Genomic DNA, 56053 nt, shown 5'->3' with positions numbered 1-56053 from the left:
CGATTCGTAGCGTTTGAGCGCCCGCGCACCGCCGATGTCTTGTCGGGCGTAGCTCGCCTCGACCAACACCTGGGCCAGCCAGGCCACGTCGCGCACCGCCAGGTTGTAACCGAGCCCCGCCAGGGGGTGGACGGCGTGGGCGGCGTCCCCCGCCAGCCAGATGCGACCGCGCCCATAACGGTGGGCGTGGGCCAATTTGAAGGGGAAGGCAAAGCGGGGTCCGGCCTCGACGATGCGGCCCAAATCGGGGCCGAAGGCGCGCCCCAAGGTGGCGCGGAAGGCCTCGTCGTCCAGGGCGCAGACCTCTCGGGCCTGCTCGGTCGGCAGGGTCCAGACGATGGAGCAGCGGTTTTCGGTCAGGGGCAAAAAGGCGAGTGGGCCGGTGGGCAGAAAACGCTGCCAGGCCATGTTGCGGTGGGGGTATTCGGGTTTGATGGTGGCGACCACCCCGCTCTGGTGGTAGTCGTGCCCCAGGGTGGCGATGCCGAGTTGCTCGCGGATGCCGCTGTCGCGTCCATCGGCGGCAATCGCCACCTTGGCAACCAACCGCACCGTCGCGCCGTTGTCGTCGATGGTCACCGCCGCCCGCGCCCCTTCGTCCACCAAGTCGCGGGGGGCGGCGTTGCGGTAGACCCGCACTCGGCTGGCGCCGAGCAGCGCCTCGTGCAGGGCATCGACAATCGCTTGATTGTGGGCGAGCACCCCCAGGTGGGGCAGGTCGGCGTCGGATGCCTCGAAGCGAATCGTCGCCGGCGAGTCGTCGTCGAGCACCTGGATCGCCTCGATGGGATTCACCCCGCGCCGCTCCAGCCCCTCCCAAGCGCCGATGGTTTGCAGCACCCGGACCGATCCGGCCACCACGGCGCTGACCCGATGCTCCGCCCCCTGCCGGGCGTCGTGCAAGGGATCGGCCCGGTCGACCAGCGCCACCGTCAGATCGGTCTCGGCCAGGGCGAGCGCCAGGGTCGCGCCGGTCATGCCGCCCCCCAGGATCAACACATCACATTCGCGGCGGGGCAGCGGTTTATTCATGGGTCTCCCCCTGGCGGGTGGGCAAAGGCGGCGGAGCCAGATGCAGCCCCATGGTGCGGCGCATCAGCCCTTTTTTAAGCTCATCGAAACGGTCGAAGAGGTTCAATCCCTGCCGCCGTCCCCAGGCCACCGGGGGGGCGGGGCAGGTGTAGAGCAGGTTGAGCGCCTCGGTGAAGGCGATGGTGGCGTCGATGTCGCGGCGCCGCGCCTGTTCATAGCCGTCGAGCACGGCGGCGTCCCCCAGGTCCCCCCCGGCGCGGTGCCGATCGAGCACCCGCTCGGCCAACTCCGCCACGTCGCGCAGACCCAGGTTGAACCCCTGCCCCGCCAACGGATGCAGCGAGTGGGCGGCATTGCCGATCAGGGCTGCCCGCTTGGAGACCATGTGTTCGGCCCGCTCCAGCACCAATGGGAATAGGCGGCGGGGGGTGGGGGCGGAAAAGTCGCCCAGGTCGTCGCCGAAGCGAATTCGCAGGGCGCGGCAGAACTGCTCGTCGCTCAGATCGAGCAACTGCATCGCCTCCTTGCGTTTGGCGGTCCAGACCATGGCCATGCGGTTTTCGGGAAGCGGCAGCAGCGCCAGGGGACCTGCGTCGATGAAACGCTCGAAGGCGACACCTTGATGCGGTTTTTCGGGGGTGACGTTGGCGATCAGGGCATATTGGTTGTGGTGGTAGCTGTGGGATTTCAGACGCAGCATGCGGCGCACGACCGAGTTCTGGCCGTCGGCCCCGATCACCAGGGCGGCGCGGTGGGTGGCGCCGTCGCTCAGGCGGACCGAAACGTGGTCGTTCCAGGGTAGCACCGAGGCGACCCCCGCCCCTTGAATCACGGCGATCCCCGCCTCAGCGACCCGGCGATCCAGGGCGGCGAGCAGGGCGTCGTTGGGGACGACGTATCCGGCCGCCCCCTCCCCCATCTGGCTATGGTGCAGCAGCGCCCCCCCCGATTGCCCCGCCTCGCGCACCTGCACCGCCTTGATCGGCTCGGCGCCGCGCACCAAGTCCCACACCCCCCAGTGCTCCAGCCATTCGACGCTGCCACGGGCCAGCGCCGAGATCCGGGTCTCCCCCCCCGAAGGACGCCCCCCCGCCGCAGCCGGATCGACCACCGTGACGTTCAACCCTTGGCCCGCCAAGGCGGTCGCCATCGTCAGCCCCGAGAGCCCCCCCCCGGCAATCAACACATCGTTTTGCACGCCCATCGCGACCTCGTTTGCATTCGAGTCGGACCAAAGTGGCAGGCCCCGTGGGGGCAGATTACAGGTTTGCGGGGGGCGGGGGAAAGGCGTGGGGGAAAATGGGGTGGGGCTGGGAGGCGAGGCTTTGCCTCTTCAATCGCGCCGAGGGCGGCGCTCCTACCACCACATCCACCGGTTGCCCTCACGTGGAAGGCCACACCCTCGGGGCAGGAGGCCCGCCCTCGGGCTGAGGTTTTCTGGAGAGCCATGCCCGATCATGACCAGGGACGCGGCGGAACGCGTCCTTCCAAAAGTTGATACGAACCGGACGAATAAAGGTCACGCCGGAGCCAGCGAATCCCAACCCCTGCTGCGGTACTGAGACCTGCAATCGCGCACCCTCGATAGACATCGGGTGTTATGACTCCATGCGTCAGGACTTGGTCGCAGGCAACTAAAACCCCAATACCCACCACCCCCTCCCGATATAAGCACCACCCCATTCAGTGCACGCAACGCCTGAAACCTGCCTTGAACATCAAGCGAAACGAATACCTTCAACCGCAACGCCGCGTTTAACTCCATGGTTTTCTGACGCAAACGAATCACCAAAACACTGGTTGCCGCCGCGAGCAACACGATCAAACCGGCTGCGATGGCGTTCGCTGAACCTGCCATTTTGAAAAACAAAGCAATCTCGGCATCGAGAAAAACGCCAATGGCATACGCCTGAATGTAGTTTCGGGAATGGGGGCGCAAGCAACGATGCAACTCGTCGTTCGGAGATGGGTTTGCCATTTCTTCCATAACCTTGACCTCGCCGAACGGTCGGTTCCCCTAGGAGGCTGTCGGACTTGAGCGTCCGTAGCGAGCCGAGTGGGGAATGAGGATCATAGTGGTGACTATGTGACGAAAAACCGGGGAAATTTGGACCGATTACCCGCCGGCGCAGTAGGACGGTCTCAAGTCCGACAGCCTCCTAGGGGCTCCCTGCCAGGGAGAGGGGGCTTTTGGGCACCCCTTTACCCGCTTGCGTCCCCCCCTTGGCAGGGGGAGGACAGGTGGGGGTCGAACGGTTCAATCCACCTGGCTATTCCAGTTGGAGCGCTATCTTGAACAATGAATCGCGCCGAGGCGGCGCTCCCACAAATTGTTTTCATCCCACAAATCCCTTCCCTTCCACATCCCCTCAAACCCTCACGATAAAAAGAATGTGGGAGGCCCTCCCTCGGGCCGATGCCTTTCGGTTCAACAACAAGACCTCTCCCTTAGCCTCGAAACGTTACCCGTTACCCATCGTAACGTTGTTTCGTTACCCATCGTAACACCACCAAAAAAGGGAAATTGTTTAAAGCACTGATGTTGCGTGGTTTTCTTGCGTGGCACAGCTCTTGAAGTGGAAGGGGCGCCGTCTGCACGGCTTGTTTGAAAGCGACAGGGTGGCAGCCCTGGCGCAATCGAAACGGCGCCCCCTCCGGGGCGCAGATTAACGGGCACAGCTCCAAAAACCCACCGCTTGGCGGTGAACAGGAGCGGCCCAGCCCCCATTCCCAGGAGGAAACCCATGAAGCTACGTCAGTCCGCATTGCTCGCCGCCGGTGTGATGGGCGCCGCGCTGCTCGCCACCCCCGCCTTCGCGGCCAAGATTCAGGTCGACGACAACACCTCCATCGATGTGCGCTACCTGATGCAGGTCAAGTACGAAGACCCCAGCAACGGACCCGGCGACTTCTTCATCCGCCGCTCCCGCATCATCCTGTCGGGCAACATCAACGAGACCGTCTCGTTCTTCATGGAGACCGACGACTACAACCAGGGCAAGGGGGCCAACGGGGCCGCCACCGGTTCGGGCGGCAAGGGGATCTTCACCCAGGACGCCTACGTCGACCTCAAGCTTCCTGGCGGGCTCAATCTGGCCGCCGGGTACATCTTGCTCCCCTTCTCGCACCACAACCGCCAATCGGCTGCCTCCCTGCTTGGCGTCGACTACAACCTCGACCTGGTCAAGATGCCCAACACCAACGTCTGGCGCGACACCGGCGTCGAGCTGCGCGGGCTGCTGGCCGACAACATGGTCGACTTTCGGGTTGGGGTCTTCGACGGCGGCCAGGTCGATTCCACCGGCTCCGCCCTGACCACCTCCAGCAACAGCAAGCGGATCACCGGCCGGGTGCAGATCAACCTACGCGATGCCGAGACCGGCTTCTTCTACTCCAACAACTACCTGGGTAAGAAGGAGGTGCTCTCGTTCGGCGTCGGCATCGACACCCAGAAGGATGCGGCGACCTTTGGCAAGACCTACACCGCCACCACCTTCGACGCAGTGCTCGACATGCCGCTGGGCGAGAACGTGCTGAGCGGCCAAGCGGCCTACTACACCTACAAAAACAACGGCACCAACTCCGGCAAGGGGTACTTCGTCCAGGCCGGTTACAAGGTCGGCGACCTCCAGCCGGTGGTGAAGATCGAGTCGTTCGATTTCGACACCGGCACCGATTTTTCGACCGTGCGCGCCGGGGTGAACTACCTGATCGACGGCCACGGCGCCAACGTCAAGGTGGAGTACGCCAGCAAAAAGCCCTCGGGCGGTTCGGCGGTGAACACCGTGAGCGCGCAGCTCCAGATCCTGCTATGAGGCCTCCTCCTCTCTCCTCCCTGGGGGTCGCACCTGCGGCCCCATCTTTTCGATTGCAGGAGGTTTGACCCATGACCGAACCCCGTGAACAAGCGGTTCAGATCAGCTTTTTCAATCCCACCCAACCCTCGGTCAAAGCCGAAACCAAAGCGGCCAAGATTGTGGTCGCCTTGTGGGCGCTGATCGCCTACGGCATCCCCGTCTTGATTTGGCTCACCGGCGACGAGAAGGGCAATGGCCCTCTCGTGCAGGCCCATTTCCTTGGCTTCCCGCTGCATTACTGGCTGGTCGCCCAGTTCATCACCGTCAGTTTCATCCTGCTTTGCGCGTTGTTCGTGAAGCTGTGGAACGACAACGTCAAGGAATGAGGGGAGCCGCCATGAATTTTCAACGTAAAGCCGCCGCCCTGCTGGGTCTGGCATTGAGCCTCGTCGCCGCCCCCGTTTGGGCGGCGGGCGAAGAGCTGTTTCAAATCGAACAAGGCTTCAAGGCGATCCCGGCCGGGATCATGATCGGCTTCATCCTGCTGTATCTGGGGGTGGGCTGGATGATGCGGGTACGCGACACCGCCGGATATTGGGTGGCGGGGCGCAACATCGGCACCATCGGCAACGGTATGGCCATCGCCTCCGACTGGATGAGCGCCGCCTCCTTCATGGGGATGGCCGGTCTGCTCTACCTCAAGGGGTTCTTCGGGCTGGGCTACATCATCGGCTGGACCGGCGGCTATGTGCTGCTGCTGGCACTGGTCGCCAGCCAAATCCGCCGCTTCGGTAAATACACGGTGCCCGAGTTCTTGGGGGATCGCTTCGACAGCCACGCGGTGCGCATGATCGCCGCCCTGGTCACCGTCATCATCGCCATCACCTACGCCACCGCCCAGTTCAAGGGGATCGGCCTGATCTCGGGCTGGATCTTCGGCATGGGCTACGAGGGAAGTGTCTTCTTCGCCGCCGGGGTGGTGCTGGTGTACATGCTGATGTCGGGCCAGGCGGGGGTGACCCGCAACCAGCAGATTCAATACGTGGTGCTGATTACCGGTTTCTTGATTCCCCTGTGGCCGCTGCTGACCGCCGCCACCGGCGAGGCTGTGGTGCTGCCCCAGATCGAGTACGGCGCCATCGTTTCTCAGGTGGGGGCCGCGCATCCCGATTACATCCTTCCCTGGGCCAACGGCACCTTCTATCAGTTTGTGGCGCTCGCCTTCACCCTGATGGTGGGGACCGCCGGTCTGCCCCACATCATCGTGCGCTTCTACACCGTTAAAGACGAAAACGTCGCCCGCAAGTCGGTGGTGTGGGGGCTGTTCTTCATCGGTCTGCTGTATTGGTCGAGCCCCGCCTACGCGGCGTTGGGGCAGCTCTTCAACCCCGGCGGCGGCACGGCGGTCGCCGACGTCATCATCCTTTCGGCCCCCGAAAAGGCGGGGCTGGGTCTGTGGTTCATCGGCTACCTGGCCTCCGGAGCCCTGGCCGCCGGTCTGTCGACCGTGGCCGGATTGATGGTGGCGGGCGCCTCGGCGATGAGCCATGACATCTACGCCTCGGTCCTCAAGCCCCATTCGAGCGACCAGCAACGGCTCAAGGTGGCTCGGATCTTCACCGTGGTGATCGTCGCCATCGTGGTCTGGATCGCCATGAATCCCCCGGCCCTGATCGCCCAGATCGTCGCCATGGCCTTCGCCATCGCCGGCGCAACGATCTTTCCGACCTTGATCTTGGGGGTGTGGGACAGCAAGTCGAACAAGTACGGCGCTTTGTGGGGAATGTTGGTGGGGTTGATCGGGGCGGTCGGCGCCATGATCGGCTGGATGAACGAGGTCGAGTTCTTCGGCGCTTCGGGGGTCATGCCGGCCACCAGTTCAGCGCTGATTTTGGTACCGCTGGTCTTCCTGACCAACATCGTCGTCAGCCGCGCCATGGCCGGTTCGATCGAGAACAAGTCGATCCGTCAGGCCAACGATGTGCTGATGAAGATGCATGCTTTGAAATAACAAAGGGGGGGTCCGCTTTCGGGCGGACTCCCCTCCGTTGTCGTTGTAGGAGCGCCGCCCTCGGCGCGATTTCCACCCACCCTTTCATCCACCAGGAGGCCCCATGCCATCGTCCGCGACCCTCAATATCGCCCAACGCCGAGGCAAATGGTCGAACATCCTGGCCGGATTCGGGGTGGTCATCATGATTTTGGATATGTTCATGACCGGCGATTTCTTCCGGCACATCGGGGAGTTGATGATCGCCTCCCTGCTCTGCTTCGGGGGGGCGATTTACCTGGAGTTCTCGCGCCAGAGGATCCTCAAACATGGCCGCTGATCTTCCCGCCCCCGAACTGAGCCAGATGCTGGCCGAGGTCAAGGCGCTGGCCAGCCTGACCCCCGCCGAGATCGACCATCTGCTCCACCATGCCACCGCCATCCATCTGGACCGGGGACAAATCCTCTTTGCCAGCGGCGACCCTTACACCGGCAAGCTCTACCTGATTGTCGAGGGGGCGATGCACCTGTCGGGCTATCCCGGCAGCCAAGGGCGGATCTGCAATTTTGGCCCCGGCCACTTCGTCGGGCTGACCGCCTTTTTACATTCCGACCCCTACAATTCCACCGCCAGCGCCGACGAGCCGACCACCCTACTGGCCCTCGACGGCCCGGTCATGCAAACCCTGGAGGCGCGCCACCACGAGCTCAGCGCCGCCTTCAACCGGGTCATGGCGCTGCGGTTACGGGCGGCCAAACCGCTGCCCACCGAGGCCGACATCAGCGGCTCGGCCCTGGCGGCTCCGGCCCAACGGGTGATGCACACCCCGGTGCTGACCGCGTCGGGGAGCGCCACCCTGACCGAGGTGGCCCGGCAGATTGTTCGGGCAGGGGTCTCCTCGGCGGTCATCGTCGACGATGATGGCAAGGTCGTGGGGCTGCTGCGTGAGCAGGAGTTCACCCGGCTGGTGGCCGAGCACGGCGATCTGGGGACCCCCATCGGGGCGCTGCATCTGGCCAAAGCCCGCACCGTCGCCCCCCTCGATCCCTTATGGCGGGTACGCGATCTGCTCTATCGCCACCGGGCCGACCGGGTGGTGGTGGTCGAGGAGGGCAAGCCGGTCGGGATCATCACCGACGGCGACCTCTTCCGTTACCTTTCGACCCACATCGGCTCCCCCCTGACCGGCATCTCCGACGCCGTCTCTCTGGAGGATCTCAAGACCTTTTCCGAGCGTTTGCCGGGGTTTGCCTCCCACCAACGGCAGATTACCCGCCGCACCTCGGAGGTGCTGCTGGCGATCAGCAACTTCCACCGCGCCATTCAGGAGCGGGCGGTCGCGTTGACCCTTAACCGTTACGCTTTGGAACATGGCGCCGCCCCCCTCCCCTTTGCGGTGATCGTCATGGGTTCGGGGGGACGGCGGGAGATGCTGCTCGATCCCGATCAGGATCACGGCCTGATTTGGGACGATCCGAAAGACCCGACCCAAGCCGACCAAGCGGCCACCTGGTTCGGTGGCTTCGGACAGGCGCTGGCGGCGGCGCTCGAAACGGTCGGTTACAAGCGTTGCCCCGGCGGGGTCATGACCGACAACCCCGAGTTTCGCGGCTCGGTGTCGCAATGGGCCAAGCGGTTCCGGCAGTGGATCCACCACCCCGACAACATGGCGGCCCGCTGGTCCTCCATCGTCTTCGACCTGGCCCCCCTCTATGGCGAGGTGGCGCTGCTGGAGCCGCTACAGGCAATCTTGAACAACGAGGCGGCCAGCGCATCGGCCTTCCTCACCGCTCTGATGATGGACGACGCCCAATACAAGCCGCCGCTGGGATTCATGGGACGACTGATCACCAGCTCCGACAGCGAACACCGGGGGAGCGTCGATCTCAAGGCGGAGGGGACCCTGTTCGTGGTCGACGCGGCAAGGCTCTTCGCCATCCGGGCCGGCATTGCCGAACGCAACACCCACCGGCGGTTGCAACAGGTGGCCGCGCTTGGGATTCTCGACCGCGACGCGGTGGAGGCGGCGCTGGCCGCCTACGCCCTGCTGGTCGACACGATTTTGGCCCACCAACTGGCCCAGGTCGCCGAGGGGGTCGCCCCCGACAAGTTCGTCGACATCGGCCAGATGAGCCACCACCAGATCGACGCGCTCAAAGATGCACTGCGCACCGTGGGGCGATTGCAGGGGGTGATGCGGCGTGCGGTGACGCTCAGCCCGTTTTGAGCGTGTAAGGGGTGATCGGCGGGATCACCGGTGGATAAGCGCGGCGCATCCACCACCCACGATCCGGCGAAGGGACGGGGCGAATGCTCCCGCAACGATGGTTTTCCCCATGAAGGAGCCCTATGCCGAACCTGAAAGACCGTCTGGCCGCCTCCTTGATGCGCACCCTCAAGCGGCAACGGCTGGCCGCAGACCCCATCGCACTCCATGTGCAAAGGCTTTGCGCTCGGCTGCGCACGGTCGACCTGGGGACGGTCCCGGTTGAACAGGCCCCCTTCGTGGTCCTCGACACCGAGACTACGGGGCTCAATCCCGGCAAGGACCGGATCGTTTCGGTCGGGATGGTGAAGATGCGGTCGGGGGTGATCGGGCAGCGCTTCGAGGCGCTGGTCGATCCTCAAATTCCGATCCCGCTGTCGGCGGTCGAGATTCACGGCATCAGCGACGACATGGTGCGGGGGCAGCCGACCCTGCTGGAGCGGATCGTCGACATGCTCGATTTCATCGGGGCGTCGGTGGTGGTCGGCCACCACATCGGCTTCGACATCCGCTTCATCAACAAGGCGATGGTCGGCCACCTGGGGGCCCATTTTCCCTACCCGACCCTCGACACCATGCGGCTCGACCGGGCGTTGGCCCCTTGCGACGAGGTCGGAACCCTGGACGATGTGGCGGGGCGGTTGGGCATTGAGGTACACGGTCGCCACACCGCCCTGGGGGATGCCAAAGCAACCGCCTCAATCTTTTGGCGCTTGGCCGAACAGGCCCGGCAAAGCCGGGGGGTGACGACGGTCGAGGGGCTGTTTCGCTTGCAGCGGTTGGGGTAGAGGCGCAGGGAAGCGACCCAACATAACCGGCAACGGCATCGCCCCCAGATCAAGCACCGTTGTAGGAGGCGACCCCGTCGCCGAACCGATGGGGCCAGATTGTCGCACCGGGACACAACCGTTCGCGGTCGGGGACCGCTCCTACAAAAACAACGCTACCGATGTGGCTCCGCCACCTATTGTTCAGCAACAAAACCGGCAACGGCATCGCCCCCAGATCAAGCACCGTGTAGGAGGCGACCCCGTCGCCGAACCGATGGGGCCAAGTCGCACCGGGACACAACCGTTCGCGGTCGGGGACCGCTCCTACAAAAACAACGCTACCGATGTGGCTCCGCCACCCATTGTTCAGCAACAAAACCGGCAACGGCATCGCCCCCGGATCAAGCACCGTTGTAGGAGGCGACCCCGTCGCCGAACCGATGGGGCCAAGTTGTCGCACCGGGACACAACCGTTCGCGGTCGGGGACCGCTCCTACAAAAACAACGCTACCGATGTGGCCCCGCCACTCCGTGGCTCCGCCACCCATTGTTCATCAACAAGACCGGCAGCCTGCATCCGGCAACCGGCCCATCCACGGGAGACTGTCCATGAGCGAAACCATCGAATCGACCCTGACCGAAAACCGGGTCTTCCATCCTCCGGCCAACGTCGCCGACACCGCCGCCATCCCCAGCATGGCCCACTTCGAGGCGTTACGGGCCGCCGCCGAGTCCGACCACGAGGGGTTCTGGGCGGGGCTGGCGCGGGAGCACCTCGACTGGACCACCCCCTTCACCAAAACCCTCAACGACAGCAATCCCCCCTTCTACAAGTGGTTCGAAGATGGGCGGCTCAACGTCGCCCAGAACTGCGTCGACCGTCACCTGAAGAGCTGGCGCAAGAACAAGGCGGCGATCATCTGGGAGGGGGAGCCGGGGGACAGCCGGGTCATCACCTATCAAGAGCTCTACCTTGAGGTGAACAAGCTGGCCAACGTCATGAAGCAAGATTTCGGGCTCAAGAAGGGGGATCGGGTCGTCCTCTACATGCCCATGGTCCCCGAGGCGGCGGTCGCCATGCTCGCCTGCGCCCGCATCGGCGCCATTCACTCGGTGGTCTTCGGCGGCTTCTCGGCCGAGGCGCTCAAGGACCGCATCGAGGATGCGGCGGCCAAACTGGTCATCACCGCCGACGGCGGCTGGCGGCGCGAGAAGATTGTCCCCCTGAAGGAGGCGACCGACGAGGCGCTGTCTCATGGCTGCCCCAGCGTTGAGCACGTTCTGGTGGTGCGCCGCACCGGCCAGCATGTGCACATGAAAGCCGGACGCGACGTCTGGTGGGAGGACACCGTCCCCGACGGCGATTACCACTGCGCCCCCGAACCGGTCGAATCGGAACACCCGCTGTTCATCCTCTATACCTCGGGTTCGACCGGCAAACCCAAGGGGGTGGTCCACTCCTCGGCGGGCTATCTGCTCTGGGGGATCATGACCATGAAGTGGGTCTTCGATCTTAAAGAGGAGGACACCTTCTGGTGCACCGCCGACGTCGGCTGGATCACCGGCCACACCTACGTCGTCTACGGGGCGCTGGCGGCGGGCGCCACCACCGTGATGTACGAAGGGGCTCCCACCACCCCCCACGCCGGACGGCTCTGGGAGATCTGCGAAAAACACGCGGTCAACACCTTCTACACCGCCCCCACCGCCATCCGCGCCTTGGTCCGCTTGGGGGATGAGTGGCCCAACAAGTATGACCTGAGCCACCTGCGCATCCTGGGCACCGTCGGCGAGCCGATCAACCCCGAGGCCTGGATGTGGTACTACCGCACCATCGGCAAGGAGAACTGCCCCATCGTCGATACCTACTGGCAGACCGAAACCGGCGGCCACATGATCGCCCCGCTGCCGGGGGCCACCCCGATCAAACCGGGATCGGCCACCAACCCCCTGCCGGGGATCGACGCCGCCATCGTCGACGGCGAGGGCAACCCGGTCGAGAGGGGGCAGGGGGGGCTGCTGGTGGTGCGCAAACCCTGGCCCTCGATGCTGCGCACCGTGTGGGGCGACGATCAGCGTTTCGTCGACACCTATTGGGCCAAATTCAAGGATCAAGGGAAGATGTATTACTTCGCCGGCGACGGAGCCCGCACCGACGACGATGGCTATTTCTGGATCATGGGGCGGGTCGACGACGTCATTAACGTCTCGGGCCACCGCTTGGGGACGATGGAGATCGAATCGGCCCTGGTCAGTCATCCCCTGGTCGCCGAGGCCGCCGTGGTCGGTCGCCCCGACGAGATCAAGGGGGAAGGGATCTTCGCCTTCGTGGTCCTCAAGGGTGGACGCGACGAGTTCCACCGCGACGAACTGGTGCGGGAATTGAGGGAACACGTCGCCAAGGAGATCGGCGCCCTGGCCAAGCCCGACGAGATCCGTTTTGCCGACAACCTGCCCAAAACCCGCTCCGGCAAAATCATGCGCCGCCTGCTGCGCGATATTGCGGCGGGAAGAGAGATCACCTCGGATACCTCGACCTTGGAGGATCAGAAGATTTTGGAGCAGTTAAGGGGGGAGGATTGAAACGGTTGGATTGAATGAGGTTGGAATGAAAAAGGGGGGCTCAGGCCCCCCTTTTTTTTTATATGTACGCTGCGATGCTGGACGGAGCCAGACCCACAAATTGGCTTCAAACCTTTGTTTCGAACGCCCGATCCAGCCGATCCAACACATCCAACCCCTTCTCGACCGATCCTTTTGCCGCCATGGCGCGGAACCGCGTTTCGGCATCGAACTCGGCAATGGCCTGGGTCGAAAGCTCCTCCATCAACTTGTTGACGCTGATATGTCTGCGTTGAGCCAGCGCTTTAAGTCGCATGTGTTTGTCGTCGGGCAGCCGCACGGTCAGGGTTGCCATGGTTCACCTCCCTTCAAGATCTGCTCGGGTGTGACGATAGCGATGTCGGGAAATCGCAGTTGAGCATTACGGAAGTCTTTTACGTTGTTGGTCACGATCCACCTCGCGTTTCCAGCGGTGGCCAGTTCAAGAACGTGATTGTCGCCCTCGTCGGACAAATTCGGTCGCCACAGGTAGAAGATCGCAATCCATTCGCTCACGGCGCAAAACGCTTCAAGCAGGTCGATCACGTCCTCTTTCGGGACCGGGCACCGTGCCAAGGTGGTATCTCGGGTCGCGACATCCAGGTATTCAGAAAACAAGGCGTTGCCCAACAGCGGTTGGTACCGCCCCAGCAGGCAGCGACGCAGGATTTCCCGATTGGGCCCGTGGGCACTCATCAGAGCGGAAGTCAGCACACTTGTGTCCACAACGATGCGCGGTTTCATGGCGGAATGATGGCACATGCGCCATCAAGTTCAATCATCGCTGCGTGGGAAGGGGGCCAACCTTGAACGAACCGGCCTCAAGAGAACCGACCCCCGCCCCGACGAGATCAAGGGGGAAGAGATCTTCGCCTTCGTGGTCCTCAAGGGGGGACGCGACGAGTTCCACCGCGACGAACTGGTGCGGGAATTGAGGGCACACGTCGCCAAGGAGATCGGCGCCCTGGCCAAGCCCGACGAGATTCGCTTTGCCGACAACCTGCCCAAAACCCGCTCCGGCAAGATCATGCGCCGCCTGTTGCGCGATATTGCGGCGGGAAGGGAGATCACCACCGATACCTCGACCTTGGAGGATCAGAAGATCTTGGAGCAGTTGCGGGGGGAGGAGTGAACGGGGGGTGTTGATTGGAAGTAAGACAGATTGGAAGTAAGACAAAAAAGGGGGGCCGATTGGCCCCCTTTTTTATTGATGCGGCGCTGCAACGTCAGGAGGCGTTGTACTGCCAACCGTTACCCGCAGTCCATTCGGTAAAACCGGGGATTTTCCCACCCTCACTGCGCTCGTTGACCTCCAGGTCGACGATGGTGGGGGAGGCGTCGGGAAGCCGTTGGGCGGTTTCGGGGGTTGAGGAGGTGGCATGGGTGGAACGCTCCTGAAGGGGGGACGATGGGGCAGCGCCCCACGGGATGGGTGTGCCGCACACTTCTACCCCCCCCATTCAGCGATGTCAGGCACGGTTTCAACCCTTTATCCCTCTCCCCCTTGCTGCCCCCCTACCCGGCGAGGGTCTTCCCCTCCCCCTTACGCCTCGGCGTACCATGCCGACCCCATTTGGGAGGCGCTGATTGAAAACCGCAGTTCCGACCTCCTCGACGCCAACCCCTACCGTTACGGACCGGTTCAAGGCGATGGTCCGTTGGTGAACAAGGCTCACCGCACCCGGTAGTGACTGTCTTCAATCACCCGGCAAAAATGGGCGAACAGCTCCGGGTCGTGTTTTCCCCCCTGCTCGACCGCCATGATGCCCATGATGGTCTCGTGCGCCTGCTGGGGTTGATAGACGCGTGTCGTCGCCATGGCGTCGTAGCTGTCGGCGATGCCTAAAATCCGGGCCGCCATGGGAATCTCGTCGGCCATCAAACCGTCGGGGTAACCGCCGCCATCAAAATGCTCGTGGTGGTGGCGAATCACCTTGCCCACCGCCTCCACCCCTTCGAGCCCGGTCGCGAGCAAGATCTGCTCGCCACGAACGCTGTGACTCTTCATCAACGCCCATTCCTCATCCTCCAAGCGGCCCGCCTTGAGCAACACCCGGTCGGGAATGCCGATCTTGCCGATGTCGTGGAACGAGGCGGCGATGCGCAGCAGCAGCATGTCGGCAGTGGGGATTGCGGCGCTACGTCCCAGCTCCAGCGCCAATTCCACCACCCGGTCGCAGTGCAGCCGGGTATAGGGATCGCGCTGTTTGAGCGCTTCGGCCAAGCCATGGGTGTATTGGTGCAGGATCTCGAAAGCCTCTTTCACTGCGTGCTCCTTCATCACGGTGCATCCGGATTACACCGGGGCATCGGCCATGGCCCTTTTGATCCAACCGAAGAAAAAGGTCCGGTTGTTGGGGCTGTTTTCGCTGATTTGGATGTAACGGTCGATTTTGTTCAAGGCGAACAGGGCCAAAAAGGTGCGGGGATCGGTGCCGTTGATCGCCGCCACGCTGTTGGGGCCGATCGCCCCATCCACCGCCGCACCCGCCGCCTTTTGTGCCAACCGGGCGCTGGTGCCGACGCCGGCATTGACCGCAAAGTCGAAGATCGAGGCGGCGACCTGCTGGTCGGCGATGGCGTCGCCGCGCACCCGATCCCAAAACTCCCCCTTATAGAAGGCGGCGATCTGCTCCTGCAACAGGGCGTTGCCATCGAGGCCGCCGGGAAAGCCGGGGGCCGACTTGGCTTGGTCGATCAACCCCCATCCGCCCCACGTGGGGAAATTCTTGCGGGAAATCCCCCGGCAGGTCTCGCCCCCCGCATCGTGCGGGTCGTCCACATAGCCACCCTCGTTGCCCAGTGTGGCTGCCAATGCCTGCGCAAACTCGGCCATCGCCCCCTCCTCCTGATGATCTCGCCCCCATGGACTGCCTGCGAATGAAACTCATTGGGACATAAAAGCACAGGAGCATCAAGAATCGGCCTGCCAGCGCATCCTCTCCGCCCTGCGGAACACCCCACTGTGGCCGGTTTTAGGGAAACGCCGAATAAAAGGCCTCCTGCCTTTTTTCAGCCGCGTTGCGCAAAAAACCCGAAGTCGATGCCTTGAGGCTGCGGGTTTTTGCTGCGCTGTCATTTCGGTCACTTGCGGCCGGGGTGCGCACGTTTCCGGCTCTTGCCGGGCATCTTTGCCGGTTTTTAGTGATGCCCTTGCGCTTGCGCCCCCGGTTCATGAGCTTGCTTACCATAATCTTGGCGAGCATGATCCCGCCCCATGAAATCCACCCCTGACCTCTCGCGCTCCCTCGGTTTTTTGCTGGCCGACGCCACCCGCCTGTTCCGCAAACGGTTTGACCAACGGGCCCAAGCGCTGGGGATGACGCGTGCCCAATGGCAGGTGATCGTCCATCTCTACCGCTGCGAAGGGATCACCCAAAAGGCGCTGTCCGAGCTGTTGGAGATCGAGCCGATCACCCTGGCCCGCCACATCGACCGGTTGGAGGGGGCCGGCTGGGTCGAGCGCCGTCCCCACCCTGGCGACCGGCGGGCCAACCTGCTCTTTCTCACCGACAAGGTCGCCCCCATCTTCGCCCAGATGCAATCGGTCGCCGCCGAAGTCCGGGCCGAGGTCACCGCGGGAATGTCCCCCGAACAGATCGAAACGTTGCTCGACACCCTGACCCTGATGAAGAACAACCTCCAGCGCGTGCAACCCACCCCCTGCTGCGTTGCCGACGAGCAAGGATCCTCCAAGCCATGAGCGCCCCCAAGCCGGAGCCACCCCACCCGACGCAGCGATCCCCCCGCAAAAAAAGGGGCTGCGCCGCGTTTTGATGCTCGGAGTGCCGCTGCTGCTCGCCCTGTTCGGCGCCCGCCTCTACTTCGAGGCGATGAGCACCATTACCACCGACGATGCCTACCTCAAGGCGGACCGGGTCTTCGTCTCGACCGACATCGACGGTCGGGTCGACGCGGTTTTGGTGGGGGAGCACGACCGGGTCGAGCAGGGGCAGTTGCTGCTGACCTTGAGCGAAACCTCGCTGCGCATTGCGGTGCGCGAGGCTCAGGCTCGACTGAATTCGGTGCGCGACACGGTGACCGCCCTTAAAGCCTACTACCACCGCATCGAGGCCGACCTGGAGCGGGCCCGGGCCGATCTGGCCTTCTTCGAACGGGAGTTCGAGCGGCGCAAACCTCTGGCCAGCAGCCAGGCTTTGGCCGCCTCGTCGCTTGACGAGGCGCGTCACAACGTGGACGGAGCCAAATCTAAGGTTTCGGCTTTGCAGCAGGATTTGGCCCGCATCCGCGCCCAGATGGGGATCGTCCCCGATCAAGCGGTTGAAAACAGCCCGCTGTATCGGCAGGCCCAGGCGACGCTCGACCACGCCATGCTGAACCTGAGCCACGCCAAGATCTTCGCCCCCATGAGCGGCGAGGTTGGTCCCCTCCCGGTGCAACCGGGGGGATATGTCAAAACCGGGGAGCGCCTCTTCGCTCTGGTGTCGCCCCAGCACTATGTTGAGGCCAACCTGAAAGAGACTCAGCTGGAGCGGCTGAAGATCGGCCAAGAGGCGCAGATCGAAATCGACGCCTACCCCAGCCACATCTGGAGGGCCAAGGTCGCCAGCGTCAGCCCCGCCACCGGTGCCGAGTTCTCATTGCTCCCCTCGCAAAACGCCAGCGGCAACTGGGTCAAGGTGGTGCAGCGGGTGCCGGTTCGCCTGGAGCTTGAGGCTAACCCCAACGCCCCCACGCTGCGGGCCGGTCTGAGCGTCAACGTGACCATCCATACCGACGCGCCATGAACGCAGCCGCCGTCGAGCGGATGGGTGAAAAGCAGCATCGTGGCCTGATTGCGGCGGCAGTGATGCTGGCGACCATCCTGGTCATCCTCGACACCACCATTGTCAACGTGGCGCTGCCCCACATGATGGGGACGTTGTCGGCCACCCAGGATCAGATCGCCTGGGTGCTGACTTCGTACATCGTCGCCTCGGCGGTGATGATCCCCCCCACCGGCTGGATGGCGATGAAGATCGGGCGCAAGCGGCTCTTTCTCATCGCCGTGGCGCTGTTCACCCTGGCCTCGGTCGCCTGCGGTTTGGCCACCAACCTGCCCGAAATCGTCCTCTTCCGCATTATTCAGGGGATCGCCGGGGCGCCTTTGGTGCCGCTGTCGCAGGCGATCCTCTTCGACACCTACCCCAAAGAAAAACATGGCCAAGCGATGGCGATGTTCGGGGTCGGGGTGATGGTGGGGCCGATTCTGGGGCCGACCCTGGGGGGGTACATCACCGAGTGGCTCGAATGGCAGTGGGTCTTTTTCATCAACCTCCCCTTTGGATTGCTGGCGCTGTTCCTCATCGCCACTTTCGTCCCCGAAACCCCCAAGGGGGATCGCCCCTTCGACCGCTTCGGCTTTTTAACCTTGAGCCTGGGGATCGCCAGCCTGCAGCTGATGCTCGACCGGGGGCAGGGGCACGACTGGCTGAGCTCCAACGAGATTTTGACCGAGGCGATTTTAGCGGGGATGGGTTTTTATCTGTTTGCCGTCCACTCAATGACGACCCGGAACCCGTTCATTTCCCCGGTGCTGTTCTCCGACCGCAACTTCCTGACCGGGATGACCTTCATGTTCATCATGGGGGTGGTGTTGCTGGCGACCATGGCCCTGCTCCCCCCCTACCTGATGAACCTGATGCACTACCCGGTGGTGGATACGGGGCTGGTGATGGTGCCGCGGGGGCTGGGCTCGATGTTCTCGATGGCGCTGGTAGGCCGTTTGGTCGGCAAATACGACCCGCGCATCTTGATCGCCATCGGCTTTGGCTTCGTCTCGGAGTCGCTGTGGGAGATGTCGTATTTCAACCTTGAGATCGGCATGGGGCCGCTCATCTGGACCGGGGTGGTGCAGGGTTTGGGGCTGGGATTCATCTTCGTGCCGCTGCAAACCATCGCCTTCGCCACCCTGCCGCCACCGCTGCGGACCGAAGCGGCGGGGCTGTTCAACCTGATTCGGAACATCGGATCGAGCATCGGGATTTCGATCATCATGGTGGTCTTCAGTCGTAGCGTGCAGATCAACCACGCCGAGCTCGGCGCCTTCGTCACCCCCTTCAACCCCCTGGCCCAAGCCCCCCTGCTCCCCCCCCCGTGGGGCATCGATTCCCCCGCGGGGCTGGCGATGATCGACCTAGAGATCAACCGTCAGGCTGCGATGATCGGCTACACCAACGACTTTCTGCTGATGGGGGTGCTGACGGTGGCGGTGATGCCGCTGCTGCTGTTGATGAAGAGACCGGAGGGGGTGGGGGCAAGACGCCCTTAACACATCGACATCGGGGCGCGGAAGGAACTCCATCGCCCCTGGCCCTTCGCTCTTGGTGCAGATAAATTCAAACTTGTATTAATTCGAATTCGTATTAATCTAGTCCCCTCTTTATTCACCTGAAAGGAGGCGGGTATGACCCTTTGCTTAGGCAACATCGCCACCGGCGAAGACTTCTTCGACCGGGAGGCCGAGCTGGACGACCTCTGGTCGGCACTCCAGAAAAACCATGTCGCCCTGACCGGACCACGCCGCCTGGGCAAATCGTCGATCCTCAAGCGGATGACGGAGCAGGCGACCGACCATGGCCTGCTGGCCGGATATGTCGATCTGCAAGGGATCGACCGGGTCGCCCGCCTCATCGACCGGCTCGACCGGGCTTTTCCCGAGGCTTCGATCCAACGGCATCTTGCCGACTGGCGCGACCAGGCCACCACCTGGGTTCAACGCCACATCCACAAAGTCGGGGTTGCGGGGGTATCTCTCGAACTCAATCCCAACGCCGCCACCCCCTGGCAATCCGCCGCCAACCGCGTTCAACACCGTCTCGCCCCCCAACCGCTGCTGATCCTCATCGACGAATTCACCGTCTTTCTCGACAGACTCATCACACACGATCTCCACGAGGCAGCGCTGACGCTGGGCTGGTTGCGCTCCTGGCGGCAGCAGTCGGGGCTCGCTTGCCGCTTTGTCTTCACCGGCTCCATCGGGCTGGCTGAACTGCTCGAACGTCACCGCCTGACCACCTTAATGAACGACTGCTACGACTATGTTTTGCAGCCCTTCACCCGCCGCTCGGCCCTGGCTATGGCGGCGACTTTTTCGAGCCGCGAGGGATGGCAAGCCACAACCGCCACCCTCGACCACCTCTGCGACCGCACCGGCTGGCTTTCCCCCTACTACCTAAACCTGCTGCTCGACGAGGCGATGAAAGCCGGTCTGCGCCGTCTCGACCACAAGGGGGTATTGAATTCCGACGACATCGAGCTTGGTTACGGCGAGCTGGCCGGCAAACGCTCCTGTTTCGTGCACTGGTACCAGCGCCTGCTCGATCTGCCGCAACCCCGCCGCGACTTCGTCTTGGCGGTGCTGCGCTACGCCGCCAACAGCGATGCCGGGGTGACCCGCCCCCAACTGGGGGCCCGTCTGGGCCGTCTCGAAGCCGATCCCGACCGGCGCGAAACTCGGCTGGAGGAGACCCTGATCTACCTTGAAGAACAGGGCTATCTCGGTCAAAACGGGGGGCGATATGCCTTTCTTTCGTTTTTGCTGCGCGACTACTGGAAGGCCAACCATGGCTGACGCCCCCCTCAACGCCGCCCTTAAATACAACCCCCACCTTTGGGGCGACGACGAATTGCGGGCGATCTTCGTCGCCCGCGGGCGCGAACTCCAAGAGCTGACCGAGGCGCTGCAAGACACCCCCCCCACCAAGGTGCCGCAACACCGGCTCGTCGTCGGGCCGCGCGGCATGGGCAAATCGACCCTATTGCAACGCTTGGCGCTGGCGGTGCGCGACGATCCCAACCTGAGCGCCCACTGGCTCCCCCTCATCTTCCCCGAGGAGCAATACACGGTGCGGGGACTCGACGACCTGTGGCGCAACACCCTCGACGCCCTGGCCGACGCCCTGGAACGTGAAGGGGGCGCGGCGGACGAGCTTGCCCTGTTCGACGCCCAAATCGCGGCGCTCGCCCCTCTGGAATCCGAACAGCGCGAGGAGCTGGCGCTGGCCATGTTGACCGACTGGATCGGCTCGCACCGGCGGGGGTTGCTGCTGCTGATCGACAGCAGCGACCTGCTGCTGGGCAACCTGGCGGCGGGGGAAAAAAGCGGCAAAAAGGACGGCTCGGCCACCGTGCTCTGGCGGCTGCGCAACACCCTGTCGCACCAACCGGGGCTGTTCTGGATCGGCGCCAGCTACGAACACCTGGAGCTCCACGCCCAGTACCAGCATGCCTTCCACGACTTTTTCCACCCCCTCGAACTGCGTTCGTTGAACGCTGAGGAGATGCGCGCCGCGATCCTGGCCCTGGCCCGCAGCTTCGGGGCGGGGCGGGGATGGGTCGGCGCCGAGGCCGAGGCCGAGATGCGCCGCACCCTGGACGACAAGCCGGAGCGGCTCCAGTCGCTGCGCATCCTCTCGGGCGGCAACCCCCGCACCACAACCATGCTGTACGAGATGTTCGCCGCTGGAGGGGAAGACGACGTGCAGGCCGACCTGCACCGCCTGCTCGACCTAATGACCCCCCTCTACAAGGCCCGAATGGAGGCGCTGTCCGAACAACCGCGCAAACTGCTGGCCCACCTGATGGAGCACTGGGATCCGGTCGGAGTAAAAGAGCTGGCCGCGTCCTCCCACATCCCCCCCACCACCATCACCCCGCAACTGGCCCGCCTCGAAAAGGAGGGTTTGATCGAGAAAGCCCAACTTGCCTCTAAGGCGGGCAAACGCTTCGGTTACCAGGTGGCGGAGCGGTTTTTCAACATCTGGTACCTGATGCGCCACGGCTCGCGCCGGGTGCGGCAACGTCTGGGCTGGCTGATCGCCTTCATGCGGTTGTGGTACGGCAAGCAAGAGCTGACCGACCTCGCCGCCCTGCTCGCCCGCCGCCATGCGGCGGGGGAGCTCGATTCCCAGGCGCAGCTGGAATATTCGTTGGCGGTCGCCTCGGCCTTGGGGGGGGAAGAGGGGTTGGGGCTGGAGTGGCGCGTTTTTGCCACCGCCCGGCAGCGGCTGGAAAAGATATTGCCCGACCTTTTTGACTTGGCCGGGCAGGACCGCCATTTCGTCGATGCCGACGATTACTTGCGGCGACTGGAGGCACTAAAAACCAAGCTGCGGCAATGCCCCCACCCGCAAAACGAGGAGGAGATGGAGCGGTGGGTCGAGGGGGTGGCGGGATGTATTGGGTTGTCGCTGGAAGACAAGGAGGCGATTGCAGAAAGAACAGCCGGAGCCCCCCCTGAAGAGATGGCATCACCGACGATCCATGAAGCCCAAACAACACCCTATGCCTCACCGGATCCCTCTTTCGAGACCAAGATTTCTGTCTGCTCAGTACCTGATGAAGGCACCACGGGGGTTTCCAGGTCGCACTACCAGGCCATTCTCGAAAACGTCGAGGAGGACTGGATGTGGACATCCCCTGATCCCTTCTCGAAAAAACGGCGCAACGGCATGCCAACCGTGCAAAAAGCTGTTTTTCAAGGGAATTTCTTTCCAGATCTTCCCAATAGTCAAACTGCATTTATGCAAATGGAACATTGCTTCGGCAACGACCCCGATGCCTATTTAGTCGCCTTAGACTGCTTTCGTACCAATAGAATTTTTGGCGAAAGAACATCCCACCCATCCCAACAACCCTGGAAAGAAAAAGCTATCCGCAAAGCAATTTCTCTCAACCCAGATGATGTATACCTATGGACAGAGCTAGGTGTTTGTTTGGTACGTGGGCAGGAGGCGGAAGAAGCATTCAAGAAAGCTTTTTCGCTCGATAAAAGCAACGGATACCTCTTATTGAGGCTGGCCGACCTCCAAGCCCTGTCCGGTAAAAAACAAGAGGCTACTCAAAATTATAGGGGTTGGTTGAATATTCCCGGCTCCAATCCAGATGACCCATCCGAAGCGATCAATTTGGTTAAAATTCATCTGTGGCTTGGCAATCGGGATTTTGCCACTCGATCCTTGGAGTCTCTGGTACAGACGTGCATGACGAGACAAAGGACCTCGTTTTTCCAAGAAAATCTGTCGCTGCACTGCCATGGCTTTGGCCTTGGCCCTGCCCTCGCCGACCTCATGACCGAAAGCCCCCACGCCGATTTCCTGCAACCCTTCATTCTGGCGTTGCGGGCGGCAGCAAGTGGGCAACCCCCGGTGGGGGCGGCGCCCGAGGTTTTGGCGCTTGCCGAAGAGGTTTTGAAGAGGCTGCACCGCTGAGGGTTTTGGCGGGCGAGTCCAACCAGGTCGATGTGACTGCCAAAACCAACCCTCACCCCTTCATCCCCCTCCACGCCGTCATCGCCCTCACCCGCGCCGCCCAGTGCTCCACGATGGGGGCTGGGTAATCCTCCCCCAACACCACCCCCGCCTGCCGCAACACCGTTTCGGGCGCCTCCCACGGGGCATGGATCCACTGCGTCGGAAGCTCGCGCAATTCCGGCAGCCAGCGCTTCAGGTAGACCCCCCCGGCATCGAAGCGGCGCGACTGAGTCACCGGGTTGAAGATACGAAAGAAGGGTTGCGATTCGCTCCCGGTCCCGGCCACCCACTGCCAATTCAAGACGTTGCTGGGCAGGTCGGCATCCACCAGGGTCTGGGCGAACCAGTTCATTCCCTCGCGCCAGTCGATCAGTAGGTGTTTGACCAAAAACGAGGCGGTCACCATCCGCACCCGGTTGTGCATCCAGCCGCTGGACCAGGCTTCGCGCATTCCAGCATCGACCAGGGGGTAGCCGGTGGCGCCGCGTCGCCAGGCGTCCAAACCCTCGGGATCGTGCCGCCAGGGGAAGCGATGAAGACGGGGATCCTGAGATTGCCCCAGCGCGTGAGGGAAGTGGTACAGCCAGTACTGCCCGAACGCCCTCCACCCCAGCTCGCTGCGAAACCGCTCACCCCCCTCCCCGGCGATCCCCCGCAAGTCCCACCACAACTGCCTCAGGGTGATCTCGCCGAAATGCAGGTGGGGCGACAGGTGCGAGGTCGCCTGCTCGCCGGGGTGATCCCGCCACTGGGCATACCCCTCGATCCGCTCGGCCAAAAACCGCCGCCACAATTGATGCGCCCCCGCCTCCCCCGGCTGCCACTGCGCCGCCAACCCCGAGGCCCAAAAGGGGGACTCTCCCAATCCCACCTGCACCGCCGTCTCAGATTCGGGCCACTGCTGGGGAGCCGGAATCGTTTCGGGAATCGGCAACGGCGCCACCGCCGGGTCGGCTTCTTGCCGCCAGCGCTTGAAGAAGGGGGCAAAACGTCGGTAGGGATCGCCCCCTTGGGTGTGGATCTGCTGGGCGTCAACCAAACCGTCGTAGGGAAAGCAGCGGGCCTCGACCCCCAGCGAGGCGCATTGCGCCAGCCAGCGACCATCCCGCTCCCGGCCCGGAGGATCAAATCCCCCATTCCAATAGAGCGCCTTGGCCTTGGTTGCAGCAATCACCGAACGTAGCGCCTCCCCCTCGGGGCCACGGCGCACGATCAAGCGTGACCCCCGCGCCCGCAGCGACTCATCCAAACGCAGAAGCGACTGCCCCAACCACCACAGGCTCGCCCCCTCGGGGGCAAAGGGGGCCTCCTCTTCGGGGGACCACACATAGAGCGGAACCACCGGCACGCCGCCCGCCAGCGCCTCGCTCAAGGCGGGGTTGTCGCCCAAGCGCAGGTCGTAACCGAATCCAACAACGATGGGGGGAATAGGCATGATCGCTCCTCACTGCTCGGACCCCGTTCGACGCCACCTTGAGAACGATGTTCAACCCGATCAATCCCCTTTGTCGGGTCATTGGTTTTTATGAATCCCCAAGGGGTTAGCCCTTCCTAAACTGGCGGGCGGGGCGATGGATGCACTGCACTTATCCACCACAAACCGCGACAACCACAAAACAAACAAGAGGAGGGGAAGATGTTGCGACGTATGACCATGCTGGTACTGGCTGTGATGGCCCTGCCCTGGGCGGCCCAGGCCGGGGATGAGCTGTCCCCCTATTTGGCGCTGGGCAACTTAAGCGCCCCCATCGAACAGGCTGCCGACCAGGTCGCCGCCGCAGCGCAGGGGGCAGGGCTGACCGTGGTGGGGCGGTACCACCCCGGTGGCGACGCCGCGCTTGAGGTCGTGGTGGTCACCGCCCCCGCCTGGCAACAGGTTGCCAAAAACGATCCCCTGCGCGGTTTTGCAGCCGTGCTGAAGGTGGGCCTCAAGGCGCAGGGTGAAAAAATCGCCGTCTCGGCCCTGAACCCCGAATACCTGATGCGGGCCTACCTACAAGAGGATTTCGCCGCCCAAAGCCAGGCAGTCGCTAAACCAGGGCAGGCGTTGGTTCACGCCTTGAGCGATTTAACCGGCGCCGGAGCCCAACCCTTTGGCGGCGCGGTCGACAATGACGATCTGGCCGATTACCACTACATGTTCGCCATGCCCTACTTCGAAGATGTGGTCGATCTGGCCACCTTCCCCAGTCTGCGTCAGGGGATCGAGACGGTGCGCCGCAATCTGGCCGCCGGATCGGGCAAAACCCAAACGGTCTTCGAGGTGGCTCTCCCCGACGGAGGGGCCCTCTTCGGGGTTGGGCTGCTTGATCCCGAGGCGGGGGAGTCCCACTTCCTGCCGATCATCGGCAGCGACCATGTCGCCGCCATGCCCTACGACCTGTTGGTCACCCAATACAAGGGCAAGGCGCGGGCGCTGATGCTGCATGGCCTGTGAGCGGACGGCAAGTTTAGGAACAAACCCGGAAGAAGGCGGAAGAGGCAGGAAGAGCCCGGAAACATTGGGCTTCGTTGGGGTTGAAGGTGGAGGTAGGTGGTTGCGAACAAAACGTCAAAAACCCAAAAAAAAAAAAACGGCCCTTAAGTTTGCGAACGAACGTCGCCCCCGTGAAGGAGGTTCAAGGAGCCTTCAAAAGACGATCCAGGAGAGAGGAAAGCAGGGCACGGTCTTCGGGGGTGGCGGTGCGGTAGCGAGCGAGGAAAACGGACTCCTCCTCGGTGGACGCCCCCACCAGGTAATCCAGAGAGGTTCCCGCCACGGCGGAGGCAGCCAGGAGGTAGTCGATGGGGGGATTGGCCTCACCAGCCAGGATGGGGTGCCATTTTTCGGCAGGGATGTGGGTGAGCCGGGCAAACTCATCGAGGCCGACTAAATCCACAATTCCACGTAGTTTATTGAACAGCACGCCCCCACCACGCAGCACCGATAAAAACACCTCACGGTCATCGACCCCGCGCATCAAATCGGCCTGCCACATTGGCCCCGTTCCTGTGAGCAGCCATTCCGTGTTGACACCTACCCCCGCTAAGGCAGAAGCAGCCTTTGCGCCGAGCATACTGGTCCCCCTCTCATAATTCTTGAGAGTTTGGAGCGGGATGCCCGTGTGAAGAGCGAAATCCTTAAGTGTCATGTCCACAGTTTTACGCACCTCGCGCACCCGCGCTCCTAACTCTTTCTTACGTGCTACAACCTCTGCATCCGTAGTCATTTTTCCCCCAAAGGTGCCAACCAAGGTACCAACCAAAAGGTGCCAACCGTCGACAAGGTACCAACTTCTTTATTTTTCAATGTGTTGCGCTATGTTTTTTCGGATTATCGGTTGGCACCTTGGTTGGCACCTAGGTTGGCACCTTGCAAGTCTTATGGTCCACAAATGGACCATAAGACTTGCAAATGGTCCACTTGTGGACCTATCCTCCGGTCATGAGCCAAAAACCATCCACATCTGGCACCACCACCTGCGCCAACGACTGGCACAGGGCCGAGATTGTCTGCGCGCTGCGTCTGCGCGGCTGGAGCTTGCGCAGGTTGTCGGCCGAGCAAGGGTACAAACCCGGCGTCCTTAAGGGGGCACTCGACCGCCCGTGGCCGAAAGGGCAGCAGATCATCGCCGAAGCCCTCGGCGTCGATCCGGCGTCGATCTGGCCAAGCAGGTATTCAACTGCGTCGGGACAGAGCGGCCTAGGGGTGCGTCTCAAGACGGCCATTGCACAGCTTGGCATGACCAGAATCGAGTTTGCGGACCGCACGGCCATCCCCATTCGGACCCTGGCTAGTTATATCGCCGGGAGAAGGAAACCTGGGGCCGACGCCTTGGCCTCTATTGCAGCCCAAGGCGTCAACCTCAACTGGCTACTCACGGGTGCAGGGCCAATGTGGCAGGACGAGGGGCGGAAATGACACCCGTCGAATGGTTCAGCCTGGCAGAAATCGCCGCAGCCGCCGGGGTATCAAAGCAGGCGGTAGCCAGGAGGGCGAGGGATTGGCCCTCCAGGGAAGTCCGCATGAATGGCGGCATCGCTAAGCAGTACAACATCGAATCGATAGCCTCGGGGGGGTATTCCTCCGCGTTGAAACAGTTGCTCCCTGCCGCCCCAACGCCCCCATCCCCAGAAAACCCCACCCCCGACAGCGAACGCTCTTCCCACCTTTGGCGGTGGGCGTGGACCAAATCGCAAAAACACCGCGACATCGGCCAGAACAAAGCGATGTGCCTTTTTAAATTGCGCGACCTGCTCGACGCGAAAATTCCCGTGCGCGAGGCGCTGGAAACAGTGGCCCAGGAATGGGCCATACCTGCCGCCACGATACGCGGTTGGTATTACGGCACCAGCCAACACCCAGGAGTGCGCGAGCACCCCAAAAGCGATTGGGCGGCGCTGATGATCCCCGGCTGGAGCGTGCAGCGCGAGCGTAAAGAAATTCCCCCGGCTGCGTGGGATTACTTTCTGGCCCTGTATTTAACCCACGACGGGGACACCGTCGCCGAATGTTACCGCCGCACGGACGAAGCGGCCAAGCAGCACGGGTGGGGCGACTTGCCCGCGCTGCGCACCTTTCACAAACGGGTGCAGAGCGACATTAAGGAGTCCACCCGTGTGTATTGGCGGGAGGGCGAGGTGGCGTTGGCTCGCCTGTATCCCCCGCAGAAGCGGGATCGGTCGATGTACGCAGCGGGCGAGGCGGTGGTGGGCGACGGGCTGAAGTTCGACAAGCTGTGGGTGAAGTGGCCCGACGGCGAGGTGCTGAACACCAGCACCGGTTGGTTCTGGGCCGATCTGCGCAGCAACAAGATTCTGGCCTACCGGCTGGCCAAAACCGAAAACACCGATCTTTTCCGCCTGGCCACCTACGACCTGACCGCCATTTGCACCCCTACCGATGCGTGGATCGACAACACCGTGGTCGCCGCCAACAAGGCGATGACCGGGCGGTCGGGCAACCGCCACCGCTTTAAAAACAGGGAAGACGACCCCCTGGGGTTGCTGCAACTGGTGGGGATTACCCCCCGTTTTACGTTGCCCGATATGACCAAATCGAACCCCGGCGCCAAACCGATTGAACGCAGTTTCGGTATTGGCGGATTGCACGATCTGGTGGCCAAACACCCACAATTTTTAGACCGGGGCTTCAGCAAAGCCACCGCTATTCCCTACGCAGAATTCGCGCAGGTGGTGGCGCAAGAAGTGGTGCGTTTTAACGCCCGGCCCAACCGGCGTACCGACATTTGCGCCGGGGTGAAGAGCTACGACGAAGCCTTTGCCGAAAGTTTCAAGGACGCGACCGTCCGTGTGCTGACCTTGGAGCAGCGGGAAATGTTGCTGCTGATGCCCGAGGTGGTGACCGCCAGCCGGGAGCGGGGGGAGATCAAGCTGCAAGCGGGCAAGGGGCCCCACGGCGCCCATCGCTATTGGAACGAAGCCATGGCCGACCGCAAGGGGCAGAAGGTGGTGGCGTACTACGACCCCGCCGATCTGCTGGCAGCAGTCACGGTGACCACCTTGGACGGCCAGGTGATCGGCAAAGTGCAGCACTACGCCGGGGTGGGCTTCGGCGATACCGAGGCAGGGCGGGAGTGGGCCAAGAACAAAGCCCGCAGCCAGAAAGCCCAGAAGGTTGCGGCCCAGGCCGACAAACGGATGGGCGCCCTGGAGGCGGCAGCCTTAACGCCCGCCCCCAACACCCCTGCGTCCATCCCAGCCCCCGGCTTGGTCGCCCCCAATTTTGGGCAGCCGCTCAAGCGGGTGGCGAACGGGGATGTCGTCGGCCCCTCGTCTGACCCCCAGCGGCAGCGAATCTTCCAAGAAAACGTCAACAGGATGCTGGATCGGCACCTCGCCAAAACAGCACCTCTCAAGACCCGTTCAACGGGCGCCAACCAATAACAAAGGAGATTCGTCATGACGGCCAAACGTGAGGTGGATCAAGAGCAGGTGAGGCAACAGGTCAAGCAGGTGATGACCGAGGACGAGCTGACCGGGGCCGAAGTAGCCCGTCAGTCCGGGGTGTCGATGTCCCGGCTGTCGCCCTGGCTGGCCGAGAAATACACGGGCGACGGCGCCAAGGTGGCTCGGGAGGTGGGGCGCTGGCTGGCACTGTACCACCTGCGCAAAGAGGACTCCTCCGGGATGCCTCCCGACCCCGAATGGGCTGCCACCCCCACCGCCGGTCAGATTCTGGCCGCCCTTGGGTACGCCCAGCTGGCTGGCGACATCGCCCTGATCTACGGGGGAGCCGGGTGCAGCAAGACCGCCACCGGCCTGCATTACGCCGAGACCCGCCCCAATGTGTGGTTTTGCACCGCCAACCCCACCACCGAGACCCCGATGCCGATCTTGGCCGAGATCGCCGCCGCCGTCGGCATCCAGCCTGGCAGCAGCGCAGCGGCGACGATGCGCGACCTCGTCAAGGCGATGCGGGGCAAGGGTGGGATGCTGATCCTCGACGAGGCGCAAAACCTCGGGGTCAAGGCGCTGGACGCCGTGCGGGCGATCCACGACGCCACCGAGGTGGGGTTGGCGCTCCTGGGCAATGAAGAGGTGTACACCCGCATGACCGGCGGCAGCGGCAGCCGGGCCGCCTACCTCGACCGTCTGTTCAGCCGGGTCGGCAAGCGGCTCAAGGTGAGCCTGCCCCAAGCCGCCGACGTGGAGGCCTACGCAGGCGCCTGGAAGGCGTTCGACGCCGACAGCCTCGCCCTGCTGCGCTCCATCGCCAGCAAGCCGGGGGCGCTGCGCATGGTGCGCAAGACCATCCGTTTGGCGGCGATCAGCTCTCCCGGCGGTCTGCACGGGGTGGGGGCCGCCGAGATTCGCGCCACCTGGGGCGAATTGTGGGGAGGTGCGTGATGCCTGGATCGATCAGCCGCGCAAACGACATTAAAACGCCTTTCAACGGCTGGATTCCGGTTATCCAGAATCTGCCCCCCCGACAGGTGGATGTGCTCGTCTGGTTCGATGCGGGGCTGCCCGACGGCGGATGGGTCGAGACGGCCTGTCTCGACCGACACGACCGGTGGCGTCTGACCGGCGGCGACTCGACGCACACCCCCATGTATTGGATGCCGCTCCCCCCACCCCCGCCGGGCGCCCCATGCGCCTGACCTGCCCCTGTTGCGGCGCCTGTGCCTCGCTGGAGGGGTGGACGCTCGATTCCCAGGCGCGGGGGTTGGTGGCGGCGGTGGTGAAGGCCGACCTGGGTGAGGGGGTGCTGGATTACCTGGCCCTGTTCCGCGATCCGAAGGGGGCAGGGCTCGATTTTGCCGAGGCCACGAAACGGATCGATGCCCTGGCGGCGGTTAAAAACCAGGGGCAAATCCCCCGCGAAAGCGGCCCGGTGCCCATCACCGGGGCGCTGATCGTGCGGGGGATGGCCGAGGTGGTGGCCCAAGCCCGCAAGCCGGGGGCAAAGGTGATGCGCCCCCTAAAAACCCACAGCTACCTGTGGGGTGTCGTGGCCAATCTGGCCGAACAAGAGTCCGCCGCCGAGGAGGAGCGCCAAGAGGAGGCCCGGCGCAACCCCTACCGGCAACCCCGCGCCAGCCAACGGCCACAGGTGGCCGACCGGCTGTCGGAGCAGGAGTTGGTCGGCGGGTTCGCGGCGGTGCGGCAGATGCTGCAAACCGGCCTTAAAGGGGGATCGAACGATGTTTGAAGTCGTGTTATTCGCTGTCGGGGTGGCGCTGTTGGTGGCCACCCTGCGGTTGCTCCAGAGCGCCCGGCGTCACCGACGTCACCGGCGCCATACCCGAGCGGTGTCCCAACAGGGGTATCGCTGGATCGCCTACACCGGCGCCCTGCGCCGGGATTAACCCAGGAGGCCACCATGCCCCCCCGTAGCCCTACCCGCATCAAAGCCCCCGCCGTGGCGGTGACCGTCCCGGCCAATCGGGACCAAGCCGCCGCCGCTGTGCGGCAGATTGGCGACCTCAACCGTGAGCAGATGCGGTTGCAGGCGCAGCTCAACGACCAGATCGCCGCCTTGACCCAGCAGTATCAGCCCCAGCTCGACGCCTTGGGGGAGGAGGTGGCCGCCCTGCAAAAGGGGGTGCAGACCTGGGCCGAGGCCCACCGCGACGAGCTGACCCGCAACGGCAAGAGCAAAACCGCCAACTTGGTGACCGGCGAAATCGCCTGGCGTCAGCGCCCCCCTTCGTGCCGCATCACCGGGGCCGACGCCGTGGTGGAAACCCTGGAGCGGCTGGGTTTGGGGCGTTTTGTGCGCACCAAAAGCGAACCGAACAAAGAGGCGATTCTGAACGAACCCGAGGCGGTGGCCGGGGTGGCGGGCATCAAGATCGTCACCGGGGTGGAGGACTTCGTGATCATCCCCTTCGAGGCCGAGGCCGCGTAACGCCCCCAGCGCGGGGGGTCCTTGGCTCCTAGGGGGGGCCAGGAATGGCCGCGCCCCGTCCAGCGGGCGGTGATGGGATCGAAACAACACCCGCAGCAGGGGGCGCTCCTCCTTTCGCGAGCCTCTGCCGCTGGCCACGTAATGGCCCCCCCTGTGGGGGGAAGCGAAACCCCCTCCGCCGCCCAGGCGGGGGGTGGTCATCCGGCGGTGGTGCGCCGGGTCCGACGAGCAGCCGAATGACATCAACGTGTAGGAGCGCCGCCTCGGCGCGATTGCTTGGTAGCCCGGAGGGCGCGGCGATGAAGCGCTCACCGGAGAAGGAGAAAAACGATGATCGCTGTTGCTTTTGTGGCCGGGATCACCCTGGGCAGTTTGGGCGTTGTCTTGGCCTTGGCCCTGGTGCGTAGGCCCAAGCACGACGCAGACCACCGTTGCGCCGAGTGCCGGGGGGCGAGGCATGGCTGACAACAATCCGCATGAGGCGGCGCTGGCGCTGGCCAGGGCATCATGACCGCCGACACCATCACCCGCCCCCTGCTGGCCAGGATCCACATCGGCAAAAAAGAGCTGGGGTGGGACGACGACACCTACCGCGACGCCCTGCACAAGGTGGCCGGGGTGCGCAGCGCCAAACACTTGACGATCATCGGCGCCGCCCAGGTGCTGGTCTACATGGAGCGCTGCGGCCTACCGCCCCACCAGACCAACCCGCACCGGGCCGCCAAGCCCGACCCCGCTCGCGCCCGGCAGCGGCCGATCGACAAAATCGAGGCGCAGTTGACCAGCCTGGGGTATGGCTGGCCCTACGCCCACGGCATGGCCAAGAAGATGTTCGGGGTCGAACGGGTGCAGTGGTGTACACCGGATCAACTGCGCCGGATTGTCGCAGCATTGGTGTACCACCAGCGCCGCAAGGGGGTTGCCTTGGGCCCCAAGGATCGAAAAACAGAAGGGACGCAGCCGTGAACGTCGCGCGCACACACGACTTCGCCCTCATCCTGCGCGAGAGCAATGCCCTACCGGACTCGGCTCAGGCTCTGGTCGAGGGGCTGGGTTGGTCCGACGCCGAACGGGTCATCCGCCTCTTGGGCGGCACTGAAATTTACGTTCCGGCCCGCCGCCCAGCCCCAGATCACTGGCTCAGCGTCGCCGTGGGGCACGACGTGGCCCAAAAACTGGCGCACCTCGCAGGCGGAGAGGCTCGGTTCCCCATCCCCCGTTGCCACGCCGCCCTGCTCGCCGCCCGCGACGCGCAAATCCGCGCTGCGGTGGGCGAGATCAACCGCGACCTGGCCCTGCGGTATGGGCTGACCGAGCGGAGGATCCGCGAAATCCGCAACCGAGGCACACCCCGACAGGTCGTGGCGCCTAGGTTGTGGGACTGACACGCCCCCCCCCATCCGGGCATCAATCCCCACGCCTGCCCCATGCAGGCACGGGTTCAGCAGCCCGGATACCAGGCGCACCAGCCGCGCCAGCGGTTTTTTTTGCGCCCGCCCCGCCAGGGGTGGGCCTGGTGTGCACGCTCGGCCCCCTATGGTGGGGGTTGGGTGGGAGCCCCTCGGGGCTGCCGGTACCTGGTCCGGTCTGCTAACCCGCCCCACCCCCACCACCCGCGCAGCAGCGGGGGGAACCCACCCAGGAGGCCGCCATGAGCGCCTTGATCCCCAGCAGTACCCCCAGCAGTACCACCCTCATCCCCACCACCACCGGCACCTTGGCCGGGGTCGAGCAGACCCTGGTCGATGCCAGGACGCTGCACAAGCACCTGGGGGTCGGCAAAATGTTTGCCAATTGGATCAAAGACCGAATCGAAACCTACGGTTTTTCAGAGGGTTCGGACTTTTTGCCAAAGCTGGCAAAAACCCCCGGCCTCTTCGGCGGCCGCCCAAAAACCGAGTACCTGCTCAGCCTTGAGGTGGCCAAAGAGTTGGCGCTGATCGAGAACAACGCCGCCGGTCGGGCCATCCGCCGCGCCCTGATCGCCTACGAGCGCGACACCCCCGCCCTGCTGCGCCGCCAACAAGCACAAATCGCCCAATTGCGCCTGGCGCTGGTGGGCACCGACCGGGTGTTGCACGATCTGGTGCGTTACCACCAAATGGGGCTGGCTCGGGGCGAAATCGCCAAACTGCTGGGGATCAGCGGCGACGCGGTGGCCCGCCGCCTGCGCAAAGCCGACGCCCTGGGGCTGCTGCACTACCGCCCCAACCCCCGCCTGGCCGCCGCCGGGCGCAAAGGGGCGCTGTCGGCCCGCGCCCTCGCGGCGTTGGGGGTGTGACGATGGACCAGGACTATTACCCGGTCGCCCACATCTCCTGCGCCCAGACCATCCTGCACGCGATGGAGGGGGAGTACGAGCTGGCCTACAACCACCCCTCCCCCGACATCGTCGAGGCCCTCGACCGCCTGGGGGATCTGCTGGCGACCCAGCGCCTGTTGTTGGATTTGGCCATGGCCGATGCTGAGGCGCTGGAGGCGGAGCAAGCCCACGCACGGTTCGCTCGGGAGGCCCAACGGACCGGGTAAATCCAGGTTCGGCCACGGGGTGGATTCCTACGGCAAGCCCCCGCTTCGGCGGGGGCTTGCTTTTTAAGCCCTTCTACCTTCAGGCTTTTGTCTTGTCTTCCTCCCGTCACCAGGCTCCAAAAAACCAACAACCACGGGAACAAGGTCATTTAAGGAGAACCACCATGAAGACCACAAAATCCATCGCCGCCGCCCTGTTCGTCGCCTTGCTGACCAGTTGCACCAGCGTGACTGCGTTGCGGCTCACCCCATCCGAAGCCGAATGGGTCGCCAGAATTATGCAAGAGCCCTTAAGTCGCGACATTGCGGCCGACCGCGTCGATCTGGTCTGGACCCGGGTGCAGTGGTGGGTCGGGATGCATGCCCCCTCAACCAATCAGGTCGAATCTTCCAACGTGATTCGCACCCACAAACTCAATATTTACTCCCCGGCCTACGTCGTCGATATGCGGCCCAACAATGACGGTAGCGGTGTGCTGACGGTGCGATGTCGCGCCGACGCCGAACAAATCCCCAAGAAGGGATTGAATTTCAAGCGCCGTTGCGACCTCAACGCCCATTTGCTGATGCACTATGCCGTCACCGGAGAGGAGGAGCCCAACCCGAGCATGATCTGGATCGGAGAAACATCGTCGTGATTGCCAAAGCCCCGCTTCGGCGGGGGCTTTCTTTTCTCCTCCCTTCGCCTGACCCTTGATTAACCCCGCAATACCACCCCGGAACCCCATCCCGTTCCCACCCTGCTCCAGCCTGGCGATCCTCCCCCCCCAGGAGGAAGCCCATGATCCTTGAATCCCTACTCTCAGGTCTCGGCGGCGGTGTGTTGCGGCTGGTCCCCGAGGTACTCACCCAACTCGACAAAAAAAATGAGCGCGCGCACGAGCTGGCGATGTTTGATCGCCAAATCGAGGCCGACCGCGACCGATCCTCCGAGCGACTCGAAGAAGCCAAGACCCAAGGCCAGATCACCCTCGACGCCGCCGGGCTAGCAGCCCTCCAAACCGCCATCGCTGCCCAGGCTAAGCCCTCGGGTGTGCGGTGGATCGACGGTCTGAGTCAATCGGTACGCCCCGTCGTCACCTATTGGCTGTTGGCGCTGTACGCCAGCGCCAAAACGGCGGCGGCGGTGTCGCTGTATCTGTCGGGCGGCGATCTGCTCGCCGCGATTTCAACCGCCTACACCGACGCCGACTTGGCAATGCTCAGCGGCATCCTCAACTTTTGGTTCCTGGATCGCGTAATCCGCCACCGACAGGGGGTGTGATCGATGGGCGGCCTGTCACTCGTCCCCGAACAGGCGCTCGACCTGGCGATCTCCTTCGAAGGGTTCGCGCGAGTCGTGCAGCGATCCCCGGTGGTGTTGGCCCGACCGTACCGCTGCCCCGCCGGGCATTGGACCATCGGGTACGGCCACCTATGCCGACCCGATCACCCCCCCATCGACGAGGCGCAGGGCCAAATCTACCTGGAGGCAGACATGGGCGACGCGGTCGCGCAAACCCTGCGGGTGTGCCCGATCTTGACCCACGAATCGCCCCAACGCCTGGCCGCCGTCGCCGACTGGACCTTCAACCTCGGGTCGGGTCGCCTGCGGGCCTCGACCATGAGGCGACGGATCAACGAGGCCGACTGGCGCGAGGCGGCCAATGAAATGCGCCGCTGGGTGTGGGGCGGCGGGAGAAAGCTGCCCGGTTTGGTTCTGCGACGCGAGGCCGAAGCCGCCTTGCTATTGAGTGTGTGAGGAACGATGGACATCGCCGATCAGGCCTTCGAGGTCGAAGAAATCCAGCGCCGCGAGGCGCTCGACCGCTACCGCAGCGAGCCGGAGCGCAACGAGACCGGCATTTGTTGGGTGTGTTGGGAGCCGATCCCCTCCGAGCGCCTGGCGCTCAAGCCAGGAGCGTTGCGCTGCATCGATTGCCAAAAGGAGTTCGAGCGGGGGGGGGGGAAGTGAATCAAATCGCGGACCTCGGCCCCTTGGTCACCTTGATTGCCCTGTGGTCGGGGGTGCTGTTCTGGGCGGTGAAGTGGCTGCTCGACCGCTACGTCAAACACATCGACGGCAAGCTGGACGGCATTCAAAAAGCCAACCGCGAAGGGGGCGACAAAATCGACCGCGTGGAAAAAGACCTGCTGAAGCTGCAAGCCGAACTGCCCCGCGAGTACGTGCGCCGCGAGGACTGGATTCGGTTTAGCTCCAGCATCGACGCCAAACTTGACCACCTGCGCGACAAGCTCGACCGGGTGTTGGAGGCCAAACCCCATGCACGAGATTGATCTGGATAAAGCCCAGCGCGAAGAGACCCGCTGGCGCATTTTGCGGGCGCTGGATGCCGGGCGCCCCAGCGCTGTGGCCGAAACCGTGCTGTACCGCGCTCTGGCCGACATCGATCTGCCCCTGACCCCCCACGGACTGCGGCGCGAACTGGATTACCTGCGCGACTGCGGGCTGGTCACCCTGGAGTGCGAAGAAACCCCCACCTGGATGGCCAGCATGACCGCCCAAGGGGTCAACGTGGTGGAGTACGCCACCCCCGCCCCGGCGGGGATCAGCCGCCCCAAAAAGTGGTGGTGAGCGTGCCGCCTAGGTCGAAAATCGAGGCACTGCCCAAGCCGGTGCGCGAATGGCTGGACCGCGCTCTGGTCGAGGGGGGGCATTCGGGGTTTGTGCGGCTGAGCCAGGAGCTGGCCGCCCGAGGTTACAGTGTCGGCAAAACCGCCATTGGTACCCGTAGCCAGATGCTGGAGCGCCGCTTGGCGGCGCTGAAGGCCAGCACCGATGCAGCGAGGCTGATTGCCGAGGCGGCCCCTGACGATGCCGATCACCGCAGTGCTGCGGTGATCGGCTTAGTTCAGTCGGATCTATTCGAGGCCCTGCTGGCGGTGCAAGAGGCCGAAACCGCCCCGCCTGGGGAGCGCCTGAAGCTGCTCAATCAGGCAGCCAGGGCCATTGCCGACCTAAGCCGCGCCAGCCGGGGGCAGAAGGAATGGGAGGAGGAGGTTCGGCGCCGCACGGCGGAGGAGTTGGTCAAAAGGGTCACCGAGGACGCCAGAGGGTCGAACGGCGCGATCACCCCCGACCGCCTGCGCGCGATCATCCGCGAGAGCTACGGCGTGGATGTATGAGCGCCCCCCTGCTCTACCCCTATCAGCAACGCTGGCTGGCCGACCGCACCCGTTTCAAGGTCGGGATGTTCGCCCGTCAGACTGGCAAAACCTTCACGACCACGCTTGAAATCGTGCTCGACTGTGTGCGGGCCGAGGCAGCGGGAAAGCGCACCCGGTGGGTGATTCTGTCACGCGGCGAGAGGCAGGCTCGTGAGGCAATGGAAGAGGGGGTGAAGCGGCACCTTCAAGCCCTTCAAGCCGCCTTCGAATTGGTCGAAATCGACCAATTCGAAGGCGTGCAGATCAAAGCGTTGGAAGTCACGCTGCCAGGTGGGTCGCGCATCACCGCCCTGCCCGCCAACCCCGACACCGCGCGCGGGTTTTCGAGCAACGTCTTCCTCGATGAGTTCGGGTTTCACGCCGACAGCCGCAAGATCTGGACCGCACTGTTCCCGGTGATCTCGGCGGGGTGGAAGTTGCGGGTGGTCAGCACCCCCAACGGCAAAGGCAATAAGTTCTACGAGCTGATGACCGATCGAGACCCCGAATCCCCTTGGTCGCGGCACGTCGTGGACATCTACCAGGCGGTGGCCGATGGCCTGCCCCGCGACATTGACCTGCTGCGCAAGGGGATCAATGACCCCGACGCCTGGGCGCAAGAGTACGAACTCAACTGGCTCGACGAGGCCAGCGCCTGGCTCAGTTACGACCTGATCAACGCAGTCGAACACGACGATGCCGGTCTGCCCGAGAGGTACTTAAACGGGCGCACCTACATCGGCAACGACATCGCCGCACGCAACGATTTATGGTGCTCCTGGGTGTGGGAGCGGGTCGGCGACGTGTTGTGGACGCGAGAGATCGTCACCCTCAAACGGGCCAGCTTCCGCGAGCAGGACCAGACCCTCGACGCTCTGATGCGCCGGTATAACCCGGTCAGGTTGTGCATGGACCAAACCGGCATGGGCGAAAAACCGGTCGAGGATGCCAAGCGCCGCTACGGTGACAGCCGGGTGGAGGGGGTGCTCTTCACCGGCGATGCCAAGCAGCACTTGGCCCACGTCGCGAAAGAGGCGTTCGAAGACCGCAAGGTGCGCATCCCGTCGGGCAACGAGTGGGTGCGTGCCGATCTGCACAGCCTGCGCAAGGTCACCACGGCGGCGGGCAACATCCGCTTCGATGTCGAGGGGGGCGACGGCCACGCCGACCGGGCCTGGGCCGCCTTTTTGGGGATCTATGCCGCGTCGCCCCCGCCGACCGAATACGCCTACACCCCCGCCCCCGGCAAACACAGCCGTTGGGACGGATCTTTCGACGATGACGACGACGACCCGTTGGCGGGCGCGAAAGGGGCCTGGTGATGGCCGATTACACGATCTTCGACCCCTACGGCCAGCCCATCCGCCGCGCCGACGTTGGGGGAGAGCCTCAAACCTCGCAAATCGCGCAAATCAAGCAGGAATTCGAGCTGCACCCAGTGCGGGGGTTGACACCTGCCAAGCTGTCGGCGCTGCTGGAGGGGGCAGAGCGCGGCGACATCGCCCAGCAGTCCGACCTGTTCGCCGACATGGAAGAAAAAGACGGCCACCTCGCCGCCGAGATGGGCAAGCGCCAGCGGGCGGTCCTTACCCTGGATTGGTCGATCACGCCCCCGCGCAACCCTACTCCGCAAGAGGAGGGGGATGCCGCCTACGTCGAAGAGGTGTTGCGCGATTACCCCGATCTCGACGATGTGTTGCTCGGGCTCACCGACGCCGTCGGTAAGGGTTTCGCGTGCGCCGAAATCGAATGGGGACGTTACGGCAGCGAGCGCCTCCCCACCTCCGTCACCCCGCGCCCTCAGCGCTGGTTCTGCCTCGACACCGCGACCCGCTCAGAGATCCGGCTGCGCAACGGCCACAGCCTCGACGGCGAAACACTCAACCCGTTCGGGTGGGTGGTCCACCGCCACCAGGGGCGCAACGGCACACTGGCCCGCGAAGGAATTTACCGCACCCTGGCGTGGCTCTTCCTCTTCAAGAACTACTCGGTGCGCGACCTGGCCGAATTCTTGGAGATTTGCGGCCTGCCATTGCGCCTGGGCCGCTACGAATCGGGGGCCTCACCCGCCGAAAAGGCGACCCTGCTCCGCGCGGTCGTCAACATCGGTCACGCGGCGGCGGGGATCATCCCCAAAGGGATGGAAATCGAATTCAAGGAGGCAGCCAAAGGAGGGGCCGATCCGTTCCTGGCGATGGTCGGGTGGTGCGAACGAACGCAGTCGAAGGTGATTCTAGGGGGCGTCGCCACCAGCGAGGCGACCAATACCGGATTGGGCAGCAATACGGCCAGCGTCCACAACGAGGTCCGGCGCGACCTATTGGTCAGCGACGCCCGCCAGATTGCCGGGACGCTCACCCGAGACCTGATCTATCCGATTTTGGCGCTCAATCGGGGGAGTTCCGATCTGCGCCGGTGCCCTCGGTTCGTGTTCGACACCTCCGAAGCGGAAGATCTGGCTCTGTATTCCGAGGCGGTGCCCAAGCTGGTACAGGTCGGGATGAAAATCCCGGCACGCTGGGCTCACGATAAACTGCGCATCCCCGAGGCCCAGGATGGGGAGGCGGTGCTGTCGGTCGCCTCGACGCCGCAGCCACCGGTCGGTGGCGAGGTCTCGGCCCGAGCGACGCTGACAGGTCTCAAGCAAAATCTGCCCCGCCCCGACGAGCTGATCGCCGACCGACTGGCCCGGCAGGGGCACGAGGCCGTCGGGGTCTGGATGGCCCAGATCGAGCTTCTGCTCGGCGAGGCCGAATCGCTCGAAGAGCTGCGCGGCAAGTTATTGGCAGCAGGTCCAGGTCTCGGGCTTGACACTCTCGCCTCGACTCTGGCCGAGGCTGGGCAAGCGGCGGCGGCGGCAGGGATCTTCGACGTGGTCGAGGGATCGAGTGATTGATTCGCGTCCCTCCAGCGTCTCTGGAGCATTCGCTAAACCGTTCGCCGAACAGGTCGCGTTTTTCCGAGGAAAGCTGGGCAACCTTGTCCCCACCGCTCGGTGGGACGATGTGTTCAAAGGCGAGCACGACCGTGGGTTCATGGTGGCGGGTGCGCTGCGTGCCGATCTATTGGCGGCGCTGGCTGGGGCTGTAGATCGAGCCATCGCCGAGGGCCGCAGCCTGGATGGGTTCCGCCGCGATTTCCGCGACATCGTCACGCGGATGGGCTGGCACGGCTGGACAGGCGAAGACAGCGGGGCAGGCCAAGCGTGGCGCACCCGGATGATCTACGCCACCAACGCCTCGACCGCCTATGCCGCTGGCCGTCTCGCGCAACTGCAAGACTTCCCCTTTTGGGTGTATCTGCACAGCGATTCGGCGCTCAATCCGAGACCGCAGCATCTGGCCTGGAACGGGTTGACACTCCCCAAGGATCACCAGTTTTGGGCCACCCACTACCCACCCAACGGCTGGGGCTGCGGGTGTCACGTGGCAGGCGCACGCTCTGCGGACGGGGCTCGCCGCCTGGGCGGTAACCCCGATAAGGCGATCCCAGACGGGTGGGACCAAACCAGCGACAAAACAGGGGAACCGCCAGGTATCGACCGGGGATGGGGCTACAAGCCCGGCGGGGGGGCGGTCGATGCGGTGCGATCTCTCGCCCCGAAGCTCGACCAGCTCCCGCCCCGACCAGCCATCGATCTGATTCAGAGCTGGCTGGCCGCCGACGTTTTCGACCGTTGGTATCGCGCCCCCTCGGGGTCTTTCCCGTTGGTGCGACTGCCGCCGGAGGACGCAGCGGCCCTGGGGGCTCAGGAGGGGGTGACGGTGGCCCACCTGTCAGCGGACAGCGCCCACAAGCAGATCGACCGTCACCCAGAATTGACGGCCCAAGAGTATGCGCAGGCTCAGGAGGTGGTGGATAGAGCGACCTGGAAAGTCGTAGAAAAGCGCAGCCTTATTTATATAAGGGAAGACGAAGTGGGGGGACTGATTCTAGTGGTCAAGACCACCACGACCGGGGGCGGGCTGTGGGTGACCAGTTATCGGCGTTTGTCGGCCGACGCGGCCAAGCGGGATCGAGAGATTCAGCGGCTGCGAAAAAAGCAGGGGCGCGCCTGATCGCCCCCATGGGGTTCGCGTGGCGGGCTCCCGTCACCGCCACCGGGCCGAGGCCCCGACCGGTGAGTGTCCCGGTCACCTTCGGGCGTCAGGCGCGCCCTCAGCAGATCGCGGGGAGATTTTGCCGCGAACCCAAGGGGCAATATAAATGATCCGCATCGAAATCGACACCCCGCCTGTTGTGGCGGCGCTCGAACGTTTGGCCCGAGCCACCACCGACCTAAAACCGGTCATGCAAGACATCGGCGAGGCCCTGGTTGTATCGACCAAGCGCCGCTTCACAACCTCCACCGCACCCGACGGATCCCCCTGGCCCGACAACAGCGACACGACGGTGCTGTTGTTGTTGCGCCGTCGCGGCGGACTGTCGAAACACAAAACAAAAGGGGGGGGGCGCAACCTCACCCGCAAGGGGGTCGGCCTGTTGGCCGACAAAAAACCACTGATCGGCGAGAGCCGTCGTCTCGGTCGGGAAATCCACGCCCGCGCCACCGCCGTCGAGGTGGTGATCGCCTCGGGTCTGGAGTACGCCGCTGTGCAGCAATTCGGGGCCAAAGCCCGCTCGTTCGCGGGCGGCAAAAGCCCCTGGGGCGACATTCCGGCCCGTCCCTTTTTGGGGGTATCGCGCCAAGACGAGGGGACAATCCTCGATGTGGTGCGCGACCGGCTGACCGACGCGCTCAAAACCGCGATTTAAGCAAACAAAAAGGCATAGAGGCACCTAGGGTATATCGGCAACCCTAAAAAGACGTTTTGAAGGGCGTTGAAGGGGTTTTGAAGGGGGTACGGATGCACCCGAAACCGCGCCACCACTGCAACTAATATACAGCCCGCCCCAGATCCCACCCGGAACCCCCTCCCATTAACCGCCGCATGCTGGTCCGCAAGGATACCGGCATGACGACGATCTCCTCTCACTTCGCGACGCCTCACACCCACCGGCCCCCCCAGGTCGGGGGGCGTCGCGGCTTTGTCGCCCGCGTCGAATACGCCGTCGCCGTCTGCGGCGCTGCCATCGACGACCGAGATCCCCCGTCCGAAATTGTCCTGATTCCCGCCGGACCGTTCCGCGCCCGAGAGGGCGACGGGCGGCCCAAAGATGCCCCCCACTGGTATCTGACGCCCGACCGCGCCCGAGCCATTGCCTCTCGGTGGGCGCAAGCGTCTGGCGACATGCCGCTCGATTACGAACACCAGACCCTCAAGGCAGAGCACAACGGACAACCCGCCCCGGCGAGTGGCTGGTGCAAGAAGCTCGATTGGCGCGACGGGGTGGGGCTGGTCGCCCTCGACGTGCGCTGGACCGACCGCGCCGCCGAGCACATCCGCGCGGGGGAGTACCGCTACATCAGCCCAGTGTTCGGCTACCGCGTCGGCACGGGAGAGATCCTCGACGTGCAGATGGCCTCGCTCACCAACTACCCGGCCATCGATGGCCATTCCGACCTGGCGGCCCGAGCCGCCGCGACCTTCCAGACTGCGGAGGAAACCGTGGACGAATTGCGCGAACGCCTGATCTACCTGCTCAACCTGCCGTTGACCACCACCGACGCCGACCTCACAGCCGAACTCGAAAAAGCCATCAGCCTGTTGCGGGGCGCCGAGGCGGCCCAAACCGAGGCGGCCACCGCCCTGGGGCTACCTGCCGATGCCCCGTGGACCTCGGTGACCGCCGCCATCAAGGGGATCGGATCGTCCGATCCCGACCCGTCCAAGTACGTCCCACTCTCCGCCTTCGAGGCGCTCAAGGGCGAGGTGGTGGCGCTTAAAGCCGAGCGCAACGCAGCCCAGGTGGACGACCTGATCGCCTCGGGTCTGGAGCAGGGAAAACTGCTGCCCGTCCAAGAACAGTGGGCTCGCGACCTCGGAGTCAAAGACGTGGCCGCCCTGCGCGGCTACCTCGACAAGACCCCCGCCATCTCGGCTCTATCCGGCACCCAAACCGGCGGAAAACCGCCGGAATTGTCAGAGCCCAACCAACTGAGCGAAACCGAGATGGCGGTATGCAAGGCCACCGGCGTTTCGACCGAAGCGTTCCGCGCCGCCAAGGGCGCGGCTTAATCGACAGGAGGGCCACATGGCCGCCACCACCACCGACCGCAACACCTTGGTGCGCGACGGAACGACCTTTGAAGACCCGGTCGCCGCGAGCGCCAATATCCACTCCGGGGCAATCGTCTGCCTCGATGCCTCGGGCAACGCCGTCCCTGCCTCGACCTCCACCGGACTGACGGCGCGGGGACGTGCCGAAGAGGCCCGCGACAACACATCCGGGTTGGCCGGGAGCTTGACCGTACCCGTCCGCGCCGGGGTTTTCCGGTACGGCAACGACGGCACCATCGACCGCACCCATATCGGCAAAACCGTCTACCTGGTGGACGACCAGACCCTGGCCGCCACCAATGGTATCGGCACCCTATCCGCCGCTGGCGTCTGCAAGGATGTCGATGCGGTTGGTGTTTGGGTCTTGATCGGCTGATCGCCACAGAGGATTACGACATGAACAAGTTTTCTACCGGTTTGATTTTCACTTGCGTGGTCGCTGCCTTCGCCGTCGCGGTGGTTGCCCCCGGTGGCGAGGCGCTGGCCTACCCGTTGGCGCGCTCCGTCCTGGATGCGCCCGACCTCTGGTCCGGGCTGGCGTTCGGCTCGATGGTGGTCAATCGAGCCAACTTGAGCGCGGTTTTTACCGGCTTCAAAGCCGCCTTCAACAAGGGGTTTAGCGCCCCCGAAACCTTCTTCGCAAAAGTCGCCACCACGGTCCCCTCGACCACCGCCGAAGAGAAATACGGCTGGATCGGCAAGAGCACCACGATCCGCGAATGGATCGGGGATCGGCAGGTCCAGAGTCTGGCGCTGCACGACTACGCCCTGAAAAACAAAAAGTGGGAATCGACCGTAGGTGTCGAAGCAACCGCGATTAATGACGATTCGTATGGGGTGCTGGCCCCCGTGTTCGAGGAGATGGGATTCAACGCCAAGTCACACCCCGATCAGCTCGTGTTCAATGCGCTGGCGGCAGGGTGGAGCACTCCCTGCTTCGATGGGCAGTTCTTCTTCGATACCGACCACCCTGTGGGTGGCGAGTCGGGGGTGGCTTCGGTCTCTAATTTGCAGGCCGGAGCAGGATCCCCCTGGTATTTGATGGACACCCGCCGCCCCCTTAAGCCGCTGATCTACCAACTGCGCGAGGACTACAGCTTCCAGGCGATGACGTCCGTCGACGATGAAGCTGTGTTCTCTCGCGACGAGTTTCGCTACGGCGTCAAGGCGCGCTCGAACGTCGGGTATGGGTTCTGGCAAATGGCGTTCGGGTCCAAGGCGACCTTGGACCAAACCAATTTCGACGCCGCCTTCGCCGCGATGGGCGGGTTCAAGGGCGACAACGGCCAACCCCTGGGGATCAAACCCAATCTGTTGGTGGTTGGGATGACCAACCGCTCGGCGGCCAACAAGGTCATCAAGGCGCAGCAGATCAACGGCGGCGACTCGAACCCCAACTACGACGCCGTCGAAGTGGTTGTCGTCCCCTGGTTGCCGTAATCGATCCTTCGATGATGGGGCGGGGGAGCCCCCGCCTGATCATCCATTCCTATATATATAGGAGGCCAACATGGCCGCTGCAAAAAAAACCACGACTCCGGGTCTGCGGGTCTCTAGCCACAAAAACGGATTTCGGCGGGGCGGTCGCGCCTGGAGCGGCGTGACCGAATTGCCCGTCAGCGTTCTGACCGAGGAGCAGATTGCCCAAATCAAGGCAGAACCGATGCTCACCGTCGTCGAGATCGACCTCGAAATCGGTGCGGTTACTGCGGAGGAGGACGGGGACCAATAGCCCCGTTAACCACGATGGCGTACAGCTCACTGCAAGACCTGATCGACCGATTCGGCGAGCAGGAGTTGATTGAACTGACCGACCGCGACCGGCTGGGGCAGATCGACCAGGCCGTGATCGCCCGCGCTCAGGCCGACGCCGATGCTGAGATCGACGGATATCTGGGTGGGCGGGTGCCGGTGCCGTTGGCCACCGTGCCGGGGGCTGTCGTGCGGATCGCCTGCAACCTCACCCGCTATTACCTGTGGGCAGACCGGGCCTCCGACGAGGTTCGGCGGCGCTACGAAGACGGGGTCAAGTTTTTGGCCGCCGTAGGCAAGGGGCAGATCGATCTCGGGTTGTCGCCCGCCGCCACCCAGGCCGTGGCCGAACAATCGGTACAAATGGAGACCGGCGGCAGGGTGTGGGATCGGGGCAACGGAGGGTTCATCTGATGCGCCTGGCCGCCATCGTAGCCCGCCTTGAGACGCAGTGCTCTTTGCTCGCCAAGGTCGGCGGTGCGGCCGAATTCTCGGCGACCGCCGCCACCCCGGCCAGATTCCCGGCTGCGTGGGTCGTGCCCGTCGCCGAGACGGCGGGAGGCGACCTGCTCGCCACCCCCGGAGCTTTGCAGCGCTCGACCCGCACCTTCGCAGTGCTGATCAAGGTGCGCGATCTGCGTGACCCGGTGGGGGAATCGGCACTCGACGGCGGTCTGTCGGAGGTGCGGGCTCAAGTGCTCGCAGCCCTGCATGGCTGGCCGCCAGAGGATAGATCGACCGGCTGTCTGTTCGTGAAGGGGCGACTGGCCGAAATGGACGGCGGCGTGATCGCCTGGCAAGACGACTTTTCTTTCGACGCTTACCTCAAGTCAGGAGGCTGACATGGCCACCGCCAAAACCGCACCGACGCCCGATTCTCCGCCACCTCGACCCACCGGACCGGCTCAACCCCCGAGCGGAGGCAGTTATACCGCCACCGATACCGGCGAGGTAACGCTGACCGAGCGCACCCGCGACGACCACGCCGAGGGTAAAATCAAAGGAGCCAAGAAATGATCCTCGCCGCGAAAAAGGTCATCATGGCCAAGATCGAAACCGTCTATGGGACCGCAGCCACCCCATCCCCAGCCACCGACGCCCTTGCGGTGACCAATTTCAGCCTGACCCCACTTGAGGGCGTCGAACTGGCTCCGGCGGTGGTCAAGCCGGTATTGGGCGAGGACGCCGCCATCCCCATGACTGGCCTCGGCTGCAAGATCGAATTCGACGTGCCGCTGCCCAACGCCACTATGGCCGGGACGATCCCCTGGTGGGGGCGGTTGATGCGGGGTTGCGGCTGGTCCGAGACCAACACGCCGGGCACCAAAACGATCTATGCCTTGGTCGGCAGCGGCTTCGAGTCGCTGACGTTCGAGGCCTATCGCGACGGAGTGAAACACCAGGCGGTCGGCTGTCGCGGCGACTGGTCGTTCAAGGTGACGGCGGCGGGGGAGGCGGTCATGCACTTTGCCTTTACCGGGCTCTACAAGCCGGTGGCCGACGGTGCGCTCCCCTCCGGCACCGTGCTGCCCAACCTCGACATCTACCCTGCCGACGCGACCTACACCAACTCGTTTGTTCTGCACGGGGTGAGCCTCGGGCTGAAAGACCTGGAGATCAAGCTCGGCAACGATGTGCAGCACCGCCACCTGACCAACGCTGAGCGCATCGACATCGTCGGCCAGAAGCCCTCCGGCACAGCCACCGTCGAGGAACCCTCGGTGGCGACCTTCGACGCCTGGGCCAAAGCCCAGTCGGGGGCAGCGGGGGCGCTCGAAATCAAACACGGCCTCGGCAGCGGCAAGTCGCTGGTGATCGCGTGCCCCCGCGTGCAGATCGGCAAGCCCGGTTTCAGCGACGACGCCGGGGTGTCGTTTCTCGGCCTGCCGCTGCGCGTTCTCAATTCGGCGCAAACTGCGCACGACGCCATCACCGTCACCCTCCAATAAGGTCACGCGCCATGTTCAAACTCGATTTTTCCGATACCTACCCCTGGCCTGTCGAGGTCGCCCTGATCGACGACAAGGGTAAAACCAAGAAGACGCGGTTCGTCGCCGTCTTCCGACGCCTGAACCGCCACGAGGTCGAGTCCTTGCTGGACGAGACCAAGAGTGGCGAGATCGACGACGCCGAGTTCTGCCGTCGGGTGGTGGAAGACTGGAAGGAGGTGATCGATGCGGACGGCAACCCGCTACAGTTTTCGCCGCAGAACCTCGATGCGGTGATCGAGATCGTGCCGGTGGCTGGGTGCATCGTCCGGTCGTGGTTTGACTCGATTGCCGAGGGCGCCCGAAAAAACTGATTGACGCCGCCCGCGCCTGGGCCGGGGGGCGGACGGCGAAGTTCGACGACGACGACGTCGCCATGCTGGGCGAGGAACAACTCGCCCGGTTGTCGGTGAGCAGTGACGTGTGGGTGTGGGAAGAGAACTGGCAGGCGCTGCGGGTGTTTTTGGCCTGCTCCGGGTCGTGGCGGGTGATCGAGGGGCGACGCTCTGCCCTCGATCTACCCAGCGTTCACGCCGCGATGCAGATGCTGGGGGTCGGCGATCAGGCCGATTGCCTGGAACGGGTGCAAACCCTAGAAGGGGAGGCGCTCAGGGTGTGGGGGTGATCGGCCTGAAGAGGTATCGCGCCGCGTAATACCCCCACTTCACGGCCACGATGGCCGGAGCCACCAGCCACCACGGACTGGATACGAGCGACAGCACAATCCCCACCACCCCCATGACGAGGTCTTCGAGGATCCCCATGACGCCCTCCTTGTATAGGTTAACCACCGATGCAACTAGCCCTTAAGATTACCGCCTCTGGGGGGCAGGCAAAAGCCGAAATCCTCGGCCTCAGTCAGACGGTCGGCGATCTCGGTGAGACGTCGCTGCGTTCGACGCAGCAGATGGCGGCTGGGGTCACGGCGGCCCGTCGCGGAATTACCTCGATCAGTACCCAGCTCGCTCAGGCCCGCACACTCTGGCTGTCGTTCCAGGCTCTGCCGTTCGCCTCTGGCGGCCTGTCGGGGATCGTCGCTGTCGCCGATACCTGGACCAACCTCGACGGTCGAATCCGACTCGCCACCGGGTCGATGGCCGCATCACGAGTCGCCATGCGCGACCTGTACGCCGTCGCTCAAGAGACCCGCACCCCCATCGCCGCCAATGCCGATCTGTTTTCGCGCCTCGCGCTCTCGACGCGGCAACTCGGTGTCTCCCAGGCCGAATTGATCGAAATCACCAAGACCCTGTCGCAAGCCTCGGTGGTATCGGGGGCCTCGTCGTCCTCCGCCTCCGCCGCGATGACTCAGCTTGCCCAGGGGTTCGCCAGCGGTACGTTGCGCGGCGACGAGCTCAATTCGGTGCTGGAGCAAACCCCGCGCATCGCGCAGGCAATCGCCGATGGGCTCGGGGTACCGCTTGGGGCGCTGCGCGCGCTCGGCGAACAGGGGCAGATCACCGCCGCCACGGTGATCGAGGCGCTGCGCAGCCAGGCGGCCACGGTGCAAGCCGAATTCGACCAAATGCCCGTCACCATCGAGCAGGCCTCAACCCGCATTGCCAACGCTTTCGGGCGCTGGCTCAACGCACAAAACAAGATTTCAGGCGCCACGACAGATTTGGCCACTGCCCTCGACGGCGTGGCCAACCACATGGCTGCCCTGGCATCGGGAGGCATCGCCCTCGCCGAGGCTGCGTTGGCGATTTGGCTGGCCCGTCAGACGTCGGCCGTAGCGATTGCCGCCCAGGCGGCACTGGCGGCGCGCGCCCAGAAGGCGGCACTGCTGGAGCAGACCCAGGCCGAACTGGCCAGCGCCGAGGCGGCTCTCGCCAAGGCCAGGGCCGATTCGATCATGGGCGCAGTCGCGCAACAGACTGTGGCCGACCTGACGGCGCAGACCGCCGCCCTACGGAGTCAGGTCGCCGATCTGACCGGGGCGACGAAAGCCGCCGGAATCGGAATTGCCGGACTGTTTAATTTATTGGGTGCGGGGATGGCCGGTTACGCAATCGGATCTTGGGCCCGCGAGGAATTCGCCGTCGTGCGCCAGGCGGGCGACGCCTTAGTCCTCGCTCTGCTCAAGGGGTGGGAGTGGATCAAATTTGGTGCAGCGGCCACCTGGGAGGGGATCAAAACCGGATCTGGCGAGGCGGTCGGGTGGATCGGGTCACTGTTCGTCGGATTGCTTCAAGTGCTGCGCAACGGGTGGCAAACCGCCCAGACCGCCGCCACTGTGGTGTGGACCGGGGCAAAATTTGCTGCATCGGCGGCATTCGAAGGCATTCAAACGGCCTTAAAAGGGCTTTTGACGGCACTCAAAACAGGGGCCGAATCACTCGGGCTCGATACCGTCGCCCGGAAAATCGGCGAATGGGAGTCGGCGATTCAACCCGCCGGACGGGCCTTGGCCGACTATCGCGTGGCAATGCGTCGGGTCGCGGACGAGGCGACAGCGGGTTACGGGGCCATCCAAGAGGGGTCCGACCGCCTGCGCGCCGGGCTGGACCGGGCCAAGGGCGGAGTCACCTCCTTGAGCGACAGCTTGTCCAAGCTGGCCCAGGAGCGCGACCGCGCCCTGGGTGGTATCGACGCTGTCGGCGTCGAGATGTTTGCGGCGCCGAACGACGTCGGTGCTCCCACCGCCCCGTCGCCCCGGTCCATCCCGGCACCTCGCATCGACCCCACCCAAGCGCAACAAGCTGTCGAGCAGGCGCGGCAGTTGACCGCCGATCTGTTGGGCACGGCCCAAGACGCCAGCACCAAGATGGCATCCGAATACTCGGCGCGGTGGGAGGCCCTGGTGGCGGTCGAGGGGGCAGGGTCGGCCCGCGTCGTGGCGCTGGAACAGGCCTATGGGCAGTGGTTGGCGCAGCAGGAGCGCGAACGCGCCAAGAGTCAAGCACAAGTCTGGAGCGAGGCTCTGAGTGGGTCGCTGTCTGCCGTCGAGCAAATCAAGGGCCGTCTCGGCGCGCTGTCGCAAGTGGTTGTGCGCGTGCGGGCCGAAACTGCGTCTCTCGACGAAGTGGGCACGTTGCTCGACGGGATCGGCGATAAATCCGTGACTGTACGCGCAACGTCGGACGCAGCCGGGCTCGACGACCTGGTCGCGCAGCTTGCCGCGCTCCCGGAGGAGCAGCGCCTGCGCATCGTGGCCGAGATGCCCGATCTAGCTGTGTTTCTGAGCGATTACCGAATCAAATCTGTCGAGCAGGCGCGGCAGTTGACCGCCGATCTGTTGGGCACGGCCCAAGACGCCAGCACCAAGATGGCATCCGAATACTCGGCGCGGTGGGAGGCCCTGGTGGCGGTCGAGGGGGCAGGGTCGGCCCGCGTCGTGGCGCTGGAACAGGCCTATGGGCAGTGGTTGGCGCAGCAGGAGCGCGACAAAACCGACGCTCTGCTCGCCGCCGCTCGCGACCGATCCACCGCCCTGGAACAAGAGTGGCAGGGTCAGTTTTTGACCGAGGCGGAGAGAGAAAATCTGCGTTATCAACGTCAGCTAGAGGCACTGGCCGCCGAGCGCAAGGCAGTGGAAGACAGCGGCCAAATGACTGCCGCGCTGCGTGCCCGTTACGACCGCGACGAATTGCGGGCCAAACAGATCCACGAAAACGCTAAGGCGGGGGTCGAAAAACAGGCGGCAGAGGCCCGTCTGTCACTGACCGCAGGGGTGTTCGGTGCGCTGTCGGCCCTGCTCGCAAACGGTGGCAAGAAGGCCTTCGAGGCCAGCAAGGCGCTCGCCATCGCCGAGACGGTGGTCTCGACCTATGCCGCCGCGCAGAAGGCCTATGAATCGCAGCTTGCGATTCCGACGCCCGACGCCCCCGCACGGGCCGCCGTGGCGGCAGGGATCGCCGTCGTCCAGGGTGTGGCACGGGTCGCCGCAATCTCGAAGCAGCAATACGGCGGCGCAGCCTCCGCCTCCGCCGGGGGCGGAGTAGGCGCGGGGGTGCAATCCACCCCCGGCAGTATGGCCACCGGGTCGGGGTATGGCGGAGTCACGGGAGCGCACGACAAGGCAGCCACCCCACCGACGCAGCCCCCGGTGACGATCCACCTACAGGTGCAGGCTCTGCACCCGGACGAGGTCAGCGCCGGGACGCTCCAGCGCATCGCCGAGGCACTCTCTCCAGTGCTCGACCGCAACATTAATCGCGGTGCGAACGTGGCGGTATCGGTATGACCGACGCCCCCCTCATCATCGGCACGAACCTGCTCACTGGGGCCGCCTTTGCGGTGCTCACCGGGACCGAATCGCCCAGCTATAAGGTGGACAGCATCGCCGACGGCGATCTGCTGTCTCCCGCCGTGATCCAAGCCGACGGCGGGGAATCGGGTGGGGTGGATATTACCGCCACCCTTGCCTCGGCTGCTATGCCGACGGTCATCCTCCTCGGCGGGCATCGCCACGACACGGCAGGAGCTCGCTCCGTGGCGGCGTCGGCCCTGTTGACGGTCGCCTATTGGGACGGGGCAGTCTGGAACACCATCCTTAACGCCGCCCCCAACGATGGTCCGAGCCAAGGGAGTCGAATCTATCGGCTAAACGCACACCCGCCCTCGACCCAGTATTTGATCAGGCTGAACTATTTCGACCCCTTACAGGTGTTGACGATCCCCGAGATCGTGCTGGCCGAGGCGGTCGAGATGGATTTCATCGAGCTGGGCTACGACCCCTACCGCGAGGTGACGATTGCGACCAAATTCGAGGCCGAAACAGGGCGGCGGTGGGTTAACGTGACCGGACGACGTTTGGAGCTCAAGCCGCAATGGTCGGCCATCGATCCCACGTTGGCGGCCAAGATCGACCTGATCCGTGAGCAACGCTTCGAGGCCGGTCTGCCTATTTGGTGGGCCTGGATGCCCGACACCCGCCCGACCGAGGTCTACCTGATGCAGGCCAAGCAGATGCCCCACATGCCCATCGCCCGTGCGGGCAATTTGCGATCCATCACCCTCGATCTGGTGGAGGCGGTGTAATGCTGACGCTGTCCCAGGCCATCGCCACCCGATTGTCCTCTCCAGCCCACGGGGCCACCCCGGCATTGTGGGTCGAAATCGACCAAACCCCTCCCCCTGGCGCGACCGGGTCGGCAGGCTACGCCGCCGCCCTCGACAGCCAAGTGCAGTGGGCTGGAGTCGCACCTTACAACGCCCTCGATTCTGGGGTACGGGCGGAGGGGGGGAGGTTGATCCTCGGCCCCGGGTCGCCCGTGACGCCGACCCACACCACAGGCCCCTCGTTCGCGACCTCGCATCAGCCAGATCTCGCCACGTTGAGGGTGCTTTACCACCGGGTTTCAAAGACAGACACCGATTTCTACGGCGCCTTCGCGACGGTTCCGACAGCGACCTTCCCCTTTATTGCCAGCGCCGACGGGGTGCTCAACGAGCTGCGCCTCGAGTGCGAAATGCATCGTGCGGCAACGCAGGTCCTGACCTACCCGAGCACGATTGAGTGGCCCCAGGGCGGCTGGAACCTAGAGTGCCGCATTTTGGACGCGTCTGGGGGGCAGGTAGGGTTAACCGCCTACTGGTTCCGGTACGCCGACGTCGCCACCACCCATCTCGACGCGCTCCCTACGTCGACCACTCCAGGGGGGGTCATCATCTCGGGATTCGCAGCCTCGCTGCGTGGAGGGAGCACCTACTCGGTCGAGTTTAGGCTCGTTCCCGATCGCTCAGCGGTGATTGTGTTCGACCTCCCCTGGGTCGATGCCGTGTCCTGGATCAAGCTGTGGATCTACGGCCTCTCGTGCGCTGCGCCGGGGTATTGGGTGCCGAGTGGCGCGATGGATCCGGCTATGGGCTTCCCGCTCACCATCGCCGAAGTCTATCAACCCACCGGCACTGCCTACCGCCCCGTCGACCTCGGCGGAACCCCGACCGGTTCCGGATCGGTCTCCTGGACCGATACGATACCCATCGGAGGGGCGGTGGCGGTGTCGCTCTACTCGACGAATGATCCCGTCGTTTACGCCTCGGGTTCGCTCGCCGGGTGGACGGCGCACGGGGCTGTGGCCACCGGCGATCCGCTCCACGCCCTGGACAGATACTGGCTGGCCAAGATCGACCTGACCGCCTCCGCCGCCCACGACGCGTCGCCGTCGGTGCAGAACCTGATTATCACCTTCGCGCCGCCGCCCCTTGTGCTGGGATCTTACGCTGGGTCCGAGATGGCTATCCCCGCCATTGGCGGGACGATCACCCGGACGTCGCAATTGACCGAGTCGCCGCGCGGCGCGACCTCCGGGGAGGTGTCAATCACCGTCGCACCGTCTGGTGAGGCCTACGGGGCGTTGCTGGGCGGCACGATCAAGAACAGGATCGCCACCGTCTCGGTGGGGTATGCAGACTCGACCGACCGGGCGCGAATCTATCGAGGCAGAGTGTGGGACGTCCGCGCCGGGGCGAGTCTTGAGGTTGTGCTGCGTGACGACCTCGACCTGACCGACCGCAAAATTCCAGATCGCGAATATGGTCCGACCTGGTCGGCGACGACCGATTACGCGGTGGGTGACAAGGTCACCTACGGCAACGCCGGTTGGTCGTCCTTGGTGGCCAGTGGTCCGGGCGCAGGCGGCGCCGTGATACCGGGGTCGAACCCGGTTGTCTGGCAATCGGACGGCACGGCATGGCGCAAGGCGACCTATCCGGTCAATACCCACTTGGCCGATCTCGCCTTCGACCTGCTGACCAACTGGCTGGAGATCCCCGAGGCACGGATCGATCCTGCGTGGGTGGGGCACTTCAAGACCACGTTCCCGTCCCGCCAGATCGAGGCGCAAAAGACCATCGACAAGCCAACCTCGGCATCCGATCTGCTCGCCAGTCTGGCGGCGCTGCTAGAAGCCCAATGGACCGTGCGTGACGGGTTGCTGACGCTGTTCCAGATCCCTCGGGCGGGCGCGCCTGCCGTCGAGACCATCACCCCCGATCAGGTGGGGGCCAGTGCCCTCAAGTGGCGCAGGGGCTGGGAGTACGTCCGCAACGTGGTCACCGTAGCCACGGGGTGGGACGGCCAGACCTTTGGAGCCGCCTACAGCGTGGCCGAGTCCGTTTCGGTCGCCGAATACGGAGCCCAAACCGAGGTCATCGAAGACAAGTGGGGTTTACCAGCAGCCGAGTGTCAGGCTCTAGCAGCAACTTCGGCGGCCCGCAAGGCCAACGGAATGCAGGTGATCGAGGCGTCCGTTTCGTCCGCGTGTTTACGCCTGGAGGCTGGGGACGTGGTGCGAATCGTCTCGGCGCAATTGCCTCTGACTATTCCGGGCCGGACTTTGCTGTGCTACGTCGTGCGACGCGATTTCGATTGGGCTCGGCAATCGTGCCGGGTGACGCTTTTGGAGCTGACTTAAATGCGATGGGACGCCTCGTTGAACGCCGACTTTTGGCGGATTCTTAAGGTCTCAGCGCCCAATGGCGTGGCGCTTGATCTCCGAGATTACACCGCCTCGCTGACGTTGCGCCGCCGCTGGTCGGATCAGTCCTCGGCAACGTGGCCGGTCGCCCTTGGATTGACGAGTGGATTGGTGCTGGTTTTTGCCGACCTTGCCACCCTTGAGGCGGTGGGTATCGGACGCTACGCATGGTCGATCAACGCGACCCACCCCCTCGGCGACGACCGACACATCGCCTCGGGCGAGCTCACGATCAGGAGGAGTTAACATGCCGAACTACCTAGTGGTGACGGTCGACGACGTTACCGCGCAACTCGCAGTGGTCGGCCCAGACGACGTCGGGGCCGACCCAGCCGGTACGGCCTCCACCACCGTCGCGGCGCACGAGGGGGCGGTCGATCCCCACCCGCAGTACACCACCACCGCAGAGGCTGGCGCTGCCGCTCCCGTGCAATCGGTAGCGGGGAAGGCCGGAGCGGTGACGTTGACTCCCGGCGACGTCGGGGCCGACCCAGCCGGTACGGCCTCCACCACCGTAGCGGCGCACGAGGGGGCGGTCGATCCCCACCCGCAGTATTACGACACGGCCAGACTGTCGGCTCGGCGCGGTCTCGCCGGGCGTTATACGGCCACACTCGGCAGCGGCAACAATATTCAACAAATCGTGGATTGCGGTCTGGGCACCGTTTTGGCAGGGGTGAATGGCGTCCCTGAAGTTTGGATTTCGACCGATGGCGGCGCGACCTTCCCCACCTCTGTCACGCTGGGCAGCGGGACAGGGGTGTCAAGTATCGTGCAACTGTCGAGCGGCACCGTTTTGGCAGGGGTGTTTGGCGTCCCTGAAGTTTGGATTTCGACCGATGGCGGCGCGACCTTCCCCTCCTCTGCCACGATCGGTATCGGGGCAGCTGTCATGTGTATCGCTCAGCTGCCGAGCGGCTGGGTGGTTGCCGGAGGCCTTGGTGGGACACCCATAATGGCCTCGTCGGACGAGGGGGGCACCTGGACCCCACTCCTGGATGTGATCGGAGGCGCGCGCATCGCCAGCTTGGTCGGCGCTAGATCTCTGTTGATCGGAGGCTTTTCATCGACGCACATTCACATCGTGCAGGAGGTGCTGCTGTGAGCCAGATCGTCGCCTTGGAGGGTCGTGTGGCTCTCCGCCGCAGAGATACAGTGTTGGGTCTCCTAGCCGAGCTGGGCCTCCCTCCCGTCGAGGGATCCTTCCTCGATCACGGGTTCGCGGCCGGGGCCGAAGACGACCCAGCGTCGGTGGCTGCCATTGCCGCCTATTTTGTGGCGCCGTCTGAGGCCGACAGATTGGCTCGACTGGAGGAGATCGTCGCGACGCACGTCGAGAAGGTGGCTTTGGCACGAGGCTATTCCGCGGCCGATTCCTGCTGTGCCTACGCGGCCGCCGCCAATCCGTACCAGACCGAGGCTCTGGCGTTCGTCGCCTGGCGCGCCGATTGTTGGACCACTTTGTACGCTACGTGTCAGGCGGCCATACCCTCCGAACGGACCGTCTTGAGTCTCTTACCTCCGCCTCCGTGGTGATTGCCGAAAGGTAGGCCAGACGGGGAGAAGGCGGCGGCAACCGCCTCCTCGCGAGCCGAACACTCGCATGAACCGGCCTGGCCAAGACCGGGCCACCCCGCCACCGTGCGCACACGGCGGGGGCAGTGTAAAGACGGTGCAACCATGTCTGCAATTCAGTGAAGTGGACCCCAAAAACTGGACAGTAGGTTTTGTTAAGACCGAGGGGGCATGATTGGCGAGAGCGAGGAGCCAAGCGATGTCCGGGAAACACAAACGGCACAGTGCGCAGTTCAAGGCGAAGGTGGCGCTGGAGGCCCTGAAGGGGGTCAAAACCACAAGCGAGTTGGCCAGTGAACACCAAATCCACCCGGCGCAGATCAGCCAGTGGAAGAAGGTGGCCATGGAGGGGCTGTCGACCCTTTTTGAGCGTCCAGGCAGCAAGCCGTCCGTCACCGTCGAAGAGGCCACGGC

60 protein-coding genes and 1 other RNA gene (1 of these 61 cut by a window edge) are annotated in these 56053 nt (G+C 64.1%); 52 read left to right on the top strand and 9 right to left on the bottom strand.

The features are described from left to right. Together AUJ55_06880 and AUJ55_06875 are read right to left on the bottom strand one after the other, a co-directional pair. A protein-coding gene (locus AUJ55_06880) for a hypothetical protein (GenBank protein ID OIO57367.1) crosses the window boundary here: on the bottom strand, window positions 1–1032 show its 5' portion. The gene continues 219 nt to the left of window position 1, outside the view; the window shows 1032 of its 1251 coding nt (coding positions 1–1032); its start codon is at window positions 1030–1032; its stop codon lies off the left edge, out of view. Continuing rightward, a complete protein-coding gene (locus AUJ55_06875; protein ID OIO57366.1) occupies window positions 1025–2236 on the bottom strand; it encodes a hypothetical protein in 1212 nt (403 codons plus the stop codon). The genes AUJ55_06880 and AUJ55_06875 overlap by 8 nt, the downstream gene beginning before the upstream one ends. A 1540-nt stretch (window positions 2237–3776) precedes the next feature. Here AUJ55_06875 and AUJ55_06870 point away from each other — a divergent pair. The 7 genes from AUJ55_06870 to AUJ55_06840 all read left to right on the top strand — a co-directional run bounded on the left by AUJ55_06870 (window position 3777) and on the right by AUJ55_06840 (window position 12439). Continuing rightward, complete coding sequence (locus AUJ55_06870) at window positions 3777–4847, top strand: hypothetical protein (GenBank protein OIO57365.1); 1071 nt, start codon at window positions 3777–3779, stop codon at window positions 4845–4847. A gap of 71 nt (window positions 4848–4918) precedes the next feature. After that, window positions 4919–5215, top strand: coding sequence for a hypothetical protein (locus AUJ55_06865; protein ID OIO57364.1), 297 nt, complete (start codon window positions 4919–4921; stop codon window positions 5213–5215). A gap of 11 nt (window positions 5216–5226) precedes the next feature. Then, complete coding sequence (locus tag AUJ55_06860; protein OIO57363.1) at window positions 5227–6840, top strand: cation acetate symporter; 1614 nt, start codon at window positions 5227–5229, stop codon at window positions 6838–6840. 103 nt (window positions 6841–6943) lie between these two features. Further along, the gene (locus tag AUJ55_06855) at window positions 6944–7159 is read left to right on the top strand and encodes a hypothetical protein (protein OIO57362.1); all 216 of its coding nucleotides are present in this window, start codon (window positions 6944–6946) and stop codon (window positions 7157–7159) included. After that, the gene (locus tag AUJ55_06850) at window positions 7149–9047 is read left to right on the top strand and encodes a hypothetical protein (protein ID OIO57361.1); all 1899 of its coding nucleotides are present in this window, start codon (window positions 7149–7151) and stop codon (window positions 9045–9047) included. The genes AUJ55_06855 and AUJ55_06850 overlap by 11 nt, the downstream gene beginning before the upstream one ends. 122 nt (window positions 9048–9169) lie before the next feature. Next, window positions 9170–9874 (top strand): hypothetical protein, encoded by a 705-nt coding sequence (locus AUJ55_06845; protein OIO57360.1) that lies wholly within the window; start codon window positions 9170–9172, stop codon window positions 9872–9874. A 591-nt stretch (window positions 9875–10465) separates the two neighbouring features. Next, window positions 10466–12439, top strand: coding sequence for an acetate--CoA ligase (locus tag AUJ55_06840; GenBank protein OIO57359.1), 1974 nt, complete (start codon window positions 10466–10468; stop codon window positions 12437–12439). Between the two features lie 106 nt (window positions 12440–12545). Here the strand turns inward: AUJ55_06840 and AUJ55_06835 are convergent, their stop codons facing one another. Then, entirely contained in the window at window positions 12546–12773 is a 228-nt protein-coding gene (locus AUJ55_06835) for a CopG family transcriptional regulator (GenBank protein ID OIO57358.1), read from the bottom strand. Then, window positions 12761–13201, bottom strand: a complete 441-nt coding sequence (locus tag AUJ55_06830) for a putative toxin-antitoxin system toxin component, PIN family (protein ID OIO57384.1) — start codon at window positions 13199–13201, stop codon at window positions 12761–12763. Before AUJ55_06830 ends, AUJ55_06835 begins: the two co-directional genes overlap by 13 nt. 16 nt (window positions 13202–13217) lie before the next feature. Here AUJ55_06830 and AUJ55_06825 point away from each other — a divergent pair, with 16 nt between their 5' ends. After that, window positions 13218–13589 carry a hypothetical protein gene (locus AUJ55_06825; protein ID OIO57357.1) on the top strand — a complete coding sequence of 124 codons (372 nt, stop codon included), beginning with the start codon at window positions 13218–13220 and terminating at the stop codon, window positions 13587–13589. A gap of 94 nt (window positions 13590–13683) precedes the next feature. Here the strand turns inward: AUJ55_06825 and AUJ55_06820 are convergent, their stop codons facing one another. The 3 genes from AUJ55_06820 to AUJ55_06810 all read right to left on the bottom strand — a co-directional run bounded on the left by AUJ55_06820 (window position 13684) and on the right by AUJ55_06810 (window position 15293). After that, entirely contained in the window at window positions 13684–13902 is a 219-nt protein-coding gene (locus AUJ55_06820) for a hypothetical protein (protein OIO57356.1), read from the bottom strand. Between the two features lie 227 nt (window positions 13903–14129). Beyond that, window positions 14130–14738 carry a phosphohydrolase gene (locus AUJ55_06815; GenBank protein ID OIO57355.1) on the bottom strand — a complete coding sequence of 203 codons (609 nt, stop codon included), beginning with the start codon at window positions 14736–14738 and terminating at the stop codon, window positions 14130–14132. Window positions 14739–14753: 15 nt separating this feature from the next. Beyond that, on the bottom strand, window positions 14754–15293 hold the full coding sequence (locus AUJ55_06810) for a hypothetical protein (protein OIO57354.1): 540 nt from the start codon (window positions 15291–15293) through the stop codon (window positions 14754–14756). Window positions 15294–15674: 381 nt separating this feature from the next. Here AUJ55_06810 and AUJ55_06805 point away from each other — a divergent pair, with 381 nt between their 5' ends. The 5 genes from AUJ55_06805 to AUJ55_06785 all read left to right on the top strand — a co-directional run bounded on the left by AUJ55_06805 (window position 15675) and on the right by AUJ55_06785 (window position 22668). Continuing rightward, the gene (locus tag AUJ55_06805) at window positions 15675–16160 is read left to right on the top strand and encodes a hypothetical protein (protein OIO57353.1); all 486 of its coding nucleotides are present in this window, start codon (window positions 15675–15677) and stop codon (window positions 16158–16160) included. Window positions 16161–16197: 37 nt separating this feature from the next. Continuing rightward, window positions 16198–17205 carry a hypothetical protein gene (locus AUJ55_06800; GenBank protein ID OIO57383.1) on the top strand — a complete coding sequence of 336 codons (1008 nt, stop codon included), beginning with the start codon at window positions 16198–16200 and terminating at the stop codon, window positions 17203–17205. After that, entirely contained in the window at window positions 17202–18728 is a 1527-nt protein-coding gene (locus tag AUJ55_06795; protein OIO57352.1) for an EmrB/QacA family drug resistance transporter, read from the top strand. Before AUJ55_06800 ends, AUJ55_06795 begins: the two co-directional genes overlap by 4 nt. A gap of 135 nt (window positions 18729–18863) precedes the next feature. Then, a complete protein-coding gene (locus AUJ55_06790; GenBank protein OIO57351.1) occupies window positions 18864–20030 on the top strand; it encodes a hypothetical protein in 1167 nt (388 codons plus the stop codon). Next, entirely contained in the window at window positions 20023–22668 is a 2646-nt protein-coding gene (locus AUJ55_06785) for a hypothetical protein (protein OIO57350.1), read from the top strand. The genes AUJ55_06790 and AUJ55_06785 overlap by 8 nt, the downstream gene beginning before the upstream one ends. Before the next feature lie 52 nt (window positions 22669–22720). Here the strand turns inward: AUJ55_06785 and AUJ55_06780 are convergent, their stop codons facing one another. After that, window positions 22721–24145, bottom strand: a complete 1425-nt coding sequence (locus AUJ55_06780; protein OIO57349.1) for a hypothetical protein — start codon at window positions 24143–24145, stop codon at window positions 22721–22723. A 201-nt stretch (window positions 24146–24346) separates the two neighbouring features. Between AUJ55_06780 and AUJ55_06775 the strand changes: the two genes are divergently transcribed. Then, window positions 24347–25147, top strand: coding sequence for a hypothetical protein (locus tag AUJ55_06775; protein ID OIO57348.1), 801 nt, complete (start codon window positions 24347–24349; stop codon window positions 25145–25147). A gap of 181 nt (window positions 25148–25328) precedes the next feature. On the opposite strand, the gene AUJ55_06770 is transcribed toward AUJ55_06775, so the two are convergent. Next, on the bottom strand, window positions 25329–25688 hold the full coding sequence (locus tag AUJ55_06770; GenBank protein OIO57347.1) for a hypothetical protein: 360 nt from the start codon (window positions 25686–25688) through the stop codon (window positions 25329–25331). A gap of 416 nt (window positions 25689–26104) precedes the next feature. Here AUJ55_06770 and AUJ55_06765 point away from each other — a divergent pair, with 416 nt between their 5' ends. The 38 genes from AUJ55_06765 to AUJ55_06580 form a co-directional block, all read left to right on the top strand. Continuing rightward, window positions 26105–26611, top strand: a complete 507-nt coding sequence (locus AUJ55_06765) for a hypothetical protein (GenBank protein OIO57346.1) — start codon at window positions 26105–26107, stop codon at window positions 26609–26611. 104 nt (window positions 26612–26715) lie between these two features. Then, on the top strand, window positions 26716–28596 hold the full coding sequence (locus AUJ55_06760; GenBank protein ID OIO57345.1) for a hypothetical protein: 1881 nt from the start codon (window positions 26716–26718) through the stop codon (window positions 28594–28596). A gap of 15 nt (window positions 28597–28611) precedes the next feature. Further along, on the top strand, window positions 28612–29559 hold the full coding sequence (locus tag AUJ55_06755; GenBank protein OIO57344.1) for a hypothetical protein: 948 nt from the start codon (window positions 28612–28614) through the stop codon (window positions 29557–29559). Next, entirely contained in the window at window positions 29559–29813 is a 255-nt protein-coding gene (locus tag AUJ55_06750) for a hypothetical protein (GenBank protein ID OIO57343.1), read from the top strand. The genes AUJ55_06755 and AUJ55_06750 overlap by 1 nt, the downstream gene beginning before the upstream one ends. Further along, window positions 29804–30364, top strand: coding sequence for a hypothetical protein (locus AUJ55_06745; GenBank protein OIO57342.1), 561 nt, complete (start codon window positions 29804–29806; stop codon window positions 30362–30364). The genes AUJ55_06750 and AUJ55_06745 overlap by 10 nt, the downstream gene beginning before the upstream one ends. 171 nt (window positions 30365–30535) lie before the next feature. Beyond that, the gene (locus AUJ55_06740) at window positions 30536–31063 is read left to right on the top strand and encodes a host-nuclease inhibitor protein Gam (GenBank protein OIO57341.1); all 528 of its coding nucleotides are present in this window, start codon (window positions 30536–30538) and stop codon (window positions 31061–31063) included. 161 nt (window positions 31064–31224) lie between these two features. Then, window positions 31225–31301, top strand: an RNA gene (locus AUJ55_06735) — hammerhead ribozyme type II. Window positions 31302–31570: 269 nt separating this feature from the next. Next, window positions 31571–32029, top strand: a complete 459-nt coding sequence (locus tag AUJ55_06730; protein OIO57340.1) for a hypothetical protein — start codon at window positions 31571–31573, stop codon at window positions 32027–32029. Further along, window positions 32026–32448 (top strand): hypothetical protein, encoded by a 423-nt coding sequence (locus AUJ55_06725; GenBank protein ID OIO57339.1) that lies wholly within the window; start codon window positions 32026–32028, stop codon window positions 32446–32448. The genes AUJ55_06730 and AUJ55_06725 overlap by 4 nt, the downstream gene beginning before the upstream one ends. 266 nt (window positions 32449–32714) lie before the next feature. Further along, window positions 32715–33344: a hypothetical protein gene (locus AUJ55_06720; GenBank protein ID OIO57338.1), complete on the top strand. Its 630-nt coding sequence runs from the start codon at window positions 32715–32717 to the stop codon at window positions 33342–33344. A gap of 2 nt (window positions 33345–33346) precedes the next feature. Continuing rightward, window positions 33347–33592 (top strand): hypothetical protein, encoded by a 246-nt coding sequence (locus AUJ55_06715; GenBank protein OIO57337.1) that lies wholly within the window; start codon window positions 33347–33349, stop codon window positions 33590–33592. A gap of 164 nt (window positions 33593–33756) precedes the next feature. After that, window positions 33757–34230 (top strand): hypothetical protein, encoded by a 474-nt coding sequence (locus tag AUJ55_06710; GenBank protein OIO57336.1) that lies wholly within the window; start codon window positions 33757–33759, stop codon window positions 34228–34230. Between the two features lie 146 nt (window positions 34231–34376). After that, complete coding sequence (locus AUJ55_06705) at window positions 34377–34856, top strand: hypothetical protein (protein OIO57382.1); 480 nt, start codon at window positions 34377–34379, stop codon at window positions 34854–34856. A 3-nt stretch (window positions 34857–34859) separates the two neighbouring features. Then, entirely contained in the window at window positions 34860–35333 is a 474-nt protein-coding gene (locus AUJ55_06700; protein OIO57335.1) for a glycoside hydrolase, read from the top strand. 6 nt (window positions 35334–35339) lie between these two features. Then, the gene (locus AUJ55_06695) at window positions 35340–35546 is read left to right on the top strand and encodes a hypothetical protein (protein ID OIO57334.1); all 207 of its coding nucleotides are present in this window, start codon (window positions 35340–35342) and stop codon (window positions 35544–35546) included. Then, the gene (locus AUJ55_06690) at window positions 35543–35869 is read left to right on the top strand and encodes a hypothetical protein (protein OIO57333.1); all 327 of its coding nucleotides are present in this window, start codon (window positions 35543–35545) and stop codon (window positions 35867–35869) included. Before AUJ55_06695 ends, AUJ55_06690 begins: the two co-directional genes overlap by 4 nt. Continuing rightward, complete coding sequence (locus AUJ55_06685; GenBank protein OIO57332.1) at window positions 35856–36167, top strand: hypothetical protein; 312 nt, start codon at window positions 35856–35858, stop codon at window positions 36165–36167. Before AUJ55_06690 ends, AUJ55_06685 begins: the two co-directional genes overlap by 14 nt. Before the next feature lie 2 nt (window positions 36168–36169). Beyond that, complete coding sequence (locus AUJ55_06680) at window positions 36170–36718, top strand: hypothetical protein (GenBank protein OIO57331.1); 549 nt, start codon at window positions 36170–36172, stop codon at window positions 36716–36718. After that, window positions 36715–38061 (top strand): terminase, encoded by a 1347-nt coding sequence (locus AUJ55_06675; protein ID OIO57330.1) that lies wholly within the window; start codon window positions 36715–36717, stop codon window positions 38059–38061. Before AUJ55_06680 ends, AUJ55_06675 begins: the two co-directional genes overlap by 4 nt. Further along, window positions 38061–39635 (top strand): hypothetical protein, encoded by a 1575-nt coding sequence (locus AUJ55_06670; GenBank protein ID OIO57329.1) that lies wholly within the window; start codon window positions 38061–38063, stop codon window positions 39633–39635. The genes AUJ55_06675 and AUJ55_06670 overlap by 1 nt, the downstream gene beginning before the upstream one ends. Beyond that, complete coding sequence (locus AUJ55_06665; GenBank protein OIO57328.1) at window positions 39628–40797, top strand: hypothetical protein; 1170 nt, start codon at window positions 39628–39630, stop codon at window positions 40795–40797. The genes AUJ55_06670 and AUJ55_06665 overlap by 8 nt, the downstream gene beginning before the upstream one ends. Window positions 40798–40945: 148 nt before the next feature. Continuing rightward, the gene (locus AUJ55_06660; protein OIO57327.1) at window positions 40946–41494 is read left to right on the top strand and encodes a phage virion morphogenesis protein; all 549 of its coding nucleotides are present in this window, start codon (window positions 40946–40948) and stop codon (window positions 41492–41494) included. A gap of 317 nt (window positions 41495–41811) precedes the next feature. Beyond that, entirely contained in the window at window positions 41812–42858 is a 1047-nt protein-coding gene (locus tag AUJ55_06655; GenBank protein OIO57381.1) for a hypothetical protein, read from the top strand. Window positions 42859–42874: 16 nt separating this feature from the next. Beyond that, complete coding sequence (locus AUJ55_06650) at window positions 42875–43276, top strand: hypothetical protein (protein OIO57326.1); 402 nt, start codon at window positions 42875–42877, stop codon at window positions 43274–43276. Between the two features lie 173 nt (window positions 43277–43449). Next, window positions 43450–44340 (top strand): hypothetical protein, encoded by an 891-nt coding sequence (locus tag AUJ55_06645; protein OIO57380.1) that lies wholly within the window; start codon window positions 43450–43452, stop codon window positions 44338–44340. A 70-nt stretch (window positions 44341–44410) separates the two neighbouring features. Continuing rightward, window positions 44411–44632, top strand: coding sequence for a hypothetical protein (locus AUJ55_06640; protein OIO57325.1), 222 nt, complete (start codon window positions 44411–44413; stop codon window positions 44630–44632). 14 nt (window positions 44633–44646) lie between these two features. Further along, window positions 44647–45066 (top strand): hypothetical protein, encoded by a 420-nt coding sequence (locus tag AUJ55_06635; GenBank protein ID OIO57324.1) that lies wholly within the window; start codon window positions 44647–44649, stop codon window positions 45064–45066. Continuing rightward, window positions 45066–45494, top strand: a complete 429-nt coding sequence (locus AUJ55_06630; protein OIO57323.1) for a hypothetical protein — start codon at window positions 45066–45068, stop codon at window positions 45492–45494. The genes AUJ55_06635 and AUJ55_06630 overlap by 1 nt, the downstream gene beginning before the upstream one ends. 171 nt (window positions 45495–45665) lie before the next feature. Next, on the top strand, window positions 45666–46601 hold the full coding sequence (locus AUJ55_06625) for a hypothetical protein (GenBank protein OIO57322.1): 936 nt from the start codon (window positions 45666–45668) through the stop codon (window positions 46599–46601). 11 nt (window positions 46602–46612) lie between these two features. Next, the gene (locus AUJ55_06620; protein ID OIO57321.1) at window positions 46613–46954 is read left to right on the top strand and encodes a hypothetical protein; all 342 of its coding nucleotides are present in this window, start codon (window positions 46613–46615) and stop codon (window positions 46952–46954) included. Between the two features lie 62 nt (window positions 46955–47016). After that, window positions 47017–47265 (top strand): hypothetical protein, encoded by a 249-nt coding sequence (locus AUJ55_06615; GenBank protein ID OIO57320.1) that lies wholly within the window; start codon window positions 47017–47019, stop codon window positions 47263–47265. 168 nt (window positions 47266–47433) lie between these two features. Next, complete coding sequence (locus AUJ55_06610; protein OIO57319.1) at window positions 47434–50826, top strand: hypothetical protein; 3393 nt, start codon at window positions 47434–47436, stop codon at window positions 50824–50826. Continuing rightward, entirely contained in the window at window positions 50823–51623 is an 801-nt protein-coding gene (locus AUJ55_06605) for a hypothetical protein (GenBank protein ID OIO57318.1), read from the top strand. The genes AUJ55_06610 and AUJ55_06605 overlap by 4 nt, the downstream gene beginning before the upstream one ends. Further along, entirely contained in the window at window positions 51623–54001 is a 2379-nt protein-coding gene (locus tag AUJ55_06600) for a hypothetical protein (protein ID OIO57317.1), read from the top strand. Before AUJ55_06605 ends, AUJ55_06600 begins: the two co-directional genes overlap by 1 nt. Beyond that, window positions 54002–54310 (top strand): hypothetical protein, encoded by a 309-nt coding sequence (locus tag AUJ55_06595; GenBank protein ID OIO57316.1) that lies wholly within the window; start codon window positions 54002–54004, stop codon window positions 54308–54310. 1 nt (window position 54311) lies between these two features. Further along, window positions 54312–55169: a hypothetical protein gene (locus AUJ55_06590; GenBank protein OIO57315.1), complete on the top strand. Its 858-nt coding sequence runs from the start codon at window positions 54312–54314 to the stop codon at window positions 55167–55169. Then, a complete protein-coding gene (locus AUJ55_06585) occupies window positions 55166–55600 on the top strand; it encodes a hypothetical protein (protein OIO57314.1) in 435 nt (144 codons plus the stop codon). The genes AUJ55_06590 and AUJ55_06585 overlap by 4 nt, the downstream gene beginning before the upstream one ends. A gap of 238 nt (window positions 55601–55838) precedes the next feature. After that, window positions 55839–56053: transposase (locus AUJ55_06580; GenBank protein ID OIO57313.1), on the top strand; the 215-nt coding region annotated here is incomplete at its 3' end.

Source organism: Proteobacteria bacterium CG1_02_64_396, from assembly GCA_001872725.1.
In the GTDB taxonomy this organism is placed as follows: domain Bacteria; phylum Pseudomonadota; class MNWR01; order CG1-02-64-396; family CG1-02-64-396; genus CG1-02-64-396.
This window is presented reverse-complemented; position numbering and strand designations above follow the sequence as displayed.

Excerpts from the sequence above, each read along its gene's own strand:
- AUJ55_06645 (OIO57380.1), top strand. The coding sequence starts at position 43,450 with ATGGTGGTCAATCGAGCCAACTTGAGCGCGGTTTTTACCGGCTTCAAA.
- AUJ55_06770 (OIO57347.1), bottom strand. The coding sequence starts at position 25,688 with ATGTGGCAGGCCGATTTGATGCGCGGGGTCGATGACCGTGAGGTGTTT.
- AUJ55_06615 (OIO57320.1), top strand. The coding sequence starts at position 47,017 with ATGCTGGGCGAGGAACAACTCGCCCGGTTGTCGGTGAGCAGTGACGTG.
- AUJ55_06875 (OIO57366.1), bottom strand. The coding sequence starts at position 2,236 with ATGGGCGTGCAAAACGATGTGTTGATTGCCGGGGGGGGGCTCTCGGGG.
- AUJ55_06710 (OIO57336.1), top strand. The coding sequence starts at position 33,757 with ATGAAGACCACAAAATCCATCGCCGCCGCCCTGTTCGTCGCCTTGCTG.
- AUJ55_06855 (OIO57362.1), top strand. The coding sequence starts at position 6,944 with ATGCCATCGTCCGCGACCCTCAATATCGCCCAACGCCGAGGCAAATGG.
- AUJ55_06825 (OIO57357.1), top strand. The coding sequence starts at position 13,218 with ATGCGCCATCAAGTTCAATCATCGCTGCGTGGGAAGGGGGCCAACCTT.
- AUJ55_06625 (OIO57322.1), top strand. The coding sequence starts at position 45,666 with ATGATCCTCGCCGCGAAAAAGGTCATCATGGCCAAGATCGAAACCGTC.
- AUJ55_06810 (OIO57354.1), bottom strand. The coding sequence starts at position 15,293 with ATGGCCGAGTTTGCGCAGGCATTGGCAGCCACACTGGGCAACGAGGGT.
- AUJ55_06720 (OIO57338.1), top strand. The coding sequence starts at position 32,715 with ATGAGCGCCTTGATCCCCAGCAGTACCCCCAGCAGTACCACCCTCATC.
- AUJ55_06780 (OIO57349.1), bottom strand. The coding sequence starts at position 24,145 with ATGCCTATTCCCCCCATCGTTGTTGGATTCGGTTACGACCTGCGCTTG.
- AUJ55_06805 (OIO57353.1), top strand. The coding sequence starts at position 15,675 with ATGAAATCCACCCCTGACCTCTCGCGCTCCCTCGGTTTTTTGCTGGCC.
- AUJ55_06670 (OIO57329.1), top strand. The coding sequence starts at position 38,061 with ATGGCCGATTACACGATCTTCGACCCCTACGGCCAGCCCATCCGCCGC.
- AUJ55_06730 (OIO57340.1), top strand. The coding sequence starts at position 31,571 with ATGACCGCCGACACCATCACCCGCCCCCTGCTGGCCAGGATCCACATC.
- AUJ55_06835 (OIO57358.1), bottom strand. The coding sequence starts at position 12,773 with ATGGCAACCCTGACCGTGCGGCTGCCCGACGACAAACACATGCGACTT.
- AUJ55_06700 (OIO57335.1), top strand. The coding sequence starts at position 34,860 with ATGGGCGGCCTGTCACTCGTCCCCGAACAGGCGCTCGACCTGGCGATC.
- AUJ55_06695 (OIO57334.1), top strand. The coding sequence starts at position 35,340 with ATGGACATCGCCGATCAGGCCTTCGAGGTCGAAGAAATCCAGCGCCGC.
- AUJ55_06605 (OIO57318.1), top strand. The coding sequence starts at position 50,823 with ATGACCGACGCCCCCCTCATCATCGGCACGAACCTGCTCACTGGGGCC.
- AUJ55_06620 (OIO57321.1), top strand. The coding sequence starts at position 46,613 with ATGTTCAAACTCGATTTTTCCGATACCTACCCCTGGCCTGTCGAGGTC.
- AUJ55_06795 (OIO57352.1), top strand. The coding sequence starts at position 17,202 with ATGAACGCAGCCGCCGTCGAGCGGATGGGTGAAAAGCAGCATCGTGGC.
- AUJ55_06600 (OIO57317.1), top strand. The coding sequence starts at position 51,623 with ATGCTGACGCTGTCCCAGGCCATCGCCACCCGATTGTCCTCTCCAGCC.
- AUJ55_06590 (OIO57315.1), top strand. The coding sequence starts at position 54,312 with ATGCCGAACTACCTAGTGGTGACGGTCGACGACGTTACCGCGCAACTC.
- AUJ55_06685 (OIO57332.1), top strand. The coding sequence starts at position 35,856 with ATGCACGAGATTGATCTGGATAAAGCCCAGCGCGAAGAGACCCGCTGG.
- AUJ55_06635 (OIO57324.1), top strand. The coding sequence starts at position 44,647 with ATGGCGTACAGCTCACTGCAAGACCTGATCGACCGATTCGGCGAGCAG.
- AUJ55_06845 (OIO57360.1), top strand. The coding sequence starts at position 9,170 with ATGCCGAACCTGAAAGACCGTCTGGCCGCCTCCTTGATGCGCACCCTC.
- AUJ55_06870 (OIO57365.1), top strand. The coding sequence starts at position 3,777 with ATGAAGCTACGTCAGTCCGCATTGCTCGCCGCCGGTGTGATGGGCGCC.
- AUJ55_06865 (OIO57364.1), top strand. The coding sequence starts at position 4,919 with ATGACCGAACCCCGTGAACAAGCGGTTCAGATCAGCTTTTTCAATCCC.
- AUJ55_06675 (OIO57330.1), top strand. The coding sequence starts at position 36,715 with ATGAGCGCCCCCCTGCTCTACCCCTATCAGCAACGCTGGCTGGCCGAC.
- AUJ55_06595 (OIO57316.1), top strand. The coding sequence starts at position 54,002 with ATGCGATGGGACGCCTCGTTGAACGCCGACTTTTGGCGGATTCTTAAG.
- AUJ55_06850 (OIO57361.1), top strand. The coding sequence starts at position 7,149 with ATGGCCGCTGATCTTCCCGCCCCCGAACTGAGCCAGATGCTGGCCGAG.
- AUJ55_06750 (OIO57343.1), top strand. The coding sequence starts at position 29,559 with ATGCCTGGATCGATCAGCCGCGCAAACGACATTAAAACGCCTTTCAAC.
- AUJ55_06715 (OIO57337.1), top strand. The coding sequence starts at position 33,347 with ATGGACCAGGACTATTACCCGGTCGCCCACATCTCCTGCGCCCAGACC.
- AUJ55_06840 (OIO57359.1), top strand. The coding sequence starts at position 10,466 with ATGAGCGAAACCATCGAATCGACCCTGACCGAAAACCGGGTCTTCCAT.
- AUJ55_06650 (OIO57326.1), top strand. The coding sequence starts at position 42,875 with ATGGCCGCCACCACCACCGACCGCAACACCTTGGTGCGCGACGGAACG.
- AUJ55_06630 (OIO57323.1), top strand. The coding sequence starts at position 45,066 with ATGCGCCTGGCCGCCATCGTAGCCCGCCTTGAGACGCAGTGCTCTTTG.
- AUJ55_06775 (OIO57348.1), top strand. The coding sequence starts at position 24,347 with ATGTTGCGACGTATGACCATGCTGGTACTGGCTGTGATGGCCCTGCCC.
- AUJ55_06760 (OIO57345.1), top strand. The coding sequence starts at position 26,716 with ATGAATGGCGGCATCGCTAAGCAGTACAACATCGAATCGATAGCCTCG.
- AUJ55_06860 (OIO57363.1), top strand. The coding sequence starts at position 5,227 with ATGAATTTTCAACGTAAAGCCGCCGCCCTGCTGGGTCTGGCATTGAGC.
- AUJ55_06765 (OIO57346.1), top strand. The coding sequence starts at position 26,105 with ATGGTCCACTTGTGGACCTATCCTCCGGTCATGAGCCAAAAACCATCC.
- AUJ55_06610 (OIO57319.1), top strand. The coding sequence starts at position 47,434 with ATGCAACTAGCCCTTAAGATTACCGCCTCTGGGGGGCAGGCAAAAGCC.
- AUJ55_06815 (OIO57355.1), bottom strand. The coding sequence starts at position 14,738 with ATGAAGGAGCACGCAGTGAAAGAGGCTTTCGAGATCCTGCACCAATAC.
- AUJ55_06640 (OIO57325.1), top strand. The coding sequence starts at position 44,411 with ATGGCCGCTGCAAAAAAAACCACGACTCCGGGTCTGCGGGTCTCTAGC.
- AUJ55_06790 (OIO57351.1), top strand. The coding sequence starts at position 18,864 with ATGACCCTTTGCTTAGGCAACATCGCCACCGGCGAAGACTTCTTCGAC.
- AUJ55_06660 (OIO57327.1), top strand. The coding sequence starts at position 40,946 with ATGATCCGCATCGAAATCGACACCCCGCCTGTTGTGGCGGCGCTCGAA.
- AUJ55_06745 (OIO57342.1), top strand. The coding sequence starts at position 29,804 with ATGCGCCTGACCTGCCCCTGTTGCGGCGCCTGTGCCTCGCTGGAGGGG.
- AUJ55_06740 (OIO57341.1), top strand. The coding sequence starts at position 30,536 with ATGCCCCCCCGTAGCCCTACCCGCATCAAAGCCCCCGCCGTGGCGGTG.
- AUJ55_06830 (OIO57384.1), bottom strand. The coding sequence starts at position 13,201 with ATGAAACCGCGCATCGTTGTGGACACAAGTGTGCTGACTTCCGCTCTG.
- AUJ55_06755 (OIO57344.1), top strand. The coding sequence starts at position 28,612 with ATGACGGCCAAACGTGAGGTGGATCAAGAGCAGGTGAGGCAACAGGTC.
- AUJ55_06785 (OIO57350.1), top strand. The coding sequence starts at position 20,023 with ATGGCTGACGCCCCCCTCAACGCCGCCCTTAAATACAACCCCCACCTT.